The 57,177-nt window shown below is 73.9% G+C and carries 50 protein-coding genes and 1 pseudogene (1 of these 51 only partly in view); 40 read left to right on the top strand and 11 right to left on the bottom strand.

The window, feature by feature from the left end; genetic code table 11:
• The 6 genes from cysD to ACZ5FU_RS34795 form a co-directional block, all read left to right on the top strand.
• Positions 1-850, top strand: partial view of a sulfate adenylyltransferase subunit CysD gene (cysD, locus tag ACZ5FU_RS34820; protein WP_451780174.1) — the 3' portion only. It extends 98 nt beyond the left edge of the window; the window shows 850 of its 948 coding nt (coding positions 99-948); its start codon lies off the left edge, out of view; its stop codon occupies positions 848-850.
• 2 nt (positions 851-852) lie between these two features.
• The gene (locus tag ACZ5FU_RS34815; protein ID WP_469047921.1) at positions 853-2,178 is read left to right on the top strand and encodes a sulfate adenylyltransferase subunit 1; all 1,326 of its coding nucleotides are present in this window, start codon (positions 853-855) and stop codon (positions 2,176-2,178) included.
• Between the two features lie 143 nt (positions 2,179-2,321).
• Positions 2,322-3,383, top strand: coding sequence for an aliphatic sulfonate ABC transporter substrate-binding protein (locus ACZ5FU_RS34810; protein WP_469047934.1), 1,062 nt, complete (start codon positions 2,322-2,324; stop codon positions 3,381-3,383).
• Positions 3,383-4,195 (top strand): ABC transporter ATP-binding protein, encoded by an 813-nt coding sequence (locus ACZ5FU_RS34805; RefSeq protein ID WP_468647109.1) that lies wholly within the window; start codon positions 3,383-3,385, stop codon positions 4,193-4,195. Before ACZ5FU_RS34810 ends, ACZ5FU_RS34805 begins: the two co-directional genes overlap by 1 nt.
• On the top strand, positions 4,182-5,120 hold the full coding sequence (locus ACZ5FU_RS34800; protein WP_469047919.1) for an ABC transporter permease: 939 nt from the start codon (positions 4,182-4,184) through the stop codon (positions 5,118-5,120). The genes ACZ5FU_RS34805 and ACZ5FU_RS34800 overlap by 14 nt, the downstream gene beginning before the upstream one ends.
• A 199-nt stretch (positions 5,121-5,319) precedes the next feature.
• Positions 5,320-6,396 carry a ParB/RepB/Spo0J family partition protein gene (locus tag ACZ5FU_RS34795; RefSeq protein ID WP_451528084.1) on the top strand — a complete coding sequence of 359 codons (1,077 nt, stop codon included), beginning with the start codon at positions 5,320-5,322 and terminating at the stop codon, positions 6,394-6,396.
• Positions 6,397-6,415: 19 nt separating this feature from the next.
• On the opposite strand, the gene ACZ5FU_RS34790 is transcribed toward ACZ5FU_RS34795, so the two are convergent.
• Positions 6,416-6,664, bottom strand: coding sequence for a DUF6059 family protein (locus ACZ5FU_RS34790; protein WP_468646422.1), 249 nt, complete (start codon positions 6,662-6,664; stop codon positions 6,416-6,418).
• 584 nt (positions 6,665-7,248) lie between these two features.
• Between ACZ5FU_RS34790 and ACZ5FU_RS34785 the strand changes: the two genes are divergently transcribed.
• The gene (locus tag ACZ5FU_RS34785; protein WP_451528086.1) at positions 7,249-7,377 is read left to right on the top strand and encodes a hypothetical protein; all 129 of its coding nucleotides are present in this window, start codon (positions 7,249-7,251) and stop codon (positions 7,375-7,377) included.
• A gap of 88 nt (positions 7,378-7,465) precedes the next feature.
• Entirely contained in the window at positions 7,466-7,882 is a 417-nt protein-coding gene (locus tag ACZ5FU_RS34780; RefSeq protein ID WP_451528087.1) for a pyridoxamine 5'-phosphate oxidase family protein, read from the top strand.
• Between the two features lie 67 nt (positions 7,883-7,949).
• Here the strand turns inward: ACZ5FU_RS34780 and ACZ5FU_RS34775 are convergent, their stop codons facing one another.
• Positions 7,950-8,414 carry a nuclear transport factor 2 family protein gene (locus ACZ5FU_RS34775; protein WP_451780375.1) on the bottom strand — a complete coding sequence of 155 codons (465 nt, stop codon included), beginning with the start codon at positions 8,412-8,414 and terminating at the stop codon, positions 7,950-7,952.
• Positions 8,415-8,591: 177 nt separating this feature from the next.
• Between ACZ5FU_RS34775 and ACZ5FU_RS34770 the strand changes: the two genes are divergently transcribed.
• From ACZ5FU_RS34770 to ACZ5FU_RS34720, 11 genes are all read left to right on the top strand, one after another.
• Positions 8,592-10,049, top strand: a complete 1,458-nt coding sequence (locus ACZ5FU_RS34770) for an FAD-dependent monooxygenase (RefSeq protein WP_469047917.1) — start codon at positions 8,592-8,594, stop codon at positions 10,047-10,049.
• A gap of 63 nt (positions 10,050-10,112) precedes the next feature.
• Positions 10,113-10,808, top strand: a complete 696-nt coding sequence (locus ACZ5FU_RS34765) for an antibiotic biosynthesis monooxygenase family protein (protein ID WP_451528090.1) — start codon at positions 10,113-10,115, stop codon at positions 10,806-10,808.
• Positions 10,809-10,965: 157 nt separating this feature from the next.
• A complete protein-coding gene (locus tag ACZ5FU_RS34760) occupies positions 10,966-11,295 on the top strand; it encodes a TcmI family type II polyketide cyclase (protein ID WP_451528091.1) in 330 nt (109 codons plus the stop codon).
• On the top strand, positions 11,292-12,563 hold the full coding sequence (locus ACZ5FU_RS34755) for a beta-ketoacyl-[acyl-carrier-protein] synthase family protein (protein WP_451528092.1): 1,272 nt from the start codon (positions 11,292-11,294) through the stop codon (positions 12,561-12,563). The genes ACZ5FU_RS34760 and ACZ5FU_RS34755 overlap by 4 nt, the downstream gene beginning before the upstream one ends.
• Entirely contained in the window at positions 12,560-13,771 is a 1,212-nt protein-coding gene (locus tag ACZ5FU_RS34750) for a ketosynthase chain-length factor (RefSeq protein WP_451528093.1), read from the top strand. Before ACZ5FU_RS34755 ends, ACZ5FU_RS34750 begins: the two co-directional genes overlap by 4 nt.
• Positions 13,772-13,842: 71 nt before the next feature.
• Entirely contained in the window at positions 13,843-14,112 is a 270-nt protein-coding gene (locus ACZ5FU_RS34745) for an acyl carrier protein (protein WP_451528094.1), read from the top strand.
• Positions 14,113-14,126: 14 nt separating this feature from the next.
• The gene (fabG, locus tag ACZ5FU_RS34740; RefSeq protein WP_469047915.1) at positions 14,127-14,912 is read left to right on the top strand and encodes a 3-oxoacyl-ACP reductase FabG; all 786 of its coding nucleotides are present in this window, start codon (positions 14,127-14,129) and stop codon (positions 14,910-14,912) included.
• Between the two features lie 28 nt (positions 14,913-14,940).
• Positions 14,941-15,885 (top strand): aromatase/cyclase, encoded by a 945-nt coding sequence (locus ACZ5FU_RS34735; RefSeq protein ID WP_451528096.1) that lies wholly within the window; start codon positions 14,941-14,943, stop codon positions 15,883-15,885.
• Position 15,886: 1 nt separating this feature from the next.
• The gene (locus tag ACZ5FU_RS34730; protein ID WP_469047913.1) at positions 15,887-17,413 is read left to right on the top strand and encodes an FAD-dependent monooxygenase; all 1,527 of its coding nucleotides are present in this window, start codon (positions 15,887-15,889) and stop codon (positions 17,411-17,413) included.
• Positions 17,414-17,505: 92 nt separating this feature from the next.
• Positions 17,506-19,092, top strand: coding sequence for an FAD-dependent monooxygenase (locus ACZ5FU_RS34725; protein WP_469047911.1), 1,587 nt, complete (start codon positions 17,506-17,508; stop codon positions 19,090-19,092).
• A complete protein-coding gene (locus ACZ5FU_RS34720; RefSeq protein ID WP_451528099.1) occupies positions 19,089-20,009 on the top strand; it encodes an alpha/beta hydrolase family protein in 921 nt (306 codons plus the stop codon). Before ACZ5FU_RS34725 ends, ACZ5FU_RS34720 begins: the two co-directional genes overlap by 4 nt.
• A gap of 76 nt (positions 20,010-20,085) precedes the next feature.
• On the opposite strand, the gene ACZ5FU_RS34715 is transcribed toward ACZ5FU_RS34720, so the two are convergent.
• Positions 20,086-20,955 carry a sigma-70 family RNA polymerase sigma factor gene (locus ACZ5FU_RS34715; protein ID WP_469047909.1) on the bottom strand — a complete coding sequence of 290 codons (870 nt, stop codon included), beginning with the start codon at positions 20,953-20,955 and terminating at the stop codon, positions 20,086-20,088.
• A 213-nt stretch (positions 20,956-21,168) separates the two neighbouring features.
• Between ACZ5FU_RS34715 and ACZ5FU_RS34710 the strand changes: the two genes are divergently transcribed.
• Together ACZ5FU_RS34710 and ACZ5FU_RS34705 are read left to right on the top strand one after the other, a co-directional pair.
• The gene (locus ACZ5FU_RS34710) at positions 21,169-23,352 is read left to right on the top strand and encodes an MMPL family transporter (protein ID WP_451528101.1); all 2,184 of its coding nucleotides are present in this window, start codon (positions 21,169-21,171) and stop codon (positions 23,350-23,352) included.
• A 179-nt stretch (positions 23,353-23,531) separates the two neighbouring features.
• The gene (locus ACZ5FU_RS34705) at positions 23,532-23,984 is read left to right on the top strand and encodes a carboxymuconolactone decarboxylase family protein (protein WP_451528102.1); all 453 of its coding nucleotides are present in this window, start codon (positions 23,532-23,534) and stop codon (positions 23,982-23,984) included.
• A 71-nt stretch (positions 23,985-24,055) separates the two neighbouring features.
• Here ACZ5FU_RS34705 and ACZ5FU_RS34700 read toward each other — a convergent pair whose 3' ends face one another.
• Positions 24,056-24,520 (bottom strand): VOC family protein, encoded by a 465-nt coding sequence (locus ACZ5FU_RS34700; RefSeq protein WP_451528103.1) that lies wholly within the window; start codon positions 24,518-24,520, stop codon positions 24,056-24,058.
• A 214-nt stretch (positions 24,521-24,734) separates the two neighbouring features.
• On the opposite strand from ACZ5FU_RS34700, the gene ACZ5FU_RS34695 reads away from it, so the two are divergent.
• The 9 genes from ACZ5FU_RS34695 (at position 24,735) to ACZ5FU_RS34655 (ending at position 35,630) form a co-directional block, all read left to right on the top strand.
• The gene (locus ACZ5FU_RS34695) at positions 24,735-25,061 is read left to right on the top strand and encodes a 4Fe-4S dicluster-binding protein (protein ID WP_451528104.1); all 327 of its coding nucleotides are present in this window, start codon (positions 24,735-24,737) and stop codon (positions 25,059-25,061) included.
• Positions 25,058-26,998 (top strand): hypothetical protein, encoded by a 1,941-nt coding sequence (locus ACZ5FU_RS34690; protein ID WP_468646416.1) that lies wholly within the window; start codon positions 25,058-25,060, stop codon positions 26,996-26,998. The genes ACZ5FU_RS34695 and ACZ5FU_RS34690 overlap by 4 nt, the downstream gene beginning before the upstream one ends.
• A complete protein-coding gene (locus ACZ5FU_RS34685; protein ID WP_451528106.1) occupies positions 26,995-28,392 on the top strand; it encodes an amidase in 1,398 nt (465 codons plus the stop codon). The genes ACZ5FU_RS34690 and ACZ5FU_RS34685 overlap by 4 nt, the downstream gene beginning before the upstream one ends.
• A 4-nt stretch (positions 28,393-28,396) precedes the next feature.
• Entirely contained in the window at positions 28,397-29,902 is a 1,506-nt protein-coding gene (locus ACZ5FU_RS34680) for a glutamine synthetase family protein (RefSeq protein WP_468840187.1), read from the top strand.
• Between the two features lie 25 nt (positions 29,903-29,927).
• Positions 29,928-31,217 (top strand): adenylosuccinate lyase, encoded by a 1,290-nt coding sequence (purB, locus tag ACZ5FU_RS34675; RefSeq protein WP_451528108.1) that lies wholly within the window; start codon positions 29,928-29,930, stop codon positions 31,215-31,217.
• Positions 31,201-31,638, top strand: coding sequence for a GNAT family N-acetyltransferase (locus tag ACZ5FU_RS34670; protein WP_451528109.1), 438 nt, complete (start codon positions 31,201-31,203; stop codon positions 31,636-31,638). The genes purB and ACZ5FU_RS34670 overlap by 17 nt, the downstream gene beginning before the upstream one ends.
• A 100-nt stretch (positions 31,639-31,738) precedes the next feature.
• The gene (locus tag ACZ5FU_RS34665; RefSeq protein WP_451528110.1) at positions 31,739-32,497 is read left to right on the top strand and encodes a response regulator transcription factor; all 759 of its coding nucleotides are present in this window, start codon (positions 31,739-31,741) and stop codon (positions 32,495-32,497) included.
• A 116-nt stretch (positions 32,498-32,613) separates the two neighbouring features.
• Positions 32,614-34,086 carry a multicopper oxidase family protein gene (locus tag ACZ5FU_RS34660; protein ID WP_469047907.1) on the top strand — a complete coding sequence of 491 codons (1,473 nt, stop codon included), beginning with the start codon at positions 32,614-32,616 and terminating at the stop codon, positions 34,084-34,086.
• 26 nt (positions 34,087-34,112) lie between these two features.
• Positions 34,113-35,630, top strand: coding sequence for an MDR family MFS transporter (locus tag ACZ5FU_RS34655; protein ID WP_451780359.1), 1,518 nt, complete (start codon positions 34,113-34,115; stop codon positions 35,628-35,630).
• A 131-nt stretch (positions 35,631-35,761) separates the two neighbouring features.
• On the opposite strand, the gene ACZ5FU_RS34650 is transcribed toward ACZ5FU_RS34655, so the two are convergent.
• The 3 genes from ACZ5FU_RS34650 to ACZ5FU_RS34640 form a co-directional block, all read right to left on the bottom strand.
• A complete protein-coding gene (locus ACZ5FU_RS34650) occupies positions 35,762-36,847 on the bottom strand; it encodes a methyltransferase (protein ID WP_451528113.1) in 1,086 nt (361 codons plus the stop codon).
• Positions 36,848-37,310: 463 nt separating this feature from the next.
• On the bottom strand, positions 37,311-38,789 hold the full coding sequence (locus ACZ5FU_RS34645) for a nitrosuccinate lyase (RefSeq protein ID WP_451528114.1): 1,479 nt from the start codon (positions 38,787-38,789) through the stop codon (positions 37,311-37,313).
• On the bottom strand, positions 38,786-40,807 hold the full coding sequence (locus tag ACZ5FU_RS34640) for an FAD/NAD(P)-binding protein (RefSeq protein WP_469047904.1): 2,022 nt from the start codon (positions 40,805-40,807) through the stop codon (positions 38,786-38,788). Before ACZ5FU_RS34640 ends, ACZ5FU_RS34645 begins: the two co-directional genes overlap by 4 nt.
• 285 nt (positions 40,808-41,092) lie before the next feature.
• Between ACZ5FU_RS34640 and ACZ5FU_RS34635 the strand changes: the two genes are divergently transcribed.
• From ACZ5FU_RS34635 to ACZ5FU_RS34625, 3 genes are all read left to right on the top strand, one after another.
• Positions 41,093-41,308 (top strand): acyl-CoA carboxylase epsilon subunit, encoded by a 216-nt coding sequence (locus tag ACZ5FU_RS34635; RefSeq protein ID WP_451528116.1) that lies wholly within the window; start codon positions 41,093-41,095, stop codon positions 41,306-41,308.
• A 30-nt stretch (positions 41,309-41,338) separates the two neighbouring features.
• Positions 41,339-42,931 (top strand): acyl-CoA carboxylase subunit beta, encoded by a 1,593-nt coding sequence (locus ACZ5FU_RS34630; RefSeq protein ID WP_469047902.1) that lies wholly within the window; start codon positions 41,339-41,341, stop codon positions 42,929-42,931.
• Positions 42,932-43,868: 937 nt separating this feature from the next.
• Positions 43,869-44,690 carry an AfsR/SARP family transcriptional regulator gene (locus ACZ5FU_RS34625; RefSeq protein ID WP_451528118.1) on the top strand — a complete coding sequence of 274 codons (822 nt, stop codon included), beginning with the start codon at positions 43,869-43,871 and terminating at the stop codon, positions 44,688-44,690.
• A 192-nt stretch (positions 44,691-44,882) separates the two neighbouring features.
• Here ACZ5FU_RS34625 and ACZ5FU_RS34620 read toward each other — a convergent pair whose 3' ends face one another.
• A complete protein-coding gene (locus ACZ5FU_RS34620; protein ID WP_469047900.1) occupies positions 44,883-45,908 on the bottom strand; it encodes a hypothetical protein in 1,026 nt (341 codons plus the stop codon).
• Here ACZ5FU_RS34620 and ACZ5FU_RS34615 point away from each other — a divergent pair.
• The 4 genes and pseudogenes from ACZ5FU_RS34615 to ACZ5FU_RS34600 all read left to right on the top strand — a co-directional run.
• Positions 45,895-46,566, top strand: a pseudogene (locus tag ACZ5FU_RS34615) (DUF6185 family protein); the annotation flags it as partial. The gene ACZ5FU_RS34620 and the pseudogene ACZ5FU_RS34615 sit on opposite strands and share 14 nt — an antisense overlap.
• A gap of 34 nt (positions 46,567-46,600) precedes the next feature.
• Entirely contained in the window at positions 46,601-48,895 is a 2,295-nt protein-coding gene (locus ACZ5FU_RS34610; RefSeq protein ID WP_469047932.1) for a DUF6185 family protein, read from the top strand.
• A gap of 398 nt (positions 48,896-49,293) precedes the next feature.
• The gene (locus ACZ5FU_RS34605; protein ID WP_451528121.1) at positions 49,294-49,614 is read left to right on the top strand and encodes an SCO4225 family membrane protein; all 321 of its coding nucleotides are present in this window, start codon (positions 49,294-49,296) and stop codon (positions 49,612-49,614) included.
• A gap of 454 nt (positions 49,615-50,068) precedes the next feature.
• Positions 50,069-50,473, top strand: a complete 405-nt coding sequence (locus ACZ5FU_RS34600) for an STAS domain-containing protein (protein WP_468840175.1) — start codon at positions 50,069-50,071, stop codon at positions 50,471-50,473.
• Between the two features lie 35 nt (positions 50,474-50,508).
• Here ACZ5FU_RS34600 and ACZ5FU_RS34595 read toward each other — a convergent pair whose 3' ends face one another.
• The 3 genes from ACZ5FU_RS34595 to ACZ5FU_RS34585 are packed head-to-tail and all read right to left on the bottom strand — an operon-like array spanning position 50,509 to position 52,981.
• Positions 50,509-50,886, bottom strand: coding sequence for an STAS domain-containing protein (locus ACZ5FU_RS34595; protein WP_451528123.1), 378 nt, complete (start codon positions 50,884-50,886; stop codon positions 50,509-50,511).
• Positions 50,883-52,178 carry a PP2C family protein-serine/threonine phosphatase gene (locus ACZ5FU_RS34590; protein WP_451528124.1) on the bottom strand — a complete coding sequence of 432 codons (1,296 nt, stop codon included), beginning with the start codon at positions 52,176-52,178 and terminating at the stop codon, positions 50,883-50,885. Before ACZ5FU_RS34590 ends, ACZ5FU_RS34595 begins: the two co-directional genes overlap by 4 nt.
• Positions 52,178-52,981: an alpha/beta fold hydrolase gene (locus ACZ5FU_RS34585; RefSeq protein WP_451528125.1), complete on the bottom strand. Its 804-nt coding sequence runs from the start codon at positions 52,979-52,981 to the stop codon at positions 52,178-52,180. The genes ACZ5FU_RS34590 and ACZ5FU_RS34585 overlap by 1 nt, the downstream gene beginning before the upstream one ends.
• 435 nt (positions 52,982-53,416) lie before the next feature.
• Here ACZ5FU_RS34585 and ACZ5FU_RS34580 point away from each other — a divergent pair, with 435 nt between their 5' ends.
• From ACZ5FU_RS34580 to ACZ5FU_RS34570, 3 genes are read left to right on the top strand one after another with little or no spacing between them, the layout of a single operon-like run.
• Positions 53,417-55,195 (top strand): bifunctional phosphatase PAP2/diacylglycerol kinase family protein, encoded by a 1,779-nt coding sequence (locus ACZ5FU_RS34580; RefSeq protein WP_468646409.1) that lies wholly within the window; start codon positions 53,417-53,419, stop codon positions 55,193-55,195.
• 1 nt (position 55,196) lies between these two features.
• Entirely contained in the window at positions 55,197-56,150 is a 954-nt protein-coding gene (locus ACZ5FU_RS34575; protein WP_451528127.1) for a YihY/virulence factor BrkB family protein, read from the top strand.
• A gap of 2 nt (positions 56,151-56,152) precedes the next feature.
• Complete coding sequence (locus ACZ5FU_RS34570) at positions 56,153-56,923, top strand: phosphatase PAP2 family protein (RefSeq protein WP_468646408.1); 771 nt, start codon at positions 56,153-56,155, stop codon at positions 56,921-56,923.
• The last annotated feature ends 254 nt before the right edge of the window (positions 56,924-57,177 follow it).

Genomic DNA, 57,177 nt, shown 5'->3' with positions numbered 1-57,177 from the left:
CATCTTCCGCGAGGTGGCGGGCGAGTTCGACCACCCCGTCCTCCTCTTCTCCGGCGGCAAGGACTCCATCGTCATGCTGCACCTGGCGCTCAAGGCGTTCACACCCGCGCCGGTGCCCTTCGCGCTGCTGCACGTGGACACCGGCCACAACTTCCCCGAGGTCCTCCACTACCGCGACCGCACCGTCGCCCGCCACGGGCTGCGCCTGCACGTCGCCTCCGTGCAGGACTACATCGACCGCGGCATCCTCAAGGAACGGCCCGACGGCACCCGCAACCCGCTGCAGACACTGCCCCTGACCGACAAGATCCGCACCGAACGCTTCGACGCCGTCTTCGGCGGCGGCCGCCGCGACGAGGAGAAGGCCCGCGCCAAGGAGCGGGTGTTCTCCCTGCGCGACGAGTTCTCCCAGTGGGACCCGCGCCGCCAGCGCCCCGAGCTGTGGAACCTGTACAACGGCCGGCACGCCCCCGGCGAGCACGTCCGCGTCTTCCCGCTGTCCAACTGGACCGAGCTGGACATCTGGCAGTACATCGCCCGCGAGGGCATCGAACTGCCCGAGATCTACTTCGCCCACGAACGCGAGGTGTTCCGGCGGGCCGGCATGTGGCTGACGGCCGGCGAGTGGGGCGGCCCCCGCGATGGCGAGAAGACCGAGAAGAGACAGGTGCGCTACCGCACCGTCGGCGACATGTCCTGCACCGGCGCCGTCGACTCCGACGCCGACACCATCGAGAAGGTCATCACCGAGATCGCCGCCTCCCGGCTCACCGAACGCGGCGCCACCCGCGCCGACGACAAACTCTCCGAAGCCGCGATGGAAGACCGCAAGCGCGAGGGGTACTTCTAAAGATGACCGCTGTGATGGGCACCACCGCCGGCACCCTGCGCTTCGCCACCGCCGGCTCCGTCGACGACGGCAAGTCCACCCTCGTCGGACGGCTGCTGCACGACTCCAAGTCGGTCCTCGCCGACCAGCTGGAGGCCGTCGCCCACGCCTCCCGCAACCGCGGCCAGGACACCCCCGACCTCGCCCTGCTCACCGACGGCCTGCGCGCCGAACGCGAACAGGGCATCACCATCGACGTCGCCTACCGCTACTTCGCCACCCCCCGGCGCCGCTTCATCCTCGCCGACACCCCCGGCCACGTGCAGTACACCCGCAACATGGTCACCGGCGCCTCCACCGCCGAACTGACGGTCATCCTCGTCGACGCCCGCAACGGCGTCGTCGAACAGACCCGCCGCCACGCCGCGATCGCCGCCCTGCTGCGCGTCCCGCACGTCGTCCTCGCCGTCAACAAGATGGACCTCACCGGCCACGACGCGTCCGTCTTCGCAGCGATCGCCGAGGAGTTCACCGCCTACGCGGGCGAACTGGGCCTGCCCGACGTCACCGCCATCCCCATCTCCGCCCTCGACGGCGACAACGTCGTCGAGCCGTCGGCGGCCATGCCCTGGTACACCGGCCCCACCGTCCTGGAACACCTGGAGACCGTCCCCGCCGGCCACGACCCGGCCCACCGCCACGCCCGGCTGCCCGTGCAGTACGTCATCCGCCCCCGCACCCCCCGCCACCGCGACTACCGCGGCTACGCCGGCCAGATCGCCGCCGGCACCTTCCGCACCGGGCAGCAGGTGAGCGTGCTGCCCTCGGGCCGCACCTCCACGATCGCCCGGATCGAACGCCTGGGCCGGGCGGTGGACAGCGCCGGCGCCCCGCAGTCGGTGACCGTGCTGCTCGAGGACGACCTCGACGTCTCACGCGGCGACCTCATCGTGCCCGCCGGCCACGCTCCGCCCACCACCCGCGAGGTGGAGGCGACCGTCTGCCACGTCGCCGACCAGCCGCTGACCACCGGCCACCGGGTCCTGCTCAAGCACGGCACCCGCACCGTCAAGGCGATCGTCGAGGACATCCCCTCCCGCCTCACCCTCGACGACCTGTCCCCGCACCCGCACCCCGGACAGCTCGTCGCCAACGACATCGGACGGGTGAGGATCCGCACCGCCGAACCGCTGCCCATGGACTCCTACGCCGACTCCCGCCGCACCGGCTCCTTCCTCCTCATCGACCCCGGCGACGGCACCACCCTGACCGCCGGCATGGCCGGCACCGCCTTCACCGCGCCCACCCCGGCCGGTGACGGCGCACCGCACCAGGGGCGGGCGCGGTGAACACACCCCCCGCCCGCCCCTCGCACCACTCCACGACACCCGCCCCCGACACCACCCCGCACCCCCACCGACCGCCACCGCCCCGCCGACCGCCGCGCCGTGCCGCCCGGCCCCGCCGCGCCGCGGCCCTCGCCGCTCTCGCGCTGCTCGCCCCGGCCGCCTGCGGCTACGGCTCGAAGGCCGAGGACGACCCGCACGTGCAGGTCGCCGCCGGCGCGGCCAAGACCGACGGTCTGGACTCCGTCAGGATCGGTTACTTCGGCAACCTCACCCACGCCACCGCCCTCGTCGGCGTGAACAAGGGGTACTTCCAGAAGGCGCTCGGTGCCACGAAGGCGTCGTACCAGATCTTCAACGCCGGGCCGTCCGAGATCGAGGCGCTCAACTCCGGCTCGATCGACATCGGCTGGATCGGCCCCTCCCCGGCGATCAACGGCTACACCAAGTCGGCGGGCAAGAACCTGCGCATCGTGGGCGGTTCGGCCTCCGGCGGGGTGAAGCTGGTGGTCGACCCCGACAAGATCACGTCGGTCGCGGACGTCAAGGGCAAGAAGATCGCCACCCCCCAGCTCGGCAACACCCAGGACGTGGCGCTGCTGAACTGGATCGCCGAGCAGGGCTGGAAGGTCGACGCGCAGAGCGGCAAGGGCGACGTGTCGGTGATCCGCACCGACAACAAGGTCACCCCCGACGCCTACAAGTCGGGCTCCATCGACGGCGCCTGGGTCCCCGAGCCGACCGCCTCCAAGCTGGTCGCCGAGGGCGCCGAGGTACTCCTGGACGAATCCGACCTGTGGCCCGAGGAGAAGTTCGTCATCACGAACATCATCGTGTCGCAGAAGTTCCTCACCGCACACCCCCAGGCCGTCGAAGCGGTCCTGAAGGCATCGGTCGACATCAACAAGTACATCAACGCCCACCCGGACCAGGCGAAGGCGGCCGCCAACGCGCAGCTGAAGGTGGACTCCGGCAAGGAACTGCCCGCGAAGGTGCTGGACCCGGCGTGGGAGTCCATCCAGTTCACCGACGACCCGCTGGCGGCCACCTTGCGCACCCAGGCCGCCCACGCCGCCCGCACCGGCCTGCTCGCACAGCCCGACCTGAACGGCATCTACGACCTCGCACCCCTGAACAAGGTCCTCGCCGCCACCGGCGCCCGCCCCGTCGACGACGCCGGTCTCGGCGTCCGGCAGCCCTCTTCGTGATGACCTCCCAGGAGGTGACGACCATGGCAACCACCCTCGCCAGGGCCGCCGACGGCACCCAGTCGCCGGCCCTCGCCGCCCGCATCGAGCACGTCTCGAAGTCCTTCACCGGGCCCGCCGGGCCACAGCTCGTCCTGGACGACATCACCCTCGATGTCGCACCCGGCGAGTTCGTCACCCTCCTGGGGGCCTCCGGCTGCGGCAAATCCACCCTGCTCAACCTGATCGCCGGCCTCGACGCCCCGACCACCGGAGACATCAGCACCGACGGCCGGCCCGCCCTGATGTTCCAGGAACACGCCCTCTTCCCCTGGCTCACCGCCGGCAGGAACATCGAACTCGCCCTCAGACTCGGCGGCCTGGCCAAGACCGACCGCCGCGAACGCGCCGAGGAACTCCTCGAACTGGTCCGCCTCAAAGGCGCCCACGGCAAACGCGTCCACGAACTGTCCGGCGGCATGCGCCAGCGGGTCGCCCTGGCACGAGCCCTCGCCCAGGACGCCCGGCTGCTGCTCATGGACGAACCCTTCGCCGCCCTGGACGCCATCACCCGCGACGTCCTCCACGACGAACTCACCCGCATCTGGGCCGAGACCGGCCTGTCGGTCCTCTTCGTCACCCACAACGTGCGCGAAGCCGTACGCCTCGCCCAACGCGTCGTCCTGCTGTCCTCCCGCCCCGGCCGCATCGCCCGCCAGTGGAGCGTCGACATCGCACAACCACGCCGCATCGAGGACGCCCCCGTCGCCGAACTGTCCCTGGAGATCACCGAAGTCCTGCGTGGGGAGATCCGCCGACATGGCCAGCACTGACCCCAACCCCCCGACCACCAAGGCCCCGGCCGTGAAAACCCCGGCGGCGAAGGCAGCGGCCGGGGACACCGGCATCGCCGGCGTCGAGGCCGGCCTGGACGCGCTGGAGACCCCGGCGGCCGCCGGCACCTCCCTGCGGCAGACCCTCGTCGACAAGATCCTGCCGCCCCTCGTCGCGATCGCGGTGGTGCTGGTGGTCTGGCAGGCCCTGATCACCTTCCACATCGTCGACGACCCGGCGAAACTGCCGTCCCCCTCCGACGTGGGCACCGAGTTCCGCAACGCCTGGCTGGAGGGCAAGCTCCTGGAGTACATCTGGACCTCCGTCTCGCGCGGCCTGCTCGGCTTCCTCCTCGCCCTCGCCATCGGCACCCCCCTCGGCCTGCTGGTGGCGCGGGTGAAGTTCGTGCGCGCCGCGATCGGCCCGGTCCTGTCCGGCCTGCAGTCCCTGCCCTCGGTGGCCTGGGTACCCCCGGCGGTGATCTGGCTCGGCCTGGACAACTCCATGATGTATGCCGTGATCCTGCTCGGCGCCGTCCCCTCCATCGCCAACGGCCTGGTCTCCGGCATCGACCAGGTACCCCCCCTGTTCCTGCGCGCCGGCCGCACCATGGGCGCCACCGGCCTGAAGGGCGCCTGGCACATCGTGCTCCCCGCCTCCCTGCCCGGCTACCTCAGCGGCCTCAAACAGGGCTGGGCCTTCTCCTGGCGCTCCCTGATGGCCGCCGAGATCATTGCCTCCTCACCCGACCTCGGCATCGGCCTGGGCGCCCTGCTGGAGAACGGCCGCAACGCCAGCTCCATGGCCATGGTCTTCGAAGCGATCATCCTCATCCTCTTCGTCGGCATCGCCATCGACCTCCTCATCTTCAGCCCCCTGGAACGACGCGTCCTGCGCGGACGCGGACTGCTGATGAAGACCTGACACCGCCGCCACCCCGCCCCCTCCCGCCGCCACCCCGCCGCCGCCCCACCCCTTCGCCGCCGTCCCGTGCGCCCCGGCCGTCGCCCCCCGGCTCGTCAACCCGCTCTCGACCACGGCTAAAGACAGCGCTGCGACGCTCGTCCGGGACGGCAGCAGAAAGGGGCCACACCGGATGGCTTTCAAGGACGGGCGGGCTACGGTGACCGCAGACGGCTTCGGTTCCGCCACGCCGGCGCACCACGAACCGGCCGCCGGTGACCGCACCGGCCCCCACGACATCGACCGCACCCCCGCGCAGGACCTCCCGGTCCACGCGCTGTCACCCGGACCGCACCTGCGCCGCGGCGGCATCAGCACTGCCCACGTCCACCTGCTCGTCGACGTCTCGAGCCACACCCCGCTGCCGCCCGTCCTCGTCCAGAAGGACGGCTGGCGCGTCATCGACGGACTCCACCGCCTGGAGGCCGCCAAGCTCCGCGGCGACCACAGCATCACCGCGCACCTGGTCGACTGCACCGACGCCGAGGCCCTCGTCCTGGCCATGAGGACCAACAGCGCCCACGGACTGCCGCTGTCCAGGGCCGACCGCCTCTTCGGCGCCGAACGCGTCCTGTCGGCACACCCCGAATGGTCCGACCGCGCCCTCGCCGCCGTCACCGGACTGAGCGCCAAGACGATCCGCTCCCTGCGCGAGCGCTGCACACCGCAGGGCACCCCGCCGGGAGCCAAACGCCTGGGCCGGGACGGGAAACTGCGCTCGGTCACCGCCGGCGAGGGCAGACGCCGCGCCGCCGAATACATCAACGCCCACCCCCACGCCACCCTCAGGGAGGTCGCCAGGGAGACCGACGTCTCCCTGGGCACCGTCCACGACGTGATCGCCCGGCTGCGCCGCGGCGTCAGCCCCGAACGGGGCGGACCACGCGGCGCCACCGCACGGCTGACCGTGCCGGCCGCCCCCGCCCCCGGCACGGCCGACCGCACCGACCCGCCCGCACCCGTGCCCGCGCGGCGCACCCACCCCGCCGACACACCCCCCGCCTGGGAGAGCGTCGCGGCCAAGATCGCCAACGACCCCTGCGTGCGCTACACCGAGGGCGGCAAGGAGTTCCTGCAGTGGATGGCGCTGCACGCCACCGACCCCGACGGCTGGCAGGACCTCGTCGACGCCGTCCCGGCCCACTGGCTCGGCGTCATCGCCCCCATCGCCGAGAGCGTCAGCAGGGAGTGGAGCCTGTTCGCCGAACAGCTCAGAAGCCGCCAGGAAGCGGTGTGAGGGCCCGGCCCGCACCCGGTCAGGACTCCGCGTCCAGCTCCCGCTCCAGCGCCCGCTCCGCCGCCGTCAGCGCGACGTCCGGGCGCAGCCGCTCCGGATGCCCCGCCGGCGGGCCCGGCGCCGGCCCCGGCGGTTCCCCCGGCCCCGCCGCCTCCCCGCCGGGCGGCGCCGCACTCTCGGGCGGCCGGCCCACCGACACATGGATGGCGCCGTAGGCCTGCAGGCCCCGGTACACCTCGCGCAGCACACGCCTGATCAAGCCGGCCATGGACGGATCCCTCCGATGACGGGGCCGCGATGGCTCCGGTTCGCCGTGTGCCGCCACTGTGCGGGCCCCCCGTCGAGCCGGGTTCGAAGCTGACTCAAGCGCCCCCACCCGCCCCCGGCCCCGCTCACCCCGCGCCCCGCCGCCTGCCGCCCGCCCCCTGCCGCCGGACGGCACGCCCCCGCCCGGCGGACACCGCAACGACGGCCGCACCCGGACCCGGCAGGAGGACGGGACCCCGCGCACGACACGACACGCGCCGCAGGACAGACCTCGCGAAGGAGAAGGCACAACCAGGGACAGGACCCGCCGGGAGAGGCCACAGCGCCGGGAGCGGGCCCGGCGGGGGAAAGGCCACAGCGGGGAGTGGGCCCGGCGGGGGAGCGGCCACGGCGGGGGAGCGGGCCCGGCGGCCGGGTGCGGGCGGGCGGGTCCCGGACGCCGCGCGCCGCCGTGGCCGACGCGGTGTCCAGGCGGACTCCAGCCGGGCCTCCGCCCAGCCTCCAGAGGGACTTGCCAACGTTGCCGGGTGGAGCCACCGGGCTCCGCAAGCCCCGCAGGGCGCACGGTCGCGGAAGGAGAGGCCCATGGACGAGGCCGAACGTGAGCGGCAGGCACGCGGTGTGGAAGGGGTGGCGCCGGTGCTCCGGCTCGCCGGGGTCGACGACGACGAGGACGACCCCGCAGAGCCGAACGTGGTCCGCGGGATCGACTGACGACCCGTCACCCGCACGCGGCCCGCGCGCCGCGGCGGTGGCACGCCAGGGCGCGCCGCGCCGGTGACCGAAAGAGGAATCCCACACGATGACGCTCTCCCCGCAGCGCGCCGGCACCCTCACGGTGTCCCCTGCCCTCGACGAGTTCCTCGCGGCGCCGCACACCGCCGTGCTGACCACGCTCAGACCCGACGGCTCGCCCCACCTGACCCCGGTGCGCTTCACCTTCGACCCCCGCACGGGCACCGCCCGCGTCCTGACGGTGAACACCACGCGCAAGGTCCGCAACGTGCTGGCCACCCCGCACGCCCGGGTCGCGCTCTGCCAGGTGGACGGGTTCCGCTGGGTCACCCTCGAAGGCACCGCCCGCGTCCACGACGGCCCCGAGCACGTCGCCGAAGGGGTCCGCCACTACACCCGGCGTTACTGGTCCGGCCCGCCCAACCCGCCGGGACGCGTGGTCGTGGAGATCACGGTCGACCGCGTGCTCAGCCTCAACTGCTGACCACCCCCACGCGCCCCGCGCCCGGTGCCCCGCGCTCCCGCGGACGGCGGGGGCGCGGGGCACCGGGTCAGCCGCGCGCGCCGGGCGGCACCCCGTCCACCCAGATCAGCGCGAACGACAGCCGGGTCAGCCGCCAGCCGCCCGGGGTGCGGCGGGCCGCGCCGCTCACCGAGGTGCCGGTGGTGAACAACTCGCCCTCCTCGCCGCCGGGACGGTGGACGTGCGTGGAGACGAGATTGGCGCGCAGTACCGCCTCGTCACCGGCACAGTCCACCACCGCCGGAGAATTCAGATGCTGCGTGCGCGCGAAATGCGCCAGCGAGTTCCGGTGCCATTCCGCAAGCCCTTCCATTCCCTCGTGCCGGCTCAGGGGAAACGCGACGACGGCGTCCGCGGTGAACAGGGTCCCCGCCCACGCGTCGTCCAGTTTTTCGCTGTCCAGTGCCAGGAGATAGCGGTCCAGGAGCCTGCCCACGGCAAAAGCGTCCGCCAGGGCGTCCGGCGTGAATGATGCGGCGTCAGTGGAGGTCATGCGCTTGAGCATGGCCCCGCAAAGACGATTCGACCAACCCCGCCTGTAGAAGATCTGACATTCTCGGCACGTTTCTGTACCGGCCTGTAGAAGCCCTGTATCAATGTCCCTTTACCGCCCGGTCGAAGGCTGTCCATACTCGTGGAACATCAACCACAAGAGGGCAGATGGGCGACGATGGACAATTATGACGCGGACGTGATCATCGTAGGTGCCGGCCCCACCGGACTCATGCTCGCCGGTGAACTCGGCCTGCAGGGAATTTCCACTCTCGTGCTCGACCGGCTCGCCGAGCCGATGCGCCAGTCACGCGCCCTGGGCTTCTCGGCGCGCACCATCGAGGAGTTCGCCCAGCGCGGGCTGCTCGCCCGCCTCGGCGACGTCGACGTCATCCCCGCCGGGCACTTCGGCGGGGTGCCGCTCGACTACCGGGTGCTCAGCGGCGGCTCCTACGGCGCCCGCGGCATCCCGCAGTCCCGCACCGAGGCGATGCTGGCCGGCTGGGCCGCCGAACAGGACGCCCGCGTGCGGCGCTCCACCGAGGTCACCGGCCTGGTCCAGGACGACGACGGCGTCACGCTGCAGCTCGCCGGCGGCGGCGAGCTGCGGGCCCGCCACGTCATCGGCTGCGACGGCGCCCGCAGCGCCGTGCGCACGGCCGCCGGCATCGACTTCCCCGGCACCGAGCCGGCCGTCGAGCTGCGCTTCGCCGACATCACCGGCGTACGGCTGCGCCCCCGCTTCGCCGGGGAACGGGTCCCCGGCGGCATGATCATGGTGCTGCCGCTGGGCCCCGACCGCTGCCGCATCATCTACTACGACCGCGACGAACCGCTGCGCACGAGCCCGGACCCGATCACCTTCGACGAGGTCGCCGACACCTTCCAGAAACTGTCCGGCGAGGACATCCACGCCGCCACCGCGCTGTGGGTCAGCTCCACCACCGACGTCAGCCGGCAGGCCGCCGCCTACCGCAGCGGCCGGGTCTTCCTGGCCGGCGACGCCGCCCACATCCACCTGCCCATCGGCGCCCAGGGCATGAGCGCCGGCATCCAGGACGCGGTCAACCTCGGCTGGAAACTCGCCGCCCACCTCAAGGGCTGGGCCCCCGAAGGCCTGCTGGACACCTACCACGACGAACGCCACCCGGTCGGCGCCCGCATCCTGACCAACACCCTGGCCCAGCGCATCCTCTACCTCGGCGGCGACGAGATCACCCCGCTCCTGGACGTCTTCACCGAACTCACCGCCTACGAGTCGGTGCAGCGCCACCTCGTCGGCATGGTCACCGGACTCGACATCCGCCACGACAGCGGCCCCGGCACCCACCCGCTGCTGGGCCGGCGCCTGCAGGACGGCCGCCTCACCCACGACGGCCGCCCCACCGGCGTGTACGACCTGCTGGCCGCCGGCCGCCCCCTCCTGCTCGACCTCACCGCCGGCGGCCTGCCGGCGGAGGCCGCCAAGCCCTGGTCCGACCGCGTCGACATCGTCCACGCCGAACGCGGCGAGGACCTGCCGGACGCCGACGCGATCCTGGTGCGCCCCGACGGCTACATCGCCTGGATCACGCCCGACCCCGACGCCGGCCCCCTCACCCGGGCCCTGGAGCGCTGGTTCGGCCCCGCCGGCTGAACCCGCCCCGCCCCCGCGCCCATCCGCCCACCCCTCTTTCCGACAGGAAGCGAATCCCACGCCATGCCCTACATCTCCACCCAGGACAAGCACCTGACCGTCCTCAACCTGTTCACCACCGACCAGCCCGACAAGCAGGACAGGCTGGTCCAGGAGATGCGGAAGATCGTCGACACCGCGGCCTTCGACGGCTGGATCTCCTCCACCGTGCACGCCGGCCTGCACAGCCCCGGAACCGCCAACTTCATCCAGTGGCGCAGCGGCGAGGACCTGGAGAAGCGCTACGCCGGCGAGGAGTTCAAGCACCGCACGCTGCCGGTCTTCCAGGACATCACCACCTCCATCCGGCTGCTGCAGAGCGAGATCGTCCACACCCAGCGCCACCCCTCCCAGGGCGAGGTCACCGAGATCTCCCCCGACCGCGACGACCACACCGTCATCGAGATCTTCACGGTCGCCGAGGGCGACCAGGACGAACTGATCGCCGAACTCGGCCAGGGCCGCGCCTTCCTCGCCGACGCCCCCGGCTACCGCTCGCACAGCGTCTTCAAGGGACTGCGCGCCCGCTTCCTGGACGGCCCCTTCGTCGTCGTCTACTCCCAGTGGGCGAGCCAGCAGGACCACGACGCCCACCGCCTGCAGGCCGACGCCGACAAGAGCGAGGAGCGCCGCAAGTCCGAGGCGCGCGTCGACGCCCTCAAGACCGGCAGCGACTGGAACTCCTACCGGGTCATCCACACCCGCGGAGCCGGCCAGTAACACCGCCCCGCCCGGCCGCGGGCCGGCCCGCCCCACCCACACCGGCACCCGCCCCTCCCTCGCGCGGGGCGGGCGCCCCGCACCCCCGCTCTTTCCCGCCGGCCGGCCCGCCGGCCCCCCCTTCGCCCGGCCCAGCGCCCACCGCAAGGAGCCAGCCATGCACAGCACGCTGATCGTGGCCCGGATGGCGATCGACTCCCGCCACGACGTCGCCAAACTGTTCACCGACTTCGACGCCACCGACATGCCCCACCGGATGGGCACCCGCCGCCGTCAGCTCTTCGCCTACCGCGGCCTGTACTTCCACCTCCAGGACTTCGACACCGACGACGGCGGCACCCGCATCGAGGACGCCAAGGACGACCCGCGCTTCGTGCGGATCAGCGAGGACCTCAAGCCCTTCATCACCGCCTACGACCCGGCGACCTGGCGCTCCCCGGCCGACGCCATGGCCGGCCGCTTCTACTCCTGGGAGGCCGGCGCATGACCCAGCGCCGCGTCGCCATCACCGGACTGGAGGTCCTCGCCCCCGGAGGCATCGGCCGCAAGGAGTTCTGGCAGCTCATCAGCGAAGGACGCACCGCCACCCGCGGCATCACCTTCTTCGACCCCGCCCCCTTCCGCTCCCGGGTGGCGGCCGAGGCCGACTTCTGCGCCCTCGAACACGGCCTCACCCCCCAGGAGGTGCGGCGCATGGACCGCGCCGCCCAGTTCGCCGTGGTCACCGCCCGCGGCGCCGTCCAGGACAGCGGCATCGACCCGGCCGCCCTCACCCCCCACCGCATCGGCGTCACCGTCGGCAGCGCGGTCGGCGCCACCATGGGCCTGGACGAGGAGTACCGCGTCGTCAGCGACGGCGGCCGCCTCGACCTCGTCGACCACCGCTACGCCGTCCCGCACCTGTACAACTACCTCGTGCCCAGCTCCTTCGCCGCCGAAGTGGCCTGGGCGGTCGGCGCCGAGGGACCCGCCACAGTCGTCTCCACCGGCTGCACCTCCGGCATCGACGCCGTCGGCTACGCCGCCGAACTCGTGCGCGAGGGCTCCGCCGACGTCATGATCGCCGGCGCCTCCGACGCGCCGATCTCACCGATCACCATGGCCTGCTTCGACGCCATCAAGGCCACCACGCCCCGCCACGACGCACCCGAGCACGCCTCCCGCCCCTTCGACGCCACCCGCAACGGCTTCGTCCTGGGCGAGGGCGCCGCCTTCTTCGTCCTGGAGGACCTCGAGCGCGCCCGCGCCCGCGGCGCCCACGTCTACGCCGAGATCGCCGGCTACGCCACCCGCTCCAACGCCTACCACATGACCGGACTGCGCCGGGACGGCGCGGAGATGGCCGAAGCCATCCGCACCGCCCTGGACGAGGCCCGCATGAACCCCGACGCCATCGACTACGTCAACGCCCACGGCTCGGGCACCAAGCAGAACGACCGGCACGAGACGGCCGCGTTCAAGAAAGCCCTCGGCGACCACGCCCGCCGCACCCCGGTCAGCTCGATCAAGTCGATGGTGGGCCACTCGCTGGGCGCCATCGGCTCCATCGAGATCGCCGCCTGCGCCCTGGCGATGGAGTACGACGTCGTGCCCCCCACCGCCAACCTCCACACCCCCGACCCCGAGTGCGACCTGGACTACGTCCCGCTGACCGCCCGCGACCAGCGCGTCGACTCCGTCCTGACGGTCGGCAGCGGCTTCGGCGGATTCCAGAGCGCCATGGTCCTCACCGGCGCGCGAAGGAGCACCCGATGACCGCGGTCGCCGTCACCGGCATGGGCGTCGCCGCCCCCAACGGCCTGGGCACGGCCGACTACTGGGCGGCGACCCTGGGCGCCAAGAGCGGCATCGGCCGCATCACCCGCTTCGACCCCAGCGGCTACCCCGCCCGCCTCGCCGGCCAGATACCCGGCTTCGAGGACGCCGAGCACCTGCCCGGCCGCCTCCTGCCCCAGACCGACCGCGTCACCCGGCTGTCCCTGGCCGCCGCCGACTGGGCCCTCGCCGACGCCGGCGTCGACCCCCGCTCCCACGACCCCCTCGACATGGGCGTCGTCACCGCCAGCCACGCCGGAGGCTTCGAGTTCGGCCAGGGCGAACTGCAGAAACTGTGGTCCAAGGGCAGCCAGTTCGTCTCCGCCTACCAGTCCTTCGCCTGGTTCTACGCCGTCAACAGCGGCCAGATCTCCATCCGGCACGGCCTCAAGGGCCCCAGCGGCGTCGTCGTCAGCGACCAGGCCGGCGGCCTGGACGCCCTCGCCCAGGCCAGACGACTGGTGCGCAAGGGCACCCCGCTGATCGTCTCCGGCGCCGTCGACGCCTCGGTCTGCCCCTGGGGCTGGGTGGCCCAGCTCGCCGGCGGCCGCATGAGCGACAGCGACGAACCCACCCGCGCCTACCTGCCCTTCGACCGCGACGCCCGCGGCCACGTCCCCGGCGAGGGCGGCGCCCTCCTCATCCTGGAGGACGCCGACACCGCCCGCGCCCGCGGCGCCCGCTCCTACGGCGAGATCGCCGGCTACGGCGCCACCTTCGACCCGCCGCCCGCCGCCGGCCGCGGCTCCACCCTGGCCACCGCCGTGCGCATCGCCCTCGACGACGCCCGCACCGCCCCCGCCGACATCGACGCCGTCTTCGCCGACGGAGCCGGCCTGCCCGACCTCGACCGCGCCGAGGCCCACGCCATCAGCGAGGTCTTCGGCCCCCGAGCCGTCCCCGTCACCGTCCCCAAGACGATGACCGGCCGCCTCTACTCCGGCGCCGCCCCCCTGGACGTGGCCTGCGCCCTGCTGGCCATGCGCGACGACGTCATCCCGCCCACCGTCCACACCGACCCCTGCCCCGAGTACGACCTGGACCTGGTGCTGCACCAGCCGCGCCCGGCCACCGTGCGCACCGCCCTGGTGCTGGCCCGCGGCCACGGCGGCTTCAACTCCGCCCTGGTCGTGCGCGCCGCACCCTGACCCGTCCCGCACCACCACCCGGTGCCGGCACACCGCACCCGACCGGATCCGACCCGAAGGACACCACCGCCATGACGCACCGACCCTTCACCCTCGCCGACCTCAGGCGCATCCTCCTGCAGGCCGCCGGCGCCGACGAGGCCACCGCCCTCGACGACGACATCCTCGACACCACCTTCGACCTCCTCGGCTACGAGTCGCTCGCCCTGCTGGAGACCGGCGGCTGCATCGAACGCGAATACGGCATCTCCCTCGACGACGACACCCTCACCGACGCCCTCACCCCCCGGGACCTGATCGCCACCGTCAACGAGCGGCTGGCCGCCGCCCACGCGGCCTGAAAGGACACCCCGCCATGACACAGACCGCCCCCCGCGTCGCGCTCGTCACCGGCGCCACCAGCGGCATCGGCCTGGCCACCGCCCGCCTGCTGGCCACCCAGGGACACCGGGTGTTCCTGGGCGCCCGCACCGAGTCCGACGTCATCGCCACCGTCAAGTCCCTCACCGAGGACGGCCTGCAGGCCGCCGGCCAGGCGCTCGACGTGCGCGACACCGCCTCCGTCCACGCCTTCGTCCAGGCGGCCCTCGACACCTTCGGCCCCGTCGACGTCCTGGTCAACAACGCCGGCCGCTCGGGCGGCGGCGTGACCGCCGACCTCACCGACGACCTGTGGGGCGACGTCATCGACACCAACCTCAACAGCGTCTTCCGCATGACCCGCGAAGTCCTCACCACCGGCGGCATGCGCGGCCTCGACCGCGGCCGCATCATCAACGTCGCCTCCACCGCCGGCAAGCAGGGCGTCGTCCTGGGCGCCCCCTACTCCGCCTCCAAACACGGCGTCGTCGGCTTCACCAAGGCCCTGGGCAACGAACTCGCCCCCACCGGCATCACCGTCAACGCCGTGTGCCCCGGCTACGTCGAGACCCCCATGGCCCAGCGCGTGCGGCAGGGCTACGCCACCGCCTACGACACCACCGAGGAGGCGATCCTGACCAAGTTCCAGGCCAAGATCCCCCTCGGCCGCTACAGCACCCCCGCCGAGGTCGCCGGCCTCATCGGCTACCTCGCCTCCGACACCGCCGCCTCCATCACCTCCCAGGCGCTCAACGTCTGCGGCGGACTCGGCAACTTCTGACCGCCCGAACGACCAAGGAGCAGCCCCCATGACGACGCGCGAGGTCGAGCACGAGATCACCATCGGCGCCCCCGCCGCCACGGTCTACCGCCTGCTGGCGGACGTCGGCCACTGGCCGCAGATCTTCCCGCCCACCATCCACGTCGAACACGAGGCGACGGGCGAGCACACCGAACGCATCCGCATCTGGGCCACCGCCAACGGCGAGGCCAAGAACTGGACCTCACGCCGCACCCTGGACCCCCAGGGCCTGCGCATCACCTTCCGCCAGGAGGTCACCACCGCCCCCGTCGCCGCGATGGGCGGCACCTGGATCGTGGAACCCCTCGGCCCCGGCGCCTCGCGCGTCCGCCTGCTGCACGACTACCGCGCCGTCGACGACGACCCCGGCCACCTGCGGTGGATCGACCAGGCCGTGGACACCAACAGCACCGCGGAACTGGCCGCCCTCAAGGACAACGTCGAACGCGTCCACACCGCCGAGACCGACGACCTGCTCTTCTCCTTCACCGACACCGTCCACATCGACGGCGCCGCCAGGGACGTCTTCGACTTCGTCAACGAAGCCGGCCACTGGCCCCAGCGGCTGCCCCACGTGGCCACCGTCCGCTTCGACGAACCCACCCCCGGCCTGCAGACCCTGGAGATGGACACCCGCGCCAAGGACGGCTCGGTGCACACCACCAAGTCCTACCGGGTCGCCTTCGCCCCCACCAAGATCGCCTACAAGCAGGTCACCCTGCCCGCCCTGATGACCCTGCACACCGGCGTGTGGACCTTCACCGACACCGGCGCCGGCACCACCGAGGCCAGCTCCCAGCACACCGTCTGCCTCAACACCGCCACCATCGCCAAGATCCTCGGCGACCAGGCCACCGTCGCCGACGCCCGCGCCTACGTCCACAGCGCGCTGAGCACCAACAGCCGCGCCACCCTCGGCCACGCCAAGGACTACGCGGAGCGGAAGAACTGACATGAGCGCGCAGCACGCGGACCGCCCCCGCCGGACCGCCGCCCCCACCGCCGTGATGCACACCCAGGTCATCATCGTCGGCGCCGGCCCCGTGGGACTCCTGCTCGCCGCCGAACTGTGCCTGCGCGGCGTGCGGGTGGCCGTCGTCGAACAGCGCCACCGCCCCACCAAGGAGTCCCGCGCCTCCACCCTGCACGCCCGCACCATGGAGATCCTCGACAGCCGCGGCCTGCTGCCCGACCTCGCCGGCCCGCCCCACGAACCCCGCGGACACTTCGGCGGCATCCCCCTCGACCTCACCCTGCCCGGCCCCCACCCCGGCCAGTGGAAGGTGCCGCAGACCAAGACCGAATCGGTCCTGGAGGAATGGGCGCTCTCCCTGGGCGCCGACATCCGCTGCGGCCACCGCCTCCAGCTCCTCGACCTCACCCAGGACGGCGAAGCCGTCGAGGCCGAAGCCGTCGGACGCGACGGACGCCCCGTCCGGCTGCGCGCCGGCCACCTCGTCGCCTGCGACGGCCAGGACTCCACCGTGCGCCGCCTCACCGCCGCCGGCTTCCCCGGCCAGGACGCCACCCGCGAACTGCTGCGCGCCGACGTCGACGGCATCACCGTCCCCGACCGCCGCTTCCAGCGCCTGCCGCGCGGCCTGGCCATCGCCGCCCGCCGCCCCGACGGCGTCACCCGCGTCATGGTCCACGAGTTCGGCACCCCCGCCCGCCCCCGCACCAACCCCCCGCAGTTCGAGGAACTCGCCGCCACCTGGCACCGCGTCACCGGCGAGGACATCAGCGCCGGCAAACCCCTGTGGGTCAACCACTTCGACGACGCCAACCGCCAGCTCACCCACTACCGCCACGGCCGCGTGCTGTACGCCGGCGACGCCGCCCACCGCCAGATGCCCATCGGCGGCCAGGCCCTCAACCTCGGCCTGCAGGACGCCTTCAACCTCGGCTGGAAACTCGCCGCCGTCGTCGCCGGCCACGCCCCCGACCACCTCCTGGACACCTACCACGACGAACGGCACGCCGTCGGCAGCGCCGTCCTGGCCAACATCCGCGCCCAGGCCGCACTCCTGCTCGGCAACCGCGACGTCGAACCCCTGCGCACCGTCCTGGCCGAACTGATCGGCCACGAACCGGTCCGCACCCGCCTCGCCGGCATGATCAGCGGCCTCGACATCCGCTACGACACCTGCGGCACCGGCCACCCGCTCCTCGGCCGCCGCCTGCCGCACGCCCGGCTCAGGGTGGGCAGCTCCACCTGCACCACCGCCGAACTCCTGCGCCGCCCCGGCGCACTGCTGCTCGGCCTCGACGGCCGGGTCCCGGCCGTCGCCGAACACTGGTCCGACCGCGTCGACCTGGTCGCCGCCCGCCTCGAGACCGGCGACGAACTCGACGGGCTGGCCGCCGTGGCGGTACGCCCGGACGGCCACGTGATCTGGACGGCCCGCACGGGCACCGACCCGGCCGCCGCCGAACGCCTCCCGGCCGCACTGGAGCGCTGGTTCGGCCGCCCCCGCTGACCGGCCACCCCCACCCCCACCCCCACCCCCGCCCCGCGGCCCCGGCCGCCCCGCACACCCCCGCACCCCCAAGCCCCGAGAGGCAGGACACCATGGCAGGCACAGCGGTGGACACCGACGTCATCGTGGTCGGCGCCGGACCGACAGGACTGATGCTCGCGGGCGAACTGCGCCTGGGCGGCGCCCGCGTCACCGTCGTCGAGCGCCTCGCCGAGCCCACGGGACAGTCCCGCGGCCTCGGCTTCACCGCCCGCGCCATGGAGGTCTTCGACCAGCGCGGCCTGCTGCCCGCCTTCGGACAGGGCGACACCCTCGAGGTCAGCCCCCTGGGCCACTTCGGCGGCGTCCAGTTCGACTACACCGCCCTGGAGGACGCCCACTTCGGCGCCCGCGGCATCCCGCAGAACCAGACCGAGGCCGTCCTGGAGGACTGGGCGCTCTCCCTGGGCGCCGACATCCGCCGCGGCTGGGAACTCACCGCCCTGGCCGACGGCTTCCTCGACGCCGACCACGTCGAGATCACCCTCGCCACCGGCCGGGGCACCCGGCGGCTGCGCGCCGCCTACCTGGTGGGCTGCGACGGCGGCCAGAGCGCCGTGCGCAAGGCGGCCGGCTTCGACTTCCCCGGACTGCCCGCCGGCCGCACCATGTTCCTCGCCGACGTCGTCGGCTGCCACCTCAAGCCCCGCTTCCTGGGCGAACGCCTCCCCAACGGCATGGTGATGGCCGCACCCCTGAAGGACGGCGTCGACCGCATCATCGTCTGCCCCCACGGCACCCCCGCCCGCGACCGCGACGACACCGTCACCTTCGCCGAGGTCGCCGCCGCCTGGCAGCACATCACCGGCGAGGACATCAGCGCCGGCAGCGCCGCCTGGGTCAGCTCCTTCAGCGACGCCGCCCGCCTGGCGAGCCGGTACCGGCGCGGCCGCGTCCTGCTGGCCGGCGACGCCGCCCACATCCACCTCCCCGCCGGCGGCCAGGGACTGAGCACCGGCGTGCAGGACGCGGTCAACCTCGGCTGGAAACTGGCCGCCACCGTACGCGGCACCGCCCCCGCCCACCTCCTGGACACCTACCACGGCGAACGCCACCCGGTCGGACAGCGGCTGCTGACCAACACCCGCGCCCAGGGCACCGTCTTCCTCGGCGGTGAACAGGCCGACCCGCTGCGCGCCCTGTTCACCGAACTCCTCGCCCACGACGCCGTCAGGAAACACCTCGCCGGCATCGTCAGCCACCTCGACATCCGCTACGACGTCACCACCCCCGCCCCCGCCGACGAGGCCGCCCCCGCCGACGGGGCCGACCCGGACACCGGCACCGCCCACCCCCTGCTCGGCCGCCGCCTCGCCAAGCGCCCCCTGACCGGCGCCGCCGGCGAGAGCGACACCTTCCGCCTGCTGCACCCCGCCCGCGGCGTCCTGCTCGACCTCGCCGACGACCCCGCGCTGCGCGCCGCCGCCGCCCCCTGGAGCGACCGCGTCGACACGGTCACCGCCACCGCCAAACCGGCCGAGGGCACCACCGACGTCCTCGCCGGCCTGGACGCCGTCCTGGTCCGCCCCGACGGCCACGTGGTGTGGACCTCTCCCACCAGCGGCGACCCCGGCGACCGCGGGCCCGCGCTCGCCGACGCGCTGGGCCACTGGTTCGGCGACGCACGCGCCGCCCGGTGACAACCGCCCGCGCCACCCCGGGACCCGGCCCCCACCCCGACCGCGGCACCGGCGACGTCCGCGAGATCGTCCTCGACGCGGCGGGCGTCCCCCTGTCCGCCCTGCTGAGCCGGCCCGCCACCGGCACCCCGCGCGCCACCGTCGTGGCCGTCCACGGCGGCGGGATGACCGCCGCCTACTTCGACGCACGAGCCCGCCCGGAGCTGTCCCTGCTGCGCCTGGGAGCCCGCCTGGGCTACAACGTGCTGGCGGTGGACCGCCCCGGCTACGGCAGGTCCGCCGCCGCACTGCCCGACGGCCTCGGCGTCACCGACCAGACCCCGCTGCTGCACGCCGCCCTCACCGACTTCACCCGCCGCCACCCCGCCGGCGCCGGCCTGCTGCTGCTGGCGCACTCCTTCGGCGGCAAACTGGCCCTCTCCCTCGCCGCCCACGCCCCCGACGGCGGCCCGCTGCTCGGCGTGGACGTCTCCGGCTGCGGCCGGCGCTACACACCCGCCGCCGCCGACGACGTACGCGCCGGCCGCACCGCCGACCAGCGCCGGCACTGGGGGCCGCTGCGGCTGTACCCGCCGGGCACCTTCCGCGCTGGCGCCGCCGTGGTCGCGCCCATGCCCGCCCGGGAGGCGGCCGACCTGGCGCACTGGCCGCACCTGTTCCCCCGCCTCGCCCCCCGGGTGCGGGTGCCGGTACGCGTCACCTTCGCCGAGCACGAACGCTGGTGGCACCACGAGGACACCGAACTCGCCGCACTGGCCGCCGAGTTCACCGCCTCCCCGCGCGCCCTGGTCGAACGCCAGCCGGACGCCGGCCACAACATCAGCCTGGGCTGGGCAGCCCGCGCCTACCACCTGCGGGCCCTGGCGTTCCTGGAGGAGTGCCTGCCCCCCGACCCCGCCGCCCCCCGCCCCGCCTGACCACCCCCGCCCCGCCTGACCACCCCCGCCCCGCCCCTACGGGGACGGCAACGGTCAGGCGGCGGTCAGGCGGCGGTCAGGCGTCGAGGACGACCACGTCCAGCTCCCGCAGCCGCTCGGGCTCGGCCACCAGGTCGATGGCGGTGATCCGCTCGTCCTCCAGGGTGAAGCGGAACACCACGATCGGCCGCACCTTCGACTGCCACACCGCGCCCACCGACCCGTCGACCAGCGCGATCCGGGCCGCCTCGGCGCCACCGGAGAACACGCTCGCCACGTCCTGGGCACCCCGGGTGAGCGGAGCCGCGCCGATGCGCACCGCCGTGTCGTCGGCCCGCATCGCCGCGTCCGGCGCCAGCAGGCTCAGCAGCCGCTCGAACTCGCCGTTGCGGGCCGCCGTCAAGAACGCGTCCACGATCTTGTGCTGGCGCCGCAGGTCGGGCAGCGGAGAGGCACCGTGCACCCGCCGCCGCGCCCGGCTGGCCAGTTGCCGGGTGGCCGCCGGACTGCGCCCGATGATCGCGGCGATGTCGGCGAACGGCACCGCGAAGGTGTCGTGCAGCACGAAGGCGAGCCGCTCGTCCGGATCGAGGGTGTCCAGCACCACCATCAGCGCCAGCCCCACCGAGTCCGCCAGCATCGCCGCCTGCTCGGGATCCGCGGCGTCCTGCGAACGCGGCCCGGCCGCCGGGTCGGCGTGCTCCTCGAAGAACTCCTCACGACGGCTGCGGGCCCGCAGGATGTCCAGACAGACCCGCCCCACCACCGTGGTCAGCCAGCCGTCGAGGTTCTCCACACTGTCGGTGTCGCTGCGGTGCAGCCGGATCCACGCCTCCTGCACCGCGTCCTCGGCCTCGTCGGTCGACCCCAGCATGCGGTGGGCCACCGCGTGCAGCCGCGGACGCTTCTCCTCGAACGTGCGTGCCAGGCGTTCGTTCTCCTGCATGACCACCGTCGTCCCCTTCGATCTCGGTCGATGTGTGACCCGCGCCTGTCACATCTTCGCGCCGCCGGCCGTCATAGCAGTGACGAACGGGACCATCCGCGTGTGACGGGATGCGGTCGCAGGCCACGACAGGGCGCCGCGCCGTGCCGCGCTCTCTCCCGGATTCCGCTCGGAGCCCCCGAGAGCAGGCTCCCCGACCCTTGTGAGCAGGAAATGACGACCTTACGGCCAAGAAAAGTCACCCGGAGCGACAACCCGGACACCGAGACCGGGTTCCTGTCCCGCTACGCGACGATCGTCAGCGGCCGCCGCTCGAAATGGGCCGTGCTGCTGATCTGGCTCGTGCTGATCGCCGCGGGCGGATCCCTGGCGGCCAAACTCGGCGACGTCCAGGACAACGACCCCGAGACCTGGCTGCCCTCCAGCGCCCAGTCCACCCAGGCCGTCGAACTGGCCGAGAAGCACTTCGCCGACAAGGACCGCAGCACCGCCGTCGTCATCTACGCCCGCGGCGGCGGACTCACCGCCGCCGACCGCGAGAAGATCACCGCCGACCGCGCCGCCCTGCAGGACGACGTCGCCGTCGGCGACGTCGCCGAGCCCCAGGTCTCCGCCGACGGCAAGGCCGCCTTCCTCAGCTACCCGCTGCGCACCAGCCCCAGCGACAACGCCGTCCTCACCGACGCCGTCGGCGCCTCCGAGGACATCGTCAAGAAGGACGCCCCCGACGGCCTCGACATCCGCATCGCCGGCGAGGCCGGCAGCGTCCGCGACTTCGCCGAGGTCTACAGCGGCATGGACGGAGCCCTGCTGGGCGCCGCCCTCGCCGTCGTCGCCGTCCTGCTGCTGCTCACCTACCGCAGCCCGGTGCTCTGGCTGGTCCCGCTGCTGACCGTCTTCCTGGCCAGCCAGGTCGCCAGCGGCGTGGTCTACCTCCTGGCCGAACACGCCGGCCTGCTCGTCAACGGACTCAGCGCCTACATCCTGATGATCCTGTGCGTGGGCGTCGGCACCGACTACGCCCTGCTCCTGATCGCCCGCTACCGCGAGGAACTGCACCGCCACGAAGACCGCCACGACGCGATGCGCGTCGCCGTGCGCCACTCGATGCCGGCCCTGACCGCCTCCGCGGCCACCGTCGCCGTCGCCACCTTGTGCCTGGTCTTCGGCAGCATGAACTCCACCCGCGGCCTCGGCCCCGTCGTGGCCATCGGCATCGCGGTGGTGTTCGCGGCGATGACCTCGCTGCTGCCCGCCCTCCTCGTCATCCTCGGCCGCTGGACGTTCTGGCCCTTCGTGCCCCGCCACACCCCCGGCACAGCCGCCGACGTGGAGAAGGAACACGGCACCTGGGCCCGCGTCGCCCAGGCCGTGGGGCGCCGGCCCCGCGTCGTGTGGGCCGCCTCCCTGGGCGTCCTGGCCCTCCTGGCCCTGGGCACCACCACGGTGGAGACCGGCCAGACCCAGGCCGAGCAGTTCACCAAGACCGTCGACTCCGTCGAGGGCCAGCGCCTGCTCGCCCAGCACTTCCCCGCCGGATCGGCCGCCCCCGCCGACATCTACGTCCCCGCCGCCGCGGCCGACGCCGCCCTGCGCACCGTCCAGGACGTCACCGGCGTGGAATCGGTGGCCACCCAGCGCACCGCCGGCGGCTGGACCCACCTGACCGCCGTCTTCGAGGACGCCCCCGACACCACCGCCGCCCAGGACACCGTCGAACGCATGCGCACCGCCCTGGACAAGGCACCCGGCGACGGCGCCGACGCCGTCGTGGGCGGCCAGACCGCCATCGCCCTCGACACCGCCGACGCCCAGCGCGACGAGGAGATGCTGCTCATCCCGCTGATCCTCGCGGTCGTCATGCTCATGCTCGTCCTGGTGCTGCGCGCCCTGGTCGCCCCGCTCGTCCTGCTGGCCTCGGTGGTCCTCTCCTACGCCGCCGCCGTCGGCGCAGCCTCCCTGCTCTTCCACGCCATCGACTACCCGCGCATCGACCGCGGCCTGCTGCTGATCGGCTTCCTGTTCCTGGTCGCCCTCGGCGTCGACTACACCATCTTCCTCATGGCCCGCGCCCGCGAGGAGGTCCGCCTGCGCGGACACCGCGAGGGCATCCTCACCGGCCTCACCGTCACCGGCGGGGTCATCACCTCCGCGGGCGTCGTCCTGGCGGCCACCTTCTGCGTCCTGGCCGCCATCCCCACCGTCGCCTCGCTCCAGCAGGGCCTGCTCATCGCGATCGGCATCCTCCTGGACACCTTCCTGGTGCGCAGCCTGCTCATCCCCGCCCTCTCCCTCGGCATCGGAGCGCGCATCTGGCGCCCGGGCCACCCCGAGGACGAGGCGCCGCCGCCCAGCGAGCGCCCGTCGCAGACCGCCCGCGTCGACGTCGGAGCCTGACACACCGACACGCCGCCGGACGGAAAAAAAAGGGGGGCGCCGCGCCGAATCCCCCGCGGCGCGGCGCCCCCCGCCCGGACCCGCCGGCCCGCCCCTGTCACACTCACCCGCCCCCGTTCGTCATAGAAGTGACGCCGCCGGCCAGCGGCGCCGGATACTGATCGATGAGAGGAATGACCATGGAAGCGCGCCTGCAGAACCCGGCGATGATCCTCGAGGCCACGCAGCCCATTCAGGAGATGTACAAGGCCATCTACTCCGGCGGCGTCTCCAAGACGACCCTCGACCTGGTCCACCTGCGCGCGAGCCAGATCAACGGCTGCAGCCCCTGCGTGGACTCCGGTGCCCGCGGCGCCCGCAAGGCCGGCGAGACCGAGGAGCGCCTGTTCGCCGTCGCCGCCTGGCGCGAGACGTCCTACTTCACCGACGCCGAGCGCGCCGCGCTGGAACTGGCCGAGGCCGCCACCCGCCTCGCCGACCGCAGCGACCCGGTCCCGGACGACGTCTGGGAGCGCGCCGCCGCCCACTACGACGACAAGGGCCTGGCCGCACTGGTCCTGATGGTCTCCCTGACCAACTTCTTCAACCGGCTCAACATCACCACCAAGCAGATCGCCGGCGCCTGGGGCTGACCCCCCGACCCGGCCCAGGAACAGGCCCGGCCCACCCCGCGGTGGACCGGGCCTGACCCGTGCCCGCCGGCTCACCCCCGGCGCGCCCCCCGCGCCGGCACCAGGTTCAGCCGCCACGCCACACCGAACCGGTCGGTCAACCACGCGAACCGGGCACTGAATTCGTACGCCCCCGCCGGCATGATGACCTCACCCTTCTCGGAAAGCGCCGCATGGAGCCGGTCGAATTCGCTTTCCGATCCGCACTGCACGTATATCGCCGTCGCCGGCGAGAACGTATACGACTCCCACGGCGCCAGGTCGTATCCCACCGCCCCCGGCGGAGGCATGTTCGTGCACATGAACATCTGCCCGTCGAGCGTGAAAAGGGCGTGCTGCAGCGTTCCCTCCTCCCACCCCGCCTCCCCGGCCCGGGCCCGGATCATCCGGTGCACCTCACTGTTGTCGAAGAGCGAGGTGTAGAACCCCAACGCCTCCTCGGCATCGTTTTTGAAGGCCAGGAACGTCATCAGTTTCGGCGCCGGCGTCGCAGGCATCGTGGCTGCTCCTACTCCGTGGTCGAAGGGGGTCCGGGCGGTTTCCCCCTCCGACGACGGTAACCACCCCACGACCCTGTTCAACCGGGCGATTCACCGGTTGAACAACGGTCCAGCACGCCACCACCGAAGCTCATGGAGTCATCGAGAAGACGCCGTAACGATGTGGGCGGCAGTGATGGTCGTGCCGAACCGACCCGAAGGGTGAGTGTCCGTGAGCGAGAACGCATTGCCGGAGGCGCGATCCGCCCGTTCCGAGCGGATCGCCGCGCGGACTCGCGGAGAGAACTGGAAGAAACCACCGCGCCGCATAGAGACCTCCGAGTGCATCACCTGCGACAGCTGCCTGCGCAGCTGTCCCGAGGAGTTCGGCGCCATATTCGACCGCGGCCTGGACGTCGTCATCATTCCCGAACTGTGCTCCGGCTGCCCCGCCTGCGTCCTGGAATGCCCCGTCGACTGCATCTACGTCGACGAGGACTGGACCCCCACCGACGCCGGCCTGTGGAGCCACATCGACCTCTCCGCGAGCCCCTCATGAGCGGCGACGCCGAGCACGAGAGCCGCCGCGCGGCCAACGCCCGCAAGCGCGTCAGCCGCCGCCCCAGCCGGCTCGGCACCCCCGCCGGCACCGCACCGGGACCCGACCGCGCCCGCGACCCCCACGCCGGGTTCCCCGCCCTCCTCGGCCACGTCTGGGAACGCGCCCGCACCGCCCCCGACCTGCGCGCCTCCGTCGACATCCTGCTCAGCCTCGACGGACACGTCCCCGCGGACGTCCAGCTGCGCGCCCTGAGCACCCGCGACGAGGCCGCCCTCGCCGCCCTGTGGCAGCTCACCTGGCGCCCCGACGGCCCGTCCGGCACCATCCCGGCCGCCGGCCCCGCCGCACCGGCCGACGAGGAACCCGTCCTCACCGGCGAACCCGTCTTCACCGGCGAACTCGCCCTGGCCACCACCGGCCGCATCGTCCTGCGCACCCCCGCCCAAGGCCCCCTGGACCGGCGGGAACTGGTCGGCGGCGTCCTGCGCGTGCCGTGGTCCCCGCAGGCCGCCCGCGCCTACCACGCCGAGATGAACCGCGCGGCCGCCCGCACCGCCCGCGCGGTCGCCGACTGCCGCACCTGGCTGGACCGCCAGGGCGACAAGGGCCGCGACGAACTCCTCGCACAGGCCAAGGAAGCGGCCCTGCGCACCGCCCCCTTCGTCCTCTACCAGGAGCACCGCCAGTACACCAACTTCCGCGACCAGAACAACCTCACCGGCAAGACCCTGTGGCCCGGCCACCCCGACTGCGCCCTCAGCAGCCTGCAGCAACTGCCCCTGGAACTGTGGTCCGACCACGACGTCCAGCTCGTCGTCGCCCTCACCCTCCTCATCCGCTCGGCCGGCTTCGGCCGCATCGAGGAGGCCAACGGCACCCAACTGGGCCTGGACCACGTCGCCGCCATGCTCGAACGCGTCCGCCGCTCCTACAACAGCGTCCCCGGCGAAACCCTCGCCCCCGCCGCCTCACCCGGCGTGGAGGACCTCAAGACCCTCGCCGAGGCCCTCGGCGCCCGCCGCCGGCAGGTCCTCGCCCAGGCCCCCCTCTACCGCGAGATCCACGGCGCGCTGATGCACAAGGTGGAACGCATCGCCACCGACACCGCACGGGCGCACCGCCACGACGAGGAGATCAGCGCACACCTGAGCGAGCGCCTCCCGCTGAACGGCGCCACCCTCGACGCACTCGGCCGCGCCGCCACCGCCGACCCCGCCTGGCTCGCCCGCCCCCACGGCACGTTCGCCACCGGCCTCGAAGCCCTCGTCCACGAGACGGTCACCGCCGCCGCCGAGGTCTTCCGCGCCGACTTCGCCATGAGCCGCGGCATGCGCTCCCTGCCCGCCCTGACCGACGCGCTGCGCGCGGAGGACTGGGCACGCATCTGCGACTGGGACATCACCCGCTACTTCTGCTGCGTGGTGCCCCGCCCCCAGGCCCGCACCCACTTCGGCGACTCCCTCCAGGCCATGGCCGACGCCGCCTGGGCGATGTCCTCCCGCATGCAGTACAACTCCTGGCACTTCGTCCCCGGCAACCTGCCCCGCCACCCCGCCGTCACCGCCCGCGACCACTTCGTGCCGCCGACCATCCCCGACGTCGCGTTCTTCTCCGACCAGCACCACCACGGCCACGTCAGCAACAAGGTGCGCTTCTCCATCCGCTCCCCCCAGCCCGTCGAGATCGCCGGCCGCACCTTCAACGGCTTCGTCGACCTGCGCCTGCTGCGCTGCGCGGGCACCCCCTTCGACGAGGCCGACCTCCTCGCCGCCCACCGCGCCTCCCGCCTCGTGGCCACCGCCACCCGCCTGGCCGCCGACCTCACCGCCGACGGCACCCCCGTCGAGGTCACCGCCTTCGACGCCGGATGGCACTGGCGCACCATCACCGGCACCGGCACCGCCCGCCCCGACCCCCTGGCCACCACCCGATGACCGCCCCGGGCATCGGCGAACTCACCGCACGCCTGCGCCGCGGCGAGCTCACCGTCGTCGAACACGTCACCTCCGTGCTCCACGCCGTCCGCACACACGACACCCTGGGCGCGTTCGTCACCGCCGCGGGCGAGGAGGCCCTGCGCGCCGCCGCCCACGCCGACCGGCGCATCCGCGAACACGGCGACGACGCCTGGCGCACCACCCCCCTCCTCGGCGTCACCGTCTCCGTCAAGGACCTCCTGCAGACCCGCGACCTGCCCACCACCCGCGGCTCCCTGCTGCCCAACCGGCGCCCCCGCCAGGACGCCCCGGCCGTCGCCCGGCTGCGCCGGGCCGGCGCCGTCGTCATCGGCAAGACCACCACCTCCGAGTACGGCTGGAGCGCCTCCACCCTCGGCCGCGTCACCCCGCCCACCGCCAACCCCTACGCCCCGCACCTGACCGCCGGCGGCTCCAGCGGCGGCGCCGCCGCCGCCGTCGCCACCGGCCTGGGCGAGGGCGCCCTGGGCACCGACGGCGCCGGCTCCATCCGCATCCCCGCCGCGTTCTGCGCCGTGGCCGGCTACAAACCCTCCTACGGCAAGGTCCCCTACGTCCCCAACGGCGTCGACCGCCTCGCCCACCAGGGAACCCTGGCCCGCACCGTCGCCGACGCCGCCGCCCTGGCCGCCGTCATCACCGGCCCCCACCCGGCCGACCCCGACTCCGCACTCGGCTCCCTCGACCTGCCCCGCACCGGCCGCCGCCTGCGCATCGGATGGATCGAGTACGACGGCACCACCGAGGCGATCCGCAAGGTCACCGAACAGGCCAAGGACGCCCTGGCCGGCCAGGGACACCGGGTCGAACGCATCGACGTGCGCTGCGACGACCTCTACCCCGCCCTCGTCGACATCCTCGCCGCCGCCGAGGCGGCCGGCACCCCCGAACACCACGAACAGGACTGCGACCCCGGCCGCCTGGAGATCGTCCGCTACGGACGCACCCTCAGCGCCGCCGCCCTGATGCGCGCCGAAGAGGTCCGCCAGTCCCTGCGCACCCGGCTGCGCACCGTGATGAGCCGCCACGACCTGCTGGCCATGGCCACCGTCCCCGTCGAACCCTTCGACCTGCGAGCCGTCGCACCGCCATGGGCCGCCGACCCCCGCGACCTGCTCTGGCTGGCCTGGTCACCCGCCTCCTACCCCTTCAACATGACCGGCCAGCCCGCCGTCACCCTCCCCGCCGGCCTGACCGCCGCCGGCCTGCCGGCCGGAGTACAGCTCGTCGGCCCCGTCGGCGCCGACGACCTGGTCCTCGAGGCCGCGCACCGGCTGGAGACGGAACTGGGACCGCCGCCGGCGCCCCGCACCCGGCACGAGCTCGTCCCCGTCACCGAAAGGACCCCCTGACACCATGTACACCCGGTCATGGCAATCGGTATCGCCCCAGGACGCCGTCGGCACCCCCTCCTTCGTCGCCGACCACGGCCTGTGGAACCACGAACAGCTCGCCGCCGCCGAACAGATCGAGGCCGACCTCGCCCACCTCGACCTCGTCCGCCTGGTCTTCCCCGACCCGCACGGCCTGGCCCGCTCCAAGACCCTGACCGCCGACGCCTTCCGCTCGGTCCTGCGCAACGGCATGAACTTCAGCCCCGGCCCCTTCCTCTTCGACACCGGACACGCCATCGCCGTCGACTTCCTCGGCGACCCCGGCCTCGGCGTGGAGGAGATCGCCGGCGCCGGCAACTTCATCCTCGTGCCCGACCCCCTCACCTTCCAGACCCTCCCCGGCTCCCAGCCGCGCACCGCCTGGGTCATCGGCGACGAGTACCTGCGCGACGGCACCCCCCACCCGCTGTCCGCCCGCGCCGTGCTGCGCCGCCTGGACACCGCCTACACCGAACGCGGCTACTCACCGGTGGTGGGCCTCGAAGTCGAGTGGTACCTCACCCGGCGCCTCGACGACGCCCCCGGCCACGAGGGCAACGGCTTCGGCCTGCAGGGCAGCGCCCCGCACGTCACCCCCCTCAACGCCGGCTACCAGTTCAACCTGGACGCCCGCTACGACTCCGTCGCCCACATCACCGACCCCCTCGCCCTGCACCTGAACGCCCTCGGCCTGCCGCTGCGCTCCATGGAACACGAATCGGGCCCCGGCCAGGTGGAATCCACCTTCAGCCCCATGTCCGCCCTCGACACCGCCGACGCGATGCTGCTGTTCCGCACCACCACCAAACGCTGGTGCGCCCAGCGCGGCCACCACGCCTCCTTCATGTCCCAGCCGCGCCTGCCCGCCTTCGACCCCAGCGGCTGGCACCTGCACCAGTCCGTGCGCGACAACGCCACCGGACGCAACCTCTTCGCCGCCACCGGCCCCTCCGGCGGCCCCTCGGCCGAGGCCAAGGCCTACGCCGACGGCCTCCTCGCCTACAGCCGCGAACTGTTCCTGCTGTCGGTGCCCACCATCAACGGCTACCGCCGCCTGGACGCCCGCCACGCCCTGGCCCCCACCCGCCTGGACTGGAGCGTGGAGGACCGCACCGTCATGCTCCGCATGGTCGGCGGCGGCACCGGCGCCCACATCGAGAACCGCAGCGCCGAACCGTGCGCCAACCCCTACCTCGCCATCGCCGCCCAGCTCTTCGCCGGCCTCGCCGGCCTCGACGGAGCAGCCGCCCCGCACCCCGGCCCCGCCGCCCCGGCCGCCGCCCAGTCCGTGCCGCGCTCCCTGGCCGAGTCCCTCGCCGCGTTCCGCGCCGGCCGCGCCGACCAACTCCTGGGCCGCCCGCTCACCACCTGCCTGACCAAGCTCAAGGAGAGCGAACTGCACCGCTACGACACCTGGCGCGCCACCACCGGCCCCGACGACGGCCAGGTCAGCGAATGGGAGCAGCGCGAGTACTTCGAGGCCTACTGACCCCCGGCAGAACAGAGGTCGTTGCATGATCGCCCGATACACCCTGCCCGAGATGGCGGACCTCTTCAGCGACCAGTCGCGCTACGCCGGCTGGGTCCGCGTCGAGATCCTCGCCACCGAGGCACAGGTCCGGCTCGGACACGTACCCGAGGAAGCGGTCCGCGACATGCGCCGCGCCCGCGTCCCGCTCGCCGCCCGCGTCGCCGAGATCGAGAAGGACCGCGACCACGAGGTCCTCTCCTTCCTCGCCGCCTACTGCGAGGACATCCCCGACTCCTCCGCCCGCTGGGTACACCTCGGCATGACCAGCTACGACCTGGTCGACACCGCCCTGGGCCACACCCTGGCCCGCGCCACCGACCTGCTCACCGCCGCCGGACGGCGCCTGCGCCGCACCCTGGTCGACAAAGCCCTCGAACACTTCGACACCCTGATGGTCGGACGCACCCACGGCGTGCACGCCGAACCCACCACCTTCGGCCACAAACTCGCCGGCTACGCCTTCGCCGTCGACCGCTCCCTGCACCGCCTCGCCGCGGCCCGCGACGCCGTCGCCGTCGGCACCATCTCCGGCTCCGTCGGCACCTACGCCCTCATCGACCCCTTCGTCGAGAGCTACGTGTGCCAGTCACTGGGCCTGGGCGTCGAACCCGCCCCCAGCCAGGTCGTCGCCCGCGACCGGCACGCCCAACTGGTCCAGGCCGTCGCCGCGATGGGCGCCTGCGTCGAACAGATCGCCCTGGAACTGCGTCTGCTGCAACGCACCGAGGTCGCCGAGGTCGAGGAACGCCGCTCCCACGCCTACCAGGGCTCCAGCGCCATGCCCCACAAACGCAACCCCACCACCAGCGAACGGCTGTGCGGCCTGGCCCGCCTGCTGCGCGGCTACGCCACCACCGCCCTGGAGGACGTCGCCCTGTGGCACGAGAGGGACCTCGCCCACCAGTCCGTCGAACGCGTCATCCTCCCCGACAGCCTGGCCGTCGCCCACTTCCAGGCCACCGCGGCCGAAGAACTGCTGTCCTGCCTCCAGGTCCACCCCGACCGCATGCGGGCCGCCCTGGACCGCACCCACGGCCTCGTCTACAGTTCCGCCGTCCTGGCCGAACTCCTCGGCGACGGCACCGAACGCGAACACGCCTACCGCTCCGCACAACGGGCCGCCAACCGGACCCTGGCCACCGGACAGCCCTTCACCCGCACCCTGGCCGAGGAAGGCGTCACCCTGCGCGAGGAACCGCGCCCCGAACGCTTCCTCGTCCACCACGACGTCGTACGGCGCCGATTGGAGACCCTCGATGAGCTGGAAGACTGAACGCGTCGTCGGAGCCGACCTCGACCTCGACGAGGTCCTGGCCGTCTACCACGCCTCCGGACTCGGCGAGCGCCGGCCCGTCGACGACCGCGACCGGATGGCCGCGATGATCCGCCAGGCCAACCTCGTCGTCGTCGCCCGCGACACCGACGACACCCTCATCGGCATCGCCCGCAGCATCACCGACTTCTCCTACGTCACCTACCTCTCCGACATCGCCGTGGTCCGCCGCCACCAGCGCTCCGGAGTGGGACTGGCCCTGCTGGAGGCCACCCGCCGCGAGGCCCCCGACGCCAAGGTGGTGCTGCTCTCCGCGCCCGCCGCCACCGCCTACTACCCGCACGCCGGCTTCACCCGGCACGACTCGGCCTGGGTCCTCGACCCCGCGGCGCCCCTGCGGGGGCCGCGAGCACAGCCGTAGCCGGACTCCACCACGCATCCCTAGGTTCGTCCGCGCAAGGCCCGCGCCGGCACCGCCCGCCGCCCGCGCGGGCGCGCCCAGCACATTCCACGGGGGAGGCATGAGCCACATTCCGTCACCGGCACTGCTGGAGCCCTCCGTCCCCGAACCCGAGGCCACCCGGCCCGCACCGCCGGGCGCCCCGGCGGCCCGGGCCCCCACCGGCCAGCGCATCCTCGTCGTCGACGGCGACGCCGCCCTGGCCGGATCGCTCACCGCCCAGCTGCGCCGCCACGGCCACGACCCGGTCGGCGCCCGGCACGGCAGAGCCGCCCTGCAGGCCTACCACGACGTCGAACTGGTCCTGCTCGACCTCGACCTGCCCGACCTCGACGGCCTGGAGGTGTGCCGCGCGATCCGCGAGGTCAGCCGGGTCCCGATCATCATCGTCACCGCCCGCCGCAGCGAACTCGACTGCGTCCTGGGACTGCACGCCGGCGCCGACGACTACGTCACCAAGCCCTACGGGCTGCGCGAACTCATGGCCCGCATCGAGGCGGTGATGCGCCGCGCCCGCTGGCAGCCCGCCGCCGCCCGGGAGATCCGCCACGGCCGCCTCCACATCGACGTCGACTCGCGCACCGTCACCGTCGACGACGAACCCGTCGCCCTCACCCGCAAGGAGTTCGACCTGCTGCACCTGCTGGCCTCCCGGCCCGACACGGTCATCCCCCGCAAACAGCTCCTGCAGCAGGTGTGGGGCGACTTCTGGTCGCGCCGCACCATCGACACCCACGTCAGCAGCCTGCGCGGCAAACTCGGCGGCAGCGGATGGGTCGTCACCGTGCGCGGCGTCGGATTCAAACTGGGCACCGGCTGAACCCACCCGCCCCGCGACCTTGCGAACACCCCGCACGAGCCGGACGCGAGCGCACCTTGCTGGACTACAGCCGCCCCCCACGACGGCAGCCGTGCACACGAGTCCAGGAGAACACCATGATCACCCGACGCAGTGCGCTGAGCGTGGCGGTCGCCACCACCGGGGTGGGACTGACCGGCGCCGGCCTGGCCCCCCTGATCGCCGCGAACCTGACGGCCGCACCGGCCGCCCCGACCCCGCCGGCCGCCCCGGCCCCGACCGCGGCGGCCGCGGTGGAGAAGTTCCGGCGGCCCATGCCCCTGCTGCCCGTGAAACGGCCCCGCAGCACCGCCGGCAGGGCCGACGTGTACGACATGAGCATCGAACCCGCCCGCGCCGAGATCCTCCCCGGCATCCACACCGACGTCCTCACCTACGACGGCCACTTCCCCGGACCCCTCATCAAGGCCCGCACCGGCCGCCCCGTGATCATCCGCCAGCGCAACCGCCTCGCCGTACCGGCCGCGGTGCACCTGCACGGCGCCGCCGTGCCCCCCGACAGCGACGGCGACCCCATGGACGTCATCGCCCCCGGCGCCGACCGCGTCTACCACTACCCCAACCGGCAGCCCCACGCCTCACTGTGGTTCCACGACCACGCCCACCACCTCGAGGCGGAGAACGTCTACCGCGGCCTGTCCGGCTCCTACCTGCTCACCGACGCCACCGAACGCGCCCTGCCGCTGCCCGCGGGACGCCACGACGTCGTCATCGCCCTGCGCGACGCCCGCTTCGACGACCAGGGCCAACTCGCCTACGCCATGGGCGACCGGGCCCGCAACACCCTCCTCGCCAACGGCGTGCCCTACCCCTACTTCGAGGTCGCCGCCCGCAAGTACCGGCTGCGCCTGCTCAACGCCTCCAACCAGCGCCGCTTCGAACTGCGCCTCGCCGACGGCGGCCCCCTCGTCCAGATCGGCTCCGACGGCGGCCTGCTCGCCGCCCCCCACACCACCGACCACCTCGCGCTGTCCGCCGGCGAACGCGCCGACGTCGTCGTCGACTTCTCCCGCTACCCGGTCGGCACCAGCGTGGTGCTGAAGAACACCGCCGGCTCCGGCCCGGCCGAGGAGATCGGCGAGGTGCTGCGCTTCGACGTGGTGCGCACCGCCCACGACCCCAGCCGCGTCCCCGCCCGCCTGCGCACCCTGCCCCCGCTGCCCCGCCCCGACGCCGAACGCACCGTGGTGCTGCGCATGGACGAGGGCGGCGAACACCCCGGCGCCTACATCGACGAGAAGGTCTACGACCCCGAACGCGTCGACGCCTCCGTCAAGTTCGGCACCAGCGAGATCTGGACCGTCACCAACGCCAACGCGCGCGCCGAGCACAACTTCCACCTGCACCTGGTGCAGTTCCGCGTGCTGGAACGTGCCGGACGCCCCCCGGAGCCGGGGGAGAGCGGCCTGAAGGACACCGTCTTCCTCGCCCCCGGCGAAACGGTCAGACTCCAGGCCGTGTTCGACAGCTACCGCGGCCACTACGTCTACCACTGCCACATGTTCGAGCACGGCGCGCGGGGCATGATGGCCACCATGCACATCAGATGAGGCACTCCGGCCAGGAGAGGGAACCCATGGGCGCGACCACCGACCGGGCCGAGGGAACCAGCCGCGGCCCGCGGCAGCACAGCGTACGCCTGGCGCTGATACCGCTCCTGCTCGCGATGCTGCCCTCCTCGCTGGGCACCACGATCGTCGCGACCTCGATGCCCACCATCGCCGGCGAACTCGGCGGCGTGGCCCACCTGTCCTGGGCCGTCACCTCCTACACCCTGGCCGCCGCCGCCTCCATCCCCGTCTGGGGCCGGCTCGGCGACATGTACGGGCGCACCCGGTGGCTCGTCGTGGCGATGTCGGTGTTCCTGACCGGCTCCGCCCTGTGCGGGCTGGCCCAGGACATGACGGAGCTGATCGCCGCCCGCACCCTGCAGGGACTCGGCGGCGGAGGCCTCGCGGTCGGCGTCATGGCCGTCATCGGCGAACTCATCCCGCCGCGCGAACGCGGCCGCTACCAGGGCATGATCACCAGCGTCATGGTGTTCTCCATGATCGTCGGCCCGCTGGTCGGCGGCGGCATCACCGACACCGTCGGCTGGCGCTGGACGTTCCTGGTCAACCTCCCCCTCGGCGCCCTCGCCCTGCTGCTGATCGCCCGCCTGGTGCGGGTCGCCGGCCCGCGCCGCGAGGCCCACATCGACTACCTCGGCGCCGTCCTGCTGGTCACCTGCATCGTGTCGTTCGTCCTGGTGGTCACCTGGGGCGGCGTCAAGCACCCCTGGAACTCACCGGTCATCCTGTCCTTGTCGGCCCTCTGCGCCGCGGCCCTGGCCGGCTTCGTCCGCGCCCAGTCCCGCGCCGCCCAGCCGGTGCTGCCGCCCCGCCTGTTCCGCACCCTGAACTTCTCCCTGATGGCGGTGCTCAGCTTCACCAACGGCTTCGTGATGTTCGGCGCCGTCCTGTACCTGCCGCTGTACCAGCAGGCCGTGCACGGCGTCTCCGCGACCGGCTCCGGCCTGCTGCTGCTGCCGATGCTCGGCGCCCTGGTCCTCGTCTCCCAGCTCTCCGGCCGCACCGTCGCCCGCACCGGCCGCTACAAGGCCCTCCAGAGCGGCGGCGCGGCCGCCATGCTCGCCGGCACCCTGCTGCTGTCCCAGGTCGACACCCACACCCCCCGGCTGACCGCCGCGCTCTGCATGACCCTGCTGGGCGCCGGCATGGGAGCGCTGGGACAGAACGTCATGACCGTCGCGCAGAACAGCGTCACCGCCCAGGACGTGGGCGCCGCCTCCGCCGCGATGACGCTCTTCCGCACCCTGGGCCAGTCGGTCGGCGTCGCCGTCATGGGCACCCTGTTCACCAGCCGGGTGCGCGAGGTGATGGCCCACCGCGCGCACGGCGCCGCCCCGCTCTCCGACACCCGGCTCGACGCGCACGGCATGAGCCGGCTGGAGGCCGGCACCCGCGCCGCCTACCGCGCCGCCGTCGCCCAGGGCGTCCAGGGCGCCTTCCTGCTGGCGTCCCTGGCCGCCGGCCTCGCCCTGCTGGCCGCCCTCCTGGTGCGCGAGGTCCCCCTGCGCACCGGCCGCACATGACCCCCGGCCCCGCACCACCCCGCCCCGCCCCGTCCCGCACGACGGCGGCGGCCCGTCCCGCACGACGGCGGCCCCGCGGCCCCCCGGGTTCCTCCCGGGGGGCCGCGGGGCCGCGACCGGCACCGGTGCGGTCAGCGCCGGCTCGCCTCGACGACCGAGATCGCCGACGGCGTCTGCACGACCCGCTCCAGCCGGAACCCGGCCTTGGCCAGCAGGTCGCCGTACTGGGCGCGGGTGCGCTCCTTGCCGCCCACCAGCAGCATCAGCCACAGGTCGACCAGCTTCCCCGAGTGCGGGCCGTTGAGCTTGTCGGGAACCACCATCTCCATCACCAGCAGCCGGCCGCCGGGATTCATCGCCTCCCGCACGTTCCCCAGGATCTCCAGGGCCTGCGGCTCCGGCCAGTCGTGGATGATGTGCTTGAGGATGTAGGCGTCACCGCCGCCGGGCACCGCGTCGAACAGGCCGCCGTCGGCGATCGCGCACCGCTCGGAGAGCCCCTGCTCGGCGAGGAAGGCGGCGGCGCCGTTGGTCCCCACCCGCGGGTCGGACAGGATCCCGCGCACCGACGGCGTCTTCTTCAGCACCCCGGCCAGCAGGTCGCCCCGGCCGCCGCAGAAGTCCACCACGGTGCCGTAGCGGGAGAAGTCGTAGGCGGCCAGCAGCGGTTCCGTCTCCGTGCTCGACATCGCGCCCATACCGCTGGTGAAGACCGCGCCGTACTCCGCGTCGGCCTCCAGGTACTCGAAGGCGCCCATGCCGCGCAGCTTGGGCAGGCTCGGCTCGCCGGTGCGCACCGCGTCGACCAGGTGGCCCCAGTCCTCCCAGTGCAGAGGGTGCCCCATCAGCCGGGCTATGCCGTACATGGACATCGGCGCGTCCTCGCACAGCGCCCGGGCCATCGGGGTCAGGGCGAACCGCCCGTCCTTGTGCTCGGTGAAGATGTCGTAGGTCGCCAGCAGCCGCAGCAGGCGGTGCAGCGCGTCGGGGTCCGCACCGGTCTTGCGCGCGATCCGCTCCGGCGTGAGCGGGCCGTCCACCAGGGTCTGCGCGACGCGCAGCTCGGCGGCCACGTAGATCGCCTGGCTGACCATGGCCCCCTGGACGAGCTCCAGGAGCGCGAACGGCGGCGGTGCGAGCTTGCGCGTCAGCTTCTGCAGAGCTGCGCGCACCCCTTCGACGGCACGGACGACACGGGCGGGCGGCAGTGGCGGCATGGCATTCCTCCGGCTGGTGCGATGGCGTGACGGTGACGAACGGGCGTACGGGGCAGGGCAGAACACCTTTCGCGAAACTCGCAGCGACCGGCGGAGCGGCGCTGGAGCATGTCTCGAAGGACCACGGGCATCCCACCGGCCCCGCGGGACGGACGGGGGGTGGCAGGGGACGGGCGGGGGCGGCGGGACGAGCGGGTGCGGGAAAGCGGCCCGGGCCGCCCACGGCCGCGCGCCGCCCGGCCAGGCCGCCCGGCCCGGCCGCGCCCGCCCGGCCGCGCCCGCCCGGCCGCGCCCGCCCGGCCGCGCCCGCCCGGCCGCGCCCGCCCGGCCGCGCCCGCCCGGCCGCGCCCGCCCGGTCGCCCCCGCCCGGCGGGCCGCGCCCGTACGCGGAGCGGCACCCGCGGCGGGCCGCCCCGTCCGGCGGGCCGCCCCCGCACCGGTGTGCCGGCGGCCGCGGCGGGTCTCACTCCCGCAGCGCGCGGTCCACCAGCGGCCCCGCCGCCCCGGTGTACCGGCCGGGGTCGAGCAGTTCCGCCAGTTCCCCGGGGCCCAGCACGCCGTGCAGCGGGGGGAGTGCGGCCAGCACGTCGCCGAGCGCGCGGCCCTCGCGCCGCGCCTGTTCCGAGGCCCGGCTGAGCAGGTCCCTGGCCGCCGCCCTGCCCAGCAGCGGCGCCAGGTGCGCCGAGAGGCGCTCGGAGACGATCTGCCCCGCGGTCGCGTCGAGGTTGGCGCGCATCCGCCGCGGGTGCACGCTCAGGCCCGCCGCCAGCTCGGCGGCCGCGTGCGCGGCGCCCCCGGTGAGCCGCAGGCACTCGCGCAGCGGCTGCCACTCGGCGTGCCACAGCCCCGCCGAGCGCTCGTCCTCCGCCGGCAGGCACTGCGCCAGCACACAGCCGAGCGCCGGCACCTGCACCGCCGCCGAACGGATGAGGGTCGCCAGGACCGGGTTGCGTTTGTGGGGCATCGCCGACGACGCGCCCCGGCCGGCCCCGGCGGGCTCGGCGACCTCACCGATCTCGGTACGCGCCAGCACCTGCACGTCCGCCGCCATCTTGCCCAGCGCGCCCGCCGTGTAGGCCAGGGCCGCGCCCAGATCGGCGACCGGCGTGCGCAGCGCGTGCCAGGGCAGCACCGGCCGGGCCAGGCCCGTCTCGGCGGCGAACGCCTCGACCAGACGGTCCACCACCTCGTGCGGGGCGCCGCCCCCGGCGTCCGGCGCGGCCTGCGCCGCGTACTGCAGGTAGCCGGCCAGGGTGCCGGCCGCGCCGCCCAGCGACACCGGCAGCCCCTCGTCGGCGATCCGCTGCAGCCGTGCGGCCGCCTCCAGCACCAGCTGCCGCCAGCCGGCCGCCTTGAGCCCGAACGTGGTGGGCACGGCGTGCAGGGCCAGGGTCCGCCCGGCCATCGCCGTGTCGCGGTGCGCGGCCGCCAGCCCGGCCAGCGACGCGGCGGTGGCCCGCAGGTCCGCCACGATCGGCCGCAGGGCCCGCGCCGCCACCAGCATCGCGCCGGTGTCGAAGACGTCCTGGCTGGTGGAGCCGCGGTGCACGTACTCGGCGGCCTCCGGCGACTCCTCGCCCACCCGGTCGGTCAGCGCCGCCACCAGGGCCACCACCGGGTTCGCCGTGCGGCGGGCGGCCAGCGCCAGCTCCCGCACGTCGAAGTGCTCGGCCCGGGCGGCGGCCGTGATCGCCCGCGCGGCCGCGGCGGGCACCGTGCCGCAGCGGGCCTGGGCCCGGGCCAGCGCCGCCTCCGCGTCCAGCATCGCCTGCAGCCAGGCGATGTCGCCCACCGCGGCCTCCGCCTCGGTGCCCACCCGCACCGGCGACAGCAGCCCGGCGTCCGGCTGCACGGCGTCCGGCCGGACGCCGGGGGAGCGCCGTGCGGCGGGGGAGGGCCGTGCGCCGTCCGGCGGCGCGGGCCGGCCGTGTCCGGTGGTCACGGACGCACCTCTCTCCGGCCGTCCGCCACCGCGATGCCGTCCGCCGTCCGCGGCGCCGGGTGCAGCGGGGCGGGCAGCGCCAGCACCGCCGCCGCGATGGCGTCGGAGTCCTCCAGCGTCACCGACCCGACGCCGGGCCGTATCCCCGCCGCCGTCACCCAGTGCACCGACTCCGTGGGCACCCCGAACGCGAAACGCCGCGGATGCGCCGCCCCCCTGCCGTCCAGCAGGTGGTACGGGCGCGCCGACACCGCCAGCCCGCCCGTCTCGTAGCCGCCGTCGCCCTCGCCGCCGATGCGGTAGGGGCGGCACTGCCCCGTCTCCAGCAGCCGGCGCATCAGCGGATCGGCCGTGTCGCGCAGGTCGGTCCCCGGCAGCCGGGCCTCGATCAGCACGGTGGCCCGCACCCGCACGCCGGCCACCGCGGCCGAGGTGCCCACGAAGACGGCCCCGTCCTCCTCGGCCGCGCGGCTCACCCGCAGGCCGGGGCCGGTGACGTCGAGCACCCCGGCCTCGACGAGCGCGATCATCTCCTCCACCCGCCCGGCGGGCGGGCCGATGGACAGGTAGGCGTTGAGCGGCGTGTACCACCGCTCCAGCTCGTCACGGTGCGAGGCCGCCTCCAGCCCGCCGTGGTCGACGGCCAGCCGGATCTCGTTGCGCAGGTCCCGCAGCACGTCCAGAGCGGCCTTCAGCGGCCCGCGCACGTTCCCCCGGCGCGCCTCCGCCACGTCGCGCACCAGATGGCCGAGCAGCCAGGCGCGGAACTCGGCCGGGCCGGCGAAGGAACGCCCCGCGTACGGACGGGCGACGGTCTCCCAGTCCCAGCGCTCGTCCCGCCCGATCCCGGCGGCGTCCAGCACCGCCTCCTCCGCCCCGCCCGGCGCGGCCGGCAGGAAACGCGCCGCGAAACCGGCCACCGCGGCCGTCCCCTCGCCCCGCGCGGCCAGCAGCGCCTCGTAGTAGACGCACCGCACCTCCTTGGAGATCATCGGCCACAGCACGGCGCCGAAACGCAACGGCCCCGCGCCCGCCGCGCGCAGCGCCGCGACCCGCTCCACGGTCAGCAGCCGCGGCCGGTAACGGCCGTGCGCGCCCTTCTCGTTGTCGCCGCGGGAGTGGTACGGCACCCCGCGCCGCGACCCGGCGAACATCCGCGGCTCCCGGCCCGAGGGCCGGTAGACCAGCCGGCCCCCCACCCGCTCGAACGTGCCGCCCCGGGCGTGGGTGAACAGCGACATGTAGTCGAAGAAGTTCAGGCCGAGCCCGCGCAGCAGCACCGCCTCGCCCGGCGCCACGCGCGACAGGTCCACGTCCGCGGGGTTGGCCGGGGGCACGTAGAGCAGACCGTGCCGGGCGGCGAACTCCGCCAGCACCCGCTCCTCGCGCCCCGGACGGGCCGGAACGTGCCCCTGGGCCAGCACCACCGCCGACAGCCCCGTCAGCCGCGTGCCGTCCTCCAGCACCACGGTCTGCGGCCCGGCCCCGTACGGCCCCGCCGACGCGCCGGCGGGCTGCGCCGCCTCCTCCAGCGCCACCGCCCGCGTCCGGTGCACCCACACCCCCACATGCGCCGGCGCGTTCGCCACGACCTGCTCGAACGCCCAGGTCAGATACCGCCCGTACAGGGCGCGGGTGGGATAGCTGTCCGGCCCCAGCGCCCGGGCCTCGGCCAGGACGTCCCCGTCGCCGGGCGTGGCGGGACCCGGCGCGAGCGAGCCCCGGCACAGCGCCCGCGCCCACTCGTACAGACTCGGCCCCTCCTCCAGCGGGCCCCGGATGCCCACACTGCCGTCGGTGTACACCGTGACCTGCGAGGCGACGGTGTTCATCAGCAGGTGCGGTGACTGCGCGGGCCGCCACACCCGCCCCGCACCGGGCGGCTCGGGATCGACGACGTGCACGTCCACCCGCTCCCACAGCGGCGACTTGCGCTCCTGCGCGCACAGCCGCTCCAGCAGGGAGAGCCCGCGCGGACCGGCTCCGACCAGGCACACCCGGGTGCGCCGGCCGCTCACCACGTCGTTCCGCCCCGCGCATCGTCGTCAACCAAGGGGCCTGTGGGCATGGTCGCGTTCTCCTTGTCACGCAAGGGCCTGCCGGCCTGAGAACAACCGCCGTCCGGTGCGCACCACACTCCCCGACGGCGCCGGGAGGAACGCTCAACCAGCGCTCGCGTCCCGTTGGAGGCCCGCCTCGCCCCGCCGCCCCGCCGTCCCGCCCGCACCGGCGGATGTCGAGCGGGACACCAGCTGTTCTGCAGGAGCGGGCCCCACCGTGGGGGAAAACCCAGGAGGTGCCCCGTGGCAGAACGGATCGCCGACGCGGTGCGCGTGGAGCGCGGATCGGCCGACGAGGCGGAACTGGCCGTCGTCACGGTGGTGCTGATGGCCGCGCTGGCCGGACAGCGGGCGCACCCGGACGGCCACGCACGGCACACCGCGCCGCCGCCGTCCGCCGCGCCGTGGCACCGGTGGGACCGACTCGCGGCCTATCAGCCGCCGCACAGCTGGCGGTAGCGGCCGGCCGGAGGCAGGAAGGGACGCAACGTGACCCTCATCGACGACGTCTCGCCCACCCACGCCGAGGGGGACGACGCCCGCGGGCGGGCGGCCGGGCTGCACGCCGTGCGCCGGCGGGCCGTGCTGGGCCCGGGAGCCGCCGCCACCCGCGCCCAGCACGCCAGGGGCAAACTGACGGCACGCGAGCGCATCGCCCTGCTGCTGGACGAGGGCTCCTTCCACGAGACGGAGCAGCTGCGCACCCACCGGGCGACCGGCTTCGGCCTGGAGGACCGCAGGCCCCACACCGACGGGGTCATCACCGGCTGGGGCACGGTGGAGGGCCGCACGGTCTTCGTCTACGCCCACGACTTCCGCATCTTCGGCGGAGCCCTCGGCGAGGCGCACGCCGCCAAGATCCACAAGGTGATGGACAAGGCGCTCGCCGTCGGCGCCCCGCTGGTCTCCCTCAACGACGGAGCCGGCGCGCGCATCCAGGAAGGCGTCTCGGCCCTGGCCGGCTACGGCGGCATCTTCCGGCGCAACACCGAGGCCTCCGGCGTCATCCCGCAGATCTCCGTCATGCTCGGCCCGTGCGCGGGCGGCGCCGCCTACAGTCCGGCACTGACCGACTTCGTGTTCATGGTCCGCGACGTGGCGCAGATGTTCATCACCGGCCCCGACGTGGTCAAGACCGTGACGGGGGAGGAGATCACCCACGACGGGCTCGGCGGCGCGGACGTGCACGCCCGCACCAGCGGCGTGGCGCACTTCGTCCACGAGGACGAGGAGAGCTGCCTGGCCGACGTGCGCTACCTGCTGTGGATGCTGCCCCAGAACAACCGGGAGAACCCGCCGGCGGTGAGCACGCAGGACCCGCCCGACCGGCTCTGCGAGGCACTGCTGGACCTGGTGCCCGTGGACGGCAACCGCCCCTACGACGTCTGCCGGGTCATCGAGGAGATCGTCGACGACGGCGAGTACGTCGAGGTCCACGAGCAGTGGGCGCGCAACGTGGTCTGCGCCCTCGCCCGCCTCGACGGCGCCGTGGTGGGCATCGTGGCCAACCAGCCCCAGACCCTGGCCGGGGTGCTGGACATCCGGGCCAGTGAAAAAGCCGCCCGCTTCGTGCAGATGTGCGACGCCTTCAACATCCCGATCGTCACCCTGCTGGACGTCCCCGGCTTCCTGCCCGGCACCGACCAGGAGCACGGCGGGATCATCCGCCACGGCGCGAAACTCCTGTACGCCTACTGCAACGCCACCGTGCCGCGGATCTCACTGATCCTCAGAAAGGCCTACGGCGGCGCCTACATCGTCATGGACAGCCAGTCCATCGGCGCCGACCTCACCTACGCCTGGCCGACCAACGAGATCGCCGTGATGGGCCCCGAGGGCGCCGCCGACGTCGTCTTCCGCCGCCGGATCGCCCGGGCGGCGGACCCCGAGGCCGAACGGGCGCACCTGGTCAAGGAGTACAAGGCCCAGCTGATGCACCCCTACCACGCGGCCGAACGCGGCCTGGTGGACGACGTGATCGACCCCGCCGACACCCGGCGGGTCCTCGTCTCCTCGCTGAGGATGCTGCGCACCAAGCAGGCCGGCCTGCCGCTGCGCAAGCACGGCAACCCCCCGCAGTGACCACCGGACACCCCCGCCGACATCCGCCCGCCACCGCCTGACCCGCGCGGTGGCGGGCGCCGCCGCGCCCACCGTCCGGGCCGCGCACACCGTCCGGGGCGGCGGTGACGGCAGCACCGGCCGGGGCGGCAGCGGCGGTCGTGGCGGCCCCGGCGGCCCTCTGCCGGGCGCGGGAGCGGCCGCCGCCCCGGCAAAGCCTCCGCCGCCCCGGCAAGCCCCGTCCCGCCGGTACGGCGCGAGGCGCGGCAGCGGGCCGTGAGCCGCACCGGCGCAAGCCCGGCCGGGGCGGCGCGCGGGACCGCCGGCCGGCCGGCGCCCACCCGGCCGGTGCCCCGGTGCGACCCGTGCGGCGGACAGGCGCGGGGGAGCGGCGGCCGCCCGGCACGACGCCGGCCGCCGGCCTGCACGGAATTCGGCGGAGCACGCCGGAAGAGGGCCGCATTTCCGCGTGGCCCGGACCGCTCTCCCCTGATCACCGGCCACGGCGCCGGAAGTTCCCGAACGTGAATGCGCCGGACATGACGCCGCGTCGGACACCGGTCCGGCGTACCGGCCGGACGGCGGTCAGGGTGACCTTATTACAGCTGCGCGCGGGAGGGGAGACCCCCGTCCGGAGGGCCGGCGGAGGTATTTCCTCCACTTGGAACGCACTTGACCTGCTGGGACACGGCCTGAGGGAAGCACTTGCCGCGCCAGCCGATGAGTCGACACAATCCCGCTGGTCCATGAGTTATCGGTGGACAACGGCGAAAGCACCCTTAGAAGGACACCTGAAAAGCGGTGGAGTATCCGCTGACCCGGGTCGTGCCGGCGGTTAACGTACTCGACGGCTCGGTGAGCACAGAGAGGCTGCGGAGTCTGCCAATGCCACATGCGCTGCAGATCAGATTCGGTGACGGCTCGCAAACGCGAAGCCGCCGGATTCTAGGAGGAATCTGTGAGGGTAAAGGTGCTCGGCCCGCTCGGTGCCGATGTCAACGGTGTGAATGTCGTACCAACCGCGAGTAAGCCCCGGCAGATACTGGCGCTCCTGGCCCTCTACCCAGGGCGGGTCGTCCCGATCTCGACACTCATGGAGGAGATCTGGGGGGTCGACCTGCCCGCGAGCGCCCTGACCACACTGCAGACGTACATCCTCCAGCTGCGGCGGCGCCTGGGCGCGGCCATGGGCCCGGACGCCCCGGGCACCGCCAAGGACGTCCTGGTCACCCGGTACGGCGGATATCTCCTCCAGATCCCGCCCGAGCAGGTGGACGTCCACGAGTACGAGCGCCTGGTGACCGCCGGGCAGCGCGCGTTCGACAGCGGCGACGACCTGATGGCGGCCACCCTCTTCCGGCGGGCGCTCGACCTGTGGGACGGGTCCGCGCTGGTCGACGTGCGGATCGGCTCCGTGCTCGAGATCGAGGCGACCCGCCTGGAGGAGAGCCGCCTGGTGACCGTGGAACGGCGCATCGACGCCGAGCTGCGGCTCGGCCGGCACTGCGAGTTCATCGCCGAGCTGACCGACCTGATCGCGCGCCACCCCCGCCACGAGGGCCTGCACTCCCAGGCCATGGTGGCGCTGTACCGCTCGGGCCGGCAGGCATCGGCACTGGGCGTCTACCAGCGGCTGAGAACCCGGCTGATCGAGGATCTGGGAGTTGAACCCTCACCCCAGTTACAACGGCTCCACCAGGCGATCCTCACGGTCGACCCCCGGCTGGACGTGATCGCGGGGCACCAGCCCTCCTCCACCTTCGGCCGCTACGCGAGCTGAGCGGCCGGCACCGTCGGCGGCGGCTGCGGCCGCGGATCTCCCGGGAGCGCGCCTTCCTCGCGGGGGATGCCGCCAGCGGCGTCACGACCAGGTCCTGACGCCGCCCGCCCCGCCACGGGGCGCCCCGCACGAGCCGGGCCGCGGGGGTCCGGACGCGGGGGTCCGGACGCGGGGTCCGACTGCGGAATTTCCTCAGTTGGAGGCCTGCGAGCACTCGTCGCAGACCAGCTCCATGCGCATCGCGACGCGGTTCCACTGCGCGGCGCACGCACGCGCCAGGGCGGCGATCTTCCGCGCCTGGTGGGCGGGCGCCTGCAGCACCAGGACGGGATCGGTCCGGCGGATGACGCGGGCTTCGAGCCAGCGGATCATCTCCCGGCCGTCGTTGCTGTACTTCAGGGCGGGGTCCCGCTTCAGCGCCTCGAGCTGGGCGACGGGGTCGGCGAAGGAGCCCATCGGGTGGAGGCCGGCGTGCGCCGCGCGCATCCCCGTCTCCGTGCCCGGCAGCGGCCCGTCGTCCCTGCCCGGTCGTTCCTGCGCCTCCCGCACCGCCGGCACGGGCGGCTGGGCCAGCCCGGCGCTCTCCCGGGCGGCGGCGTCCGGCTCCTCGGGGACGACGCCGGTGGCCCTCTGACGGGCCCTGTGGGAATTCAGCGGCCGGACCCGGCCGTCGCGCCCGACCCGGAGCGGGGCCTGCGCGATCCGCCCCGCGTATTTGCGGCGCAACGCCCCGACGGTCTTTCCGGAAAGGCCCGTCTTCACGGCGACCGCCCGGTCCGACCACTCGGGGAAACTCTCCAGGATCTTCATCGCCGACTTCTTGCGGTCGGAAAGGGTCAGCGCCAGACCGTGCTTCAGATTCACCTCGATGGCCAGCAGGAACGCTTCCCGTTCCGACCCCTCGAAGTAACGGGCCTCGATGGTTTCCCGGCCGTTCAGACGGGCCGCGTACAGCCGGTGCATTCCGTCGACGACCCTCATGGTCGGGCGGTGCACGATGATCGGCGGCATTCTATCGGCGGACGCTGCCAGAGCGCGCACGTGGTCCTGATCGATTCCGGCCGTGCGGGGGGAATCGGCGTCACGGGGCAGGTCGACCGGAAGGTGAATGATTGAATCGGAAAGTTCCGCCGAGTGATCCATTCGACCGGGCCGACGCATCTGATCTTGAGGAAGTCCGCTTCCGGAGTCGATCTTCCCCGGCATGCCGATCATCACGCTGCTTCTCCCCCCGAAACGAAGCGCATATGCGGCGACAGTACCATTGCGATTACGCCACGAACAGAGCACTCTACGGAACTTTGTACGAGTGCGGTATGTAGGTTTTTGTCGGCCGGTTTTCCGGTGCTCCCCACACCCCCGCGCAGGCCCCGGCGGCCGCCGGGACCCCGCCCCGCAGGGCCGGTACCGCCCGGAGCCCGCACCACCCGGCACCCGCCCGGCACGGCCCGGCACGGGCGGGGACATCCCGCCACGGCGGTGTCGCAGGAGGCGGGTTTGGGCACCGGCCCGGCAGGCAATGTCGAACCGGGGGGCGGGGCCGTTGAGACGATCCGTGTGGCTGCCGGTTCTGGCGGCCTGCTGGTTCCTGGCCGCCGTACTGGCTCCTGCCGGTACGGCGAACGCGTCGGGCGAGGGATGTGCCGACGCCGCACTGGCCGGGGCCACGGTCACGGCCTCGGTGCGGCTCGAACACGGCGGGCGCACCCACACCAGGATCACGACCGAGCTGCGGATCGACGTGCCCGGGGACTGGGAGCACGCCGGGGACCTGCTGCTCGGCAAGGACAGCCGCGCCTACGTCACCGCGATGGCCTGCCTCACCAAGCGCGACGGGGACGACGCGCTGCGCTGGTCGCAGCGCCGCCCCGCCCCGCCCCGCCGTCACATCGAAGGGCAGCCGCGTACGGATCGTCGACCGGGCGTACTCGTGGGTCGACCAGTACCGGACCCCCGTGCGGGTGGGAGTCTGGGAGCTGCGGGCGGGAGCGGACCTGTGGACGGTCTCCCTGCGGCCGCCGACCGCGCTGCGGACCGCCCGCTGGACCAGGATCACCGTTGATCCCGGGACGCCCGGCGCCCACAGCGCGACACCGCGGCCGGTGGCGAAGGAAGGAGCCTCCGCCCTGGTGTGGCGCCCCACGGCCGCGAAGGAACCGGAACCCGGCGCGAAGGACACGACGCGGGAGAACGGCGCCGGCCGGCGACAGGACGAACGGCAGGACGAACGGCGCGCGCGCCCCACGCCCGCGGTTCCTTCCGTGACCGTCTCGCTCGAGCCCTCCTGGCAGCGCTCCTGGGCCGCGCAGAACGACCGTCTGACCGCCGCGGGACTCGACACCCTCGGCGCCCTGCTGTGGACGTCGACGATCTCGGGACTCCTGCTGGGCGCCGTCCTCCTCTACCGCCGCCGCCCCGCCGCACCGACCGCCGTGCAGCGCCGCACCCTGCGCAATCTCGCCGAATGGGCCGTCGTCAGCGTCGCCCTGTTCACGCTCGTGCACGCCGACGACCTGATCCGCCGCTACGACCAGAGACGCAGCCAGTGGTGGCTCGACGAATACGTCCTGCGCGGACACCTGTTCGCCCTGGCCGCGGCCGCCCTGCTCTTCTGCGTGGCCAGGCCGCCCCGACGGTGGTGGGCGGCCGGCGCGGTACTGGGTGTTCCGCCACTGGCGACGATGATGTGGCCGCAGGCCTTCGGCCTGCGCCCGTCACGGCTGCGGGAGTACGAGGCCTCCGGCACGGCGATCGCCGCCGAGGTCACGGCCTCCTGGTGCCTCGCGGCCCTGACCGCGTTCGGGTGCGTCTCGGCGCTCTGGCGCCTCGCCGACGACGCGGGACTGCTTCCCCCCGGCCGCCGCCTCCCGGGACGCCGGCGCCGGCTGCGCGTCGCGGGACCCGCCGTCGTGGCGTGGACCGTCGCCCTGGCCTGCTCCCACGCGCTCACCGAGGAACGCAACTGGCAGCGCGCCTCCTGGCTCATGGACCGATGGGACGACCAGTACGGCATCGACCACCGCAACGACTTCGTCTGGGAAGCGATGTGGTCCACCTTCACCACACCGGAACGCATCCTCGACCACGCCTGGCTGCTGACCGTCGTCGCCGTGCTCGCCGTGCTGCGCACCTGGCACGCGCCCACACCGGCCTCCGCCGTGACGTCGCTGACGCACCGTCCGGTCGACCCGGCGGACCGCCTGCTCCTGCTCACCTTCTTCCCCCTGGCCGTCGGGCTCGACAGCGGATACCACCTCGCCGACGCTCTCGCGGTCCCCCTGTGGATCCCCCTGTACATGCTGTCGCTGTGGGCGGCGGTGACCTTCTTCGCCCGCACCGCCGTCCTCGCCCAGCCCTTCGCCGTCTCCGGGGAACCTCTGGTGACCCGCACGGGCCCGGCGGCCCGCGCGTTCTTGCTGGAGGGCTCCCGGACCTACCGTGAGACCCACGCCGACCTGCGCCGTCTCGACCAGGGATTCTTCGGCGACCAGCCCCCGGTCCGCAAGGAACGCGAAGGCGAGCTGGACGCACTGCACGACTGGCCCTCCCACGGTGCCCTCACCGGGCCTCCCGCCGAGCGGCTGCCCCCGAAGGTGTCGGTGGTGGACGCGGCGCTGGCCCTGGGACCGCGCGACCACTGGTGGGCCAACGGCGTGCGCGGCGCCCGCTGCGCCCTCCTGCCCGGCGTGCCGGCCGCGGCCCTCGGCGTCTGGGCGGACCGGGTCCGCGCAGAGGCCTGGCAGGACACCCTCACCGACCCGTTCGGCCTGCCGGGCATGCTGCTCGCCCTGCTCTACTGGCTGTCCACCTGGGTCGGTGCCGGCTTCCTCCTGGGCGCGCTGTGGCGCGTCCTGCCCGGCAGGCGCGGCGCGGTCAAGGCCCTTCCCGTCGCGGCGGCCTTCGCCCTGCCGGTGGGACTGGACGCCCTGGCCGGCCGGTTCACCCAGGAGGGCTCCGCCAACTTCGCCCTCTACGCCTCGACGATGCTCCTCGTCCTCACCGTCACCGCCATAGCGATCGACCTCGACACCTTCCACGGCGAACGCCGCTACTGGCAGAGCCGCCTGGGCCTGCTGCTGTCCGTCTACCAGATGCGCTACTACTCGCTCCAGGTCGCCTACCTGGTCGCCCAGATCATCGCCGTCATCACGATCTGGCAGTTCTTCACCGAACCCTCCTCGGCCCCGCAGCCCGCGGGGAAGTGACGGCGGCCCGCACCCGCGCCCGCCCGGTGCCCAGGGGACGGCCGCGGTGGCGGGAAGACGGGTGGACCCCCCGTCCGGCAGACGTGAAGGGCGCGCCGCGTGCCGCCCTCGAGCCGTCGGCGGGCGGGCCGGACACCGTCACGCCGACGGCAGGAACGGCCCACCCCGCGAACGGCCCGGCTCCCGGCACGGCCGGCGTGGACGTGAACCAGCGCCGCGCCGCGGGCGATTCGCCCCTGCGGACCCCGCCGCCCGTACATCCCGGGTGAGAGGACGCGATCCACCTCCAGCCGGAGCCGACCGCTCACCTGCGGCCATAGCCTTGCCCCGTCCCCCCGTCCCCCCGTCCCCCCGGCCACCCCCGCGTCCACCCCCGCACTCCAGGAGACCTCCCCGCCGTGACCGATTCCCGCCGACCCCTGACCCGCCGGCTGCGCCGCACCTTCGGCAACGCCTTCGCCCTGGCCTATCTCGCCCTGTGCGCCGCCCTGTTCGTGTGGGCGGTCGCGGTGGGCGTCGCGGACGACTCGGGGGAGTCCATGGCGCTCGTCCTCCCGCTGCTCGCCACCGCCCCGGCCAGCTTCGCGCTGTTCCTCCTGCCGGGAGGCCTGGCGACGCTCACCGCCGTCATCGTCCTCGGGGCGCTGGCCAACGCCGCGGTCATCGGCTGGTGCGCCCGCGTGCTGCGGGACGGCGGCCGTACGGACCCGGCGTCCTGAACCCCGGCGGACCGATCCGAACCGGGGCGCCCCGCACCCCCGTCGAGCGGTCGGGCGGACGCCGGCCGAGGCGGCCGGTCGGACCGGGGGCGAGCGGCGCGGTGGCCGCGAGCGGCGCGCCGGGCGGCACGAGCGGCCGGCCGAGGTGTGCCCCACGGCGGATCCGGGGCCCCCGGGCCGGCTGCCCGCCGGGGGCAGGGGACCGACCGGCCCCGCCCGGTGCCGGTGCCGGGGCCGGGCGGGGGAGAGGGAAAGCGGCGGCGACGCTCGTCCCGTCCGGCCGTCCGCGCCCGCCGATCCGGCCGTCCGGCCGGTTCTCGCCGCCCGGCCGCCGCCCGGCCGAGCGGGCCTCCCGGAAGGGCGGGTGCGGGGCGAAGCTGCGGGTAGGCGCATCACCGTGCCCGGGAAAAGGGCATGGTGGGGGGAGTCACGACAAGGCGGGAGTTCGTTTTCCATGGTCACTGTGCGGATGCGGCACCAGGACACGGCGGTCGTCCAGCTGCCGGAGGAGGTCGACTACGACAACGCCTCGCTCGTCGGCGCCGGCTGCGAGGACCTGGTCGGGCAGGGCTGCACCACCCTGGTGCTGGACGCCTCCCGCACCGAGCACCTCGACTCCTCCGGCATCAGCATGATCATCGGATTGACGCGTTTCCTGGACGACCGCGCCGGGACCCTGTGCGTCGCCGCCCTGCACGACCATCACCGCAAGGTGTGGCACCTGCTCGGCCTCGAGGCGCTGTTACCGCTCTTCCCCACGGTGCACGACGCCCTCCACGCCACCGCCCGGGCGGCCGCGCCGCAGCACCCGCGTCCCTCGGCCGTGCCCGACGCCCCCGCGCGGGCGCACCGGCCGTGAGCGGGGCGCCGGAGCCCTGCGCGGGCCGCCGCCGCTCAGGCCGTCGCGTCCCTGCCGGGTGAGTGCGCCTCCCGCTCGCGGCCGGAGGCGCTGTCGCTGTCGGGGACGAGGGAGAAGATCTGGTCGAGGCCGACGATGCGCAGGATGCGCAGGGTGCGGGCCGGTACGGCCGCGAGCGCGATGTCCGCCCCGGCGGCGCGGGCGTGGTGGTGCGCGGCGATCAGCGCGCTGAGGCCGCTGGAGTCGCAGAACTCCATGCCGCCGAGGTCCAGGACCAGGCGCTGGCCCGGCCGCAGGGCGACGGTGGGGACCAGGGCGCGCAGCTCGCCGACGCTGTCGTAGTCGAGCGCGCCGCGGATCTCCACGACGGGTCCGGCGGCGGCGGCTCGGACGGTGATCTTCAGCGGGCTCATCGGCTGTCTCCCGGCCGCGGTTCACGGGCTGAGGCGCCCAGGGCGAGCAGAGCGGTGTCGTCGTCGAGGCCGTCACCGAAGCCGCGCAGCAGCCCGGTCAGGGCCTCGATCACGGCGGACGGCGGCTTCCCGGCGTGGCCGGCGGCGAAGGCCAGCAGCGCCTCGTCCCCGTACAGGCTGGTGCGGGACGCGCCGGTGCGGGCCTCGGTGATGCCGTCGGTGTAGAGCAGGAGCGTGTCGCCGGGGGCGAGCACGGTCGTGGCGGCGGTGAAGGGCGCTGAGGGCAGGATGCCCACCAGCAGGCCGCCCGGGGTGGGCAGGAAGCCGGCGGTGCCGTCGGCGCGCACCACGATGGCCGGGGGGTGGCCGCCCGAGGCCAGGTGGACGGCGACCCGCCCGGTGCCGGGGTCGGGATCGAGGGTGCCGAAGACGGCCGTGCAGTAGCGGGGGTCGCCGCTGCCGCCGGCGTACCGCTCGTGGAGCACCTTGTTGAGGGTGGTCAGGGCGGAGACGGGGTCGGGGTCGTGCAGGGCGGCGGCGCGCAGGGTGTAGCGGGTCAGGGAGGTGACCGCCGCCGCCTGGGGCCCCTTGCCGCACACGTCGCCGAGGAAGAAACCGAAACGCCGGCCGTCCAGGGGGAAGACGTCGTAGAAGTCGCCGCCGAGCCGGTCGCGGGAGGCGGTGTGATAGTGGGCGGCCGTCTCCATCCCGGGGACCGCCGGCAGGGTGTCGGGCAGCAGGGACTGCTGGAGCACGGCGAGCGCGTCCTGCAGCCGGGCCCGGTCGGCCTCCGCCTGCCGGCGCGCCTCCTCGGCAACCTTCTGGCCGCGCAGGAGCTCCTCCTCGTAGGCGCGGCGGTCCCGGGCGTCGAAGACGGTGGTGCGGATCAGCAGGGGCTCACCCGTGCTGCCGTACTTGACCACGGAGGAGACCAGCACCGGCATCCGGCCGCCGTCCGCCCGCTTGATCTCCAGGGCGATGCCGCTGATCTCGCCCTGCATCCGCAGCAGCGGCGCGAAGTGCGTCTCGTGGTACAGCCGGCCGCCCACGGTCAGCAGATCGGTGAACCGCATCCGGCCCACCACCGCCTCGCCCGTCGTGCCCAGCCAGGTCAGCAGCGTGGTGTTGATCTTCGCGACGGTGCCGTCCATCAGCGTGGACAGGTATCCGCACGGCGCGTTCTCGTAGAGCTCCTCGGCGCTGTCCTCCAGCAGCGCGGCGAACGCCGCGCTGCTGGAGGGCTCCTCGCCGCCGGTGCCGTGCGGATCGCTGTGCTGGCCGGTGCGGCACATCACCGCAGGCCCGCCAGGAAGTCCCGGATCGCCTCGTTGGTGGCCTCGGGCGCGGACAGGTGCGGGCAGTGCCCGGTCGCCTCCAGCGTGACCAGTGTCGAACCGGGGATCGCCGCGTGGACGAAGGCGCCCACCTCCCGGGGGGCGATCACGTCCTGGGCGCACTCCAGCACCAGGGTCGGCACCCGTACGCCCTTCAGGTCGTCGCGCGAGTCCGACAGGAACGTGGTCCGGGCGAAGACGCGCGCCATCTCCGGATCGGTGGCGCAGAAGCTGTTCCTCAGCTCCTCACCGAGCGCGGGCCGGTCCGCGTTTCCCATGATCAGCGGTGCCATCGCCGCCGACCAGCCCAGGTAGTTCGACTCCAGCGACGCGAGCAGCTCGTCGATGTCGGCGGCGCTGAAGCCGCCGCGGTAGCCGTCGTCGTCGATGTAGCGCGCGGAGGGGGCGACCATCACGTGCGCCCCGATCCGCTCCGGAGCCGTGCCGGCCGCCAGCACACCGATCATCGCGCTGACCGAGTGCCCCACGAACACCGTGTCGCGCAGATCGAGCGCCTCGCACACCTCCACCACGTCCCTGGCGTAACCGGACAGGGAGGAGTAGCGCTCCTTCGAGAACGCGGTCGCCTCCGAGCGGCCCGAACCGACGTAGTCGAACAGCACCACCCGGTGGTCCTCGGCCAGGGCGGGCACGGTCAGCCGCCACATGTTCTGGTCGCAGCCGAAACCGTGCGCCAGCACCACCGTCCGCCCGCGCGGGTTGCCGGTGACCGTGACGTTGTTCCTGCGGACGACATCCATGCCCGGAAGTCTCTCAGAGACCGCGCCCGAACCGGACCTCGCGTGCCCCGCCCACCGCCTCCACCGCCCGGCCGCGGCAGTCCGGGCGCGGCAGCCCGGCCGCGGCAGCCCGGGCGCGGCGGGAGGCCGGGCGGGCGGCGGAGGGAAGACGGGCGGGCCGCGCACCGGGCCGGGCGGCGGACGGAAGACGGGCGGGCCGGGCGGCGGAGGGGGAGGAGGAGACGGGGGAGCGGGGCCCCGAGGGAGCGGGCCGGGCGCCGTCGAGGCGGCACCCCTTCGGAGCCGGCCGCCGCGGCGGGCCGCCGCACGCCCCCCATGTTGCCGGACGTCACACCGCGGGCAGGTCTGGACGCCCGTATCGGGGGCATGCGGCGGTGCATCGGCCCGACACCACGGGCCGACACGCCGTACCGCACCTACCCGTGGGGGGACCTGATGCCGACCACTGCACCGGAAAGACCGGCCGGACTTCCCGGCGGGAGACCGGGAACCGGGCCGGCCGGCCGCTCCCGCACCCTGCCCCGGGGCACCGGCCGCACCGCCGCCCGCGTCGCGGCCCTCACGGTCTGCCAGGGCGCGTTCATGGTGGGACTCGGCCTGCTGATCACCGGACCCGCCCGCGGACTGTGGCCGATGACGGTCGAGGACGACGTCAACGAGGGCCTGGAACACGCCCGGACCGCCACCCTCACCACCGTGTCCCTGTTCGCCTCGGAGGCCGGCAACACCCTCACGGTGATCGCCGTCACCGTCCTGACGTGCGCGGCACTGCTGCTGATCCCCCGTCTGCCGATGTGGCGTCAGGCCTCCTTCCTCGCCGTCGCCGTGTCGCTGCAGTCCCTGGTCTTCCTGGTCATCACCGAGGCGGTGGACCGCCACCGGCCCGAGGTCCACCGCCTCGACGCCTCCCCGCCCACCTCCAGTTACACCTCCGGCCACACCGGGGCGGCCACCGCGCTCTACGGCGGACTCGCGGTGCTCGCGCTGTCCCGGCTGCGCGGGCCGTGGCGGCGCGTCGTGGGCGCCGTACTGCTCCTCGTGCCGGTGCTGGTGGCCCTCGCCCGCCTCTACCGGGGCATGCACCACCCCACCGACGTCATGGGCGGGCTGGCCAACGGCAGCCTGTCCCTGCTGATCGTGGGCCGCGCCCTGCTCACCGGCGCCACCGTCACCGCTCCCCCCACCGCTTCCACCGACACCACTTCCACCACCACCGCCGCCGTCGCGCCGGCGGGCACGGGGACGCACCCGGGCACCCCGGAACCGGGCCGCACCGTGGTGGTCTTCAACCCCACCGTGACCACGGAGGCCGACCGCGAGGCACTGCGCCAGGTCCTGGAACGCCACGGCCGGCGCGCACCGGTGTTCACCCCGACCACGGCCGAGGACCCCGGCGCCGGGCAGACGGCCGGCGCGCTGCGCGACGGCGCGCACCTGGTCGTGGTCTGCGGCGGTGACGGCACCCTGCGGGCGGCCGCGGACGCCCTGGCCGGCAGCGGCGTACCGCTGGCCGTCGTGCCCTGCGGCACGGGCAACCTGCTGGCCCGCAACCTCGGCCTGCCCCTCGACCCCGCCGACGCGCTCGACGCCGCCCTGCGCGGCACCCCGCACCGCCTCGACCTCGGCCGCGTCCAGGGCGACGACCTGCCCGCCACCCACTTCGCCGCCATGTCCGGAGCCGGCCTGGACGCCGCGGTCATGGAACACACCGACGACCGCGCCAAGTCCCTCCTGGGCTGGCCCGCCTACGTCCTGGCCGGCATCACCGCCCTGCGCACCCCGCGGATGCGCCTGACCCTCCGGCTCGACGACGCGCCCGCCCTGCACCGCACGGCCCGCATGGTGCTCATCGGCAACGTCGGCACCGTGCAGGGCGGCACGACGCTCCTGCCCGCCGCCCGCCCCGACGACGGCCTGCTCGACCTGCTGGTCCTCGACCCGCGCGGCATCGGCGGCTGGACCCGCGCGCTGACGGCCCTGGTGCGCGGCGGCACGAAGGCACCCCGGCCCTCCACCGCGCACACCACCACGGCGCACGACGGCGACCTTGGCGGCGCACCGGTGGAGTTCTTCACGTTCCGGCGCGCCGAACTGGCCTTCGACTCCCCGCAGTCCCGCGAGCTCGACGGCGACCCCGTGGCACCGGGCCGCCGGCTCACCGCCGAGATCAGGCCCGGTGCGCTGACCGTGCTGCTGCCCCCCGGAGAGCGCTGACATGGGCACCGCGACCAAGGTCCCCGAGACCCGCGACATGACCGGCGACGAACTCTCCGCCGACGAGGCGCTGACGTCCCTGCGCCGCTACGGCCGCTGGGCCCTGCTGCGCGACGCCTTCGTGCGCTTCCGCTACGCCGACGGCTTCACCCACTCCCGCGCGCTCGCCCTGCAGACCGTGCTGTCGGTGATCCCGCTGGCCATCGCCTTCGTCGGACTCTCCACCACCTTGCACACCGAGAACATCGGCCGCGTCGTCGAACTGACCATCCACCGGCTCGCCGAGGGCCCCAGCGCCGACGTCGTCGACGACGCGCTGGCCCGCAGCCGCCGCACGGCCGGCGACGGCGCGAAGGTCGCGCTCTGGTTCGGCCTGATCTTCTCCCTGGTCAACACCACCACCGCGATGTGCCAGATAGAACGCGGCGCCAACCGGATCTACGGCAACGAACGCGACCGCCCCTTCGCGCACAAGTACCTGCGCGGCCTGGTGATGTCCGTCAGCGCCGGACTGCCCCTCGGCCTCGGATTCATCGTCATGGTGGCCGGCGGCGACCTGGCCGCCGCGGCGGTGAGCGTCTACCGGCTCGACGAGGACGCCCGCACCGCCTGGGAGATCCTGCGCTGGCCCTTCGGACTGCTCCTCGCGCTCATCTCGGCCAGCGCGATCTTCCGCAGGGCGCCGCGCCGCAGACAGCCCGGATACACCTGGCTGGCCTTCGGCGCCGCCGTCTACCTGGTGCTGTGGACGGCACTGACCTGGCTGCTGAGCCTGTACCTGCGCCTCAGCGGCTCCTTCGACACCGTCTACGGCCCCCTCAGCGCCTTCATGTCCCTGCTGCTGTGGGCCTACCTGACCTCCGTCGCCCTCTTCCTCGGACTGGCGTTCGCCGCGCAGCTGGAGGCGGCGCGGGCCCTGCGGTCCGAACCGATCGAACCCGACCCTGGAGTCTGAACATGGTTGTGCGCGCCGCGGTCCTGCACCTCAAAGACCGTCGCCGCCGGGCGGCCGACCGCAGGTTCGGCGTCCGCCTGCTGGCGGCGGCCGCCGTCGCCGCCGTCGCCGCGGTGCCCTTCGCGCTGCTGCTGGTCCTCGTCGAGGGCCGGTGGGAGCCGCTGCGCCGCCTGGACGCGGGCGCCGCCCGGCGGCTGCACCACACGGCCCTGGAGCACCCGGCGTGGACCGCGGCCCTGCGCTTCCTCTCCGACTGGGTCTGGGACCCCGCCACCCTGCGCACGGCCGTCGCGCTGCTGACCTTGTGGCTGCTGTACCGCAGGGCCTGGCGGCTGGCCGCCTGGTCCGCCGTGACGGCCGTGGCCGGCGGCCTGACCGGGCTGCTGGTCAAGACGGTCGTCGAACGGGCCCGGCCCTCCCTCCAGGACCCGGTGGCGCACGCGCCGGGCTTCTCCTTCCCCTCCGGCCACGCCATGACGGCCACCACGTCCTTCGCCGTCCTGCTGCTGGTCCTGCTGCCCCTGGTGCCGCGCGCCGGGCGGCCCCTGTGCTGGGGCGTGGCGGTGGTGTCGGTGATCGGGGTCGGCTTCACCCGTGTCGCGCTCGGCGTGCACTGGTTCAGCGACGTGGTGGGCGGCTGGCTGCTCGGCCTGGCCGTCGTCACCCTCACCGCCTGGGCCTTCGAGGCCTGGCGCGCGGAGGCGGGCCGGGCCCGCACGGAGGTGGGCGAGGGCCTGGAGCCCGAACTCGTCGAGGCCCGCCCCGAGCCCTGACCGGCGACGGCCGCGGCAACCGGGGCCCGGGACCGGCCGCCCCCCGGGACCGGCCGCCCCCCGGGACCGGCCGCCCCCCGGGACCGGCCGCCCCCCGGGACCGGCCGCCCCCCCGGGACCGGCCGCCCCCCCCGGGACCGGCCGCCCCCCGGGACCGGCCGCCCCGTTATCTTTTTCGCGGTCCTGCAAGAGGGCCGCTGGCCTCCGGGCCCGGCATGACTGTTGCCCCCTGTCGATGGGATGACCTGGGGGGT

The organism is Streptomyces sp. NPDC031554 (assembly GCF_055580685.1).
This window is presented reverse-complemented; position numbering and strand designations above follow the sequence as displayed.

Excerpts from the sequence above, each read along its gene's own strand:
- ACZ5FU_RS34780 (WP_451528087.1), top strand. The coding sequence starts at position 7,466 with ATGACGCTCTCCCCGCAGCGCGCCGGCACCCTCACGGTGTCCCCTGCC.
- ACZ5FU_RS34775 (WP_451780375.1), bottom strand. The coding sequence starts at position 8,414 with ATGACCTCCACTGACGCCGCATCATTCACGCCGGACGCCCTGGCGGAC.
- ACZ5FU_RS34590 (WP_451528124.1), bottom strand. The coding sequence starts at position 52,178 with ATGTGCCGCACCGGCCAGCACAGCGATCCGCACGGCACCGGCGGCGAG.
- ACZ5FU_RS34655 (WP_451780359.1), top strand. The coding sequence starts at position 34,113 with ATGGGCGCGACCACCGACCGGGCCGAGGGAACCAGCCGCGGCCCGCGG.
- ACZ5FU_RS34725 (WP_469047911.1), top strand. The coding sequence starts at position 17,506 with ATGGCAGGCACAGCGGTGGACACCGACGTCATCGTGGTCGGCGCCGGA.
- ACZ5FU_RS34680 (WP_468840187.1), top strand. The coding sequence starts at position 28,397 with ATGTACACCCGGTCATGGCAATCGGTATCGCCCCAGGACGCCGTCGGC.
- ACZ5FU_RS34665 (WP_451528110.1), top strand. The coding sequence starts at position 31,739 with ATGAGCCACATTCCGTCACCGGCACTGCTGGAGCCCTCCGTCCCCGAA.
- ACZ5FU_RS34685 (WP_451528106.1), top strand. The coding sequence starts at position 26,995 with ATGACCGCCCCGGGCATCGGCGAACTCACCGCACGCCTGCGCCGCGGC.
- ACZ5FU_RS34570 (WP_468646408.1), top strand. The coding sequence starts at position 56,153 with ATGGTTGTGCGCGCCGCGGTCCTGCACCTCAAAGACCGTCGCCGCCGG.
- ACZ5FU_RS34750 (WP_451528093.1), top strand. The coding sequence starts at position 12,560 with ATGACCGCGGTCGCCGTCACCGGCATGGGCGTCGCCGCCCCCAACGGC.
- ACZ5FU_RS34710 (WP_451528101.1), top strand. The coding sequence starts at position 21,169 with ATGACGACCTTACGGCCAAGAAAAGTCACCCGGAGCGACAACCCGGAC.
- ACZ5FU_RS34805 (WP_468647109.1), top strand. The coding sequence starts at position 3,383 with ATGACCTCCCAGGAGGTGACGACCATGGCAACCACCCTCGCCAGGGCC.
- ACZ5FU_RS34735 (WP_451528096.1), top strand. The coding sequence starts at position 14,941 with ATGACGACGCGCGAGGTCGAGCACGAGATCACCATCGGCGCCCCCGCC.
- ACZ5FU_RS34600 (WP_468840175.1), top strand. The coding sequence starts at position 50,069 with ATGGTCACTGTGCGGATGCGGCACCAGGACACGGCGGTCGTCCAGCTG.
- ACZ5FU_RS34745 (WP_451528094.1), top strand. The coding sequence starts at position 13,843 with ATGACGCACCGACCCTTCACCCTCGCCGACCTCAGGCGCATCCTCCTG.
- ACZ5FU_RS34815 (WP_469047921.1), top strand. The coding sequence starts at position 853 with ATGACCGCTGTGATGGGCACCACCGCCGGCACCCTGCGCTTCGCCACC.
- ACZ5FU_RS34770 (WP_469047917.1), top strand. The coding sequence starts at position 8,592 with ATGGACAATTATGACGCGGACGTGATCATCGTAGGTGCCGGCCCCACC.
- ACZ5FU_RS34790 (WP_468646422.1), bottom strand. The coding sequence starts at position 6,664 with ATGGCCGGCTTGATCAGGCGTGTGCTGCGCGAGGTGTACCGGGGCCTG.
- ACZ5FU_RS34650 (WP_451528113.1), bottom strand. The coding sequence starts at position 36,847 with ATGCCGCCACTGCCGCCCGCCCGTGTCGTCCGTGCCGTCGAAGGGGTG.
- ACZ5FU_RS34785 (WP_451528086.1), top strand. The coding sequence starts at position 7,249 with ATGGACGAGGCCGAACGTGAGCGGCAGGCACGCGGTGTGGAAGGGGTG.
- ACZ5FU_RS34715 (WP_469047909.1), bottom strand. The coding sequence starts at position 20,955 with ATGCAGGAGAACGAACGCCTGGCACGCACGTTCGAGGAGAAGCGTCCG.
- ACZ5FU_RS34585 (WP_451528125.1), bottom strand. The coding sequence starts at position 52,981 with ATGGATGTCGTCCGCAGGAACAACGTCACGGTCACCGGCAACCCGCGC.
- ACZ5FU_RS34755 (WP_451528092.1), top strand. The coding sequence starts at position 11,292 with ATGACCCAGCGCCGCGTCGCCATCACCGGACTGGAGGTCCTCGCCCCC.
- ACZ5FU_RS34580 (WP_468646409.1), top strand. The coding sequence starts at position 53,417 with ATGCCGACCACTGCACCGGAAAGACCGGCCGGACTTCCCGGCGGGAGA.
- ACZ5FU_RS34690 (WP_468646416.1), top strand. The coding sequence starts at position 25,058 with ATGAGCGGCGACGCCGAGCACGAGAGCCGCCGCGCGGCCAACGCCCGC.
- purB (WP_451528108.1), top strand. The coding sequence starts at position 29,928 with ATGATCGCCCGATACACCCTGCCCGAGATGGCGGACCTCTTCAGCGAC.
- ACZ5FU_RS34700 (WP_451528103.1), bottom strand. The coding sequence starts at position 24,520 with ATGCCTGCGACGCCGGCGCCGAAACTGATGACGTTCCTGGCCTTCAAA.
- ACZ5FU_RS34705 (WP_451528102.1), top strand. The coding sequence starts at position 23,532 with ATGGAAGCGCGCCTGCAGAACCCGGCGATGATCCTCGAGGCCACGCAG.
- fabG (WP_469047915.1), top strand. The coding sequence starts at position 14,127 with ATGACACAGACCGCCCCCCGCGTCGCGCTCGTCACCGGCGCCACCAGC.
- ACZ5FU_RS34730 (WP_469047913.1), top strand. The coding sequence starts at position 15,887 with ATGAGCGCGCAGCACGCGGACCGCCCCCGCCGGACCGCCGCCCCCACC.
- ACZ5FU_RS34760 (WP_451528091.1), top strand. The coding sequence starts at position 10,966 with ATGCACAGCACGCTGATCGTGGCCCGGATGGCGATCGACTCCCGCCAC.
- ACZ5FU_RS34575 (WP_451528127.1), top strand. The coding sequence starts at position 55,197 with ATGGGCACCGCGACCAAGGTCCCCGAGACCCGCGACATGACCGGCGAC.
- ACZ5FU_RS34765 (WP_451528090.1), top strand. The coding sequence starts at position 10,113 with ATGCCCTACATCTCCACCCAGGACAAGCACCTGACCGTCCTCAACCTG.
- ACZ5FU_RS34800 (WP_469047919.1), top strand. The coding sequence starts at position 4,182 with ATGGCCAGCACTGACCCCAACCCCCCGACCACCAAGGCCCCGGCCGTG.
- ACZ5FU_RS34660 (WP_469047907.1), top strand. The coding sequence starts at position 32,614 with ATGATCACCCGACGCAGTGCGCTGAGCGTGGCGGTCGCCACCACCGGG.
- ACZ5FU_RS34595 (WP_451528123.1), bottom strand. The coding sequence starts at position 50,886 with ATGAGCCCGCTGAAGATCACCGTCCGAGCCGCCGCCGCCGGACCCGTC.
- ACZ5FU_RS34670 (WP_451528109.1), top strand. The coding sequence starts at position 31,201 with ATGAGCTGGAAGACTGAACGCGTCGTCGGAGCCGACCTCGACCTCGAC.